Genomic DNA, 55,611 nt, shown 5'->3' with positions numbered 1-55,611 from the left:
CGTGGTCCTGGGCCGCTGCATGACCGTGCTGGCCCACAACGCCCTGGGCCGGGCCCTGTTCGCCGGACACGCCCACAGCGGCGATCTCGTACGGCTGGTGTTCCTGGACCCGGACGCGCGGGTGTTCTATCCCGACTGGGAGAAGGTGGCGCTCAACACCGTGGGTGCCCTCCGCTCGGCGGCGGGCACCGACCACCACGACGACCCGCAACTGATCCGCACGGTGGGTGAACTGTCCCTGAAGAGCCCGGAGTTCCGCCGGCTGTGGGCCCGCCACGACATCCGGCAGAAGACCCACGAGACCAAACGCTTCCGGCACCCCCTGGTGGGCGAACTCAGCCTGGACTACGAGTCGTTGACCGTCAACAGCGCCCCCGGACAGCAACTGGTCGTCTACCAGGCCGCCCCCGACAGCGCCTCGGAACAGACGCTCGCCCTGCTGGGAAGCCTGACCGCCGAGCAGCCCGCCCAGGACCTCGAAGTGTGACGGTGCCCGGGCCGGTCGCTACCCCTTGCGGCGCAGGGCCGCCGACAGGTGATGCTGCAACGGCTGCCCGACCGCCGCGAGTTCGTGCACGAACATGAGGGTGTCGTCGCCGGTCAGGGTGTAGTGGCGGCGGGTGGCGGTGACTTCCTTGGCGGTGGGGGTGAGGGCCACTTCGTGGGTGGCGAGCTCGACCGTGTCCGCGGCGGCCTGTCCGACCGCGATCTCCGCGATGCCGGTGGGCTGGGTGATCAGTGCTTCCACCCGGCCTTCGGGTTGCAGCCGCCACCAGCCGCTCTCCCGGGCCGCCGGACGCAGCGGCGCCCCGTCGGCATCGAGCAGCCAGGCCCGGGCCTCGTAGCGGAGGAAGGGCCGGCCGTCGTGGCTGAAGGTGACCTCCTGCGCATATGCGAAGTCCCCGTCCAGCGTCGGATACCCGCCCTGCCCCCGACCGCGCCAGGCGCCCAGGAGACCGAGCACGGGCGCCAGCTGCGGGTGCGGCGCGGGCGCACCGTCCGGTCTGTGGGATTCGGGGTACGGGTACTCCGGCGCGGGGTCGAACACGGTGACGCTCCTCGGGTTGTGCTGGTGACGGTCGAGAGCCTAAGCGTGCCGTCCGCCGGACAGCGGCCGGCGCGACTCGGACTCAGTTCCCCCAGACGAAGACCTCGGTGCTCGGCTGACGCTCGGAGAACAGACCCGACGGGGACGCCTCGTGCAGCAGCCGACGCAGATCCGCCTCGAATTCGTCGAGACGCGTGCCGAACAGGTGAGGCGCCGAGTACGACATCGAGAACTGGCCCGCGACCACGTCGTCGACCGTGCGTACCAGCGGCTGTCCGCCGGCAACGACATGACGCTGCGGACCGGAGAACCCCGCCCGGGCGTACACCTCGGCCTCACCACCGGGCGTGCCCTGCGCCAACACGCCCCGACCGGCTCGCCGGACCGGCCCGAGGCAGCCCCGCACCAGATCCTGCATCGCCTCGTACGGCGCCGCCGGATACGGCAGACCTTCGGCGCTGCGGACCTCCGTCGGCAAGTCGGAGATGTGCACCAGCGCCCCGCCGGGCCGGAGCATGTCCCTGACGGTCGCCGCCACCAGATCGCGATCCATCCAGTGGAAGGACTGACCGAAGGTCGCGACGGTGAACGTCCCGAGCCCCGCGGGCAGTTCCTCGGCCCGGGCCTGAACCCACCGCACCTTCCCGCCCACTCCGCGCGAGGCGGCCTCGCGGGCGGCTTCGGCGAGCATCTCCTTGTCGGGGTCCACGCCGACGATCTCGCCGAACAGATGCGAGAAGCTCAGCGCGAGTGTCCCGGGCCCGCACCCCACGTCGACGAGGCGCCCACCCCCATCGAGCTGCAGGATCTCGGCGAGCAGTTCCGCCAGCCCAGGGGCGTAGGGAAGCCGCCCACGCCGGTAGTAGGCGGCTGCACCCGCAAACAGCGTTTCGTCCCACTCCCAGCCGGCCACCATGCCCCGCCACCACCCTCACACAGATCCGCACCAGTTCAGCCGCCGATGATTCCACGCACCAATCGGCCGGAGGCCCGCCCGCCCCAGCGCGTCAAAGATGCGAGGCGATCCCGAAGGCGGCGTTCGCCTCGAAGCCGCAACCGCAGGGGAGTTTGGAACGCTTTGTGGATGTCGGCTCGTCGTTCCCACCGGATCCGCAGGCGTCGCAGGCCGTGCAGCCACGCAAGCTCCTTTCCATGAACGCTCTCCCCTGATGTGTGGGGAGAGGCTTGTGTTCGTACGGGGATGTGGTCGCTGTCAGTCGGCCACCGAGGCTCCGAATTGGGCCCCGGTCGCGGGCAGGCCCATGGTGGACGGGCCGAACGAGAAGGAGCCGTTCGCGGTGATGCCGCTGGAGGTGGCCGAGAAGACCCACGCGGCACCGTTGTTCGCGTTCTCCGCCCAGTCGCCGACGACCAGGCCGTCCTTCTTGTCGCCGTTGGCGTCGACGAGGGCGCTCTCGCTGCCGAAACGGTCCAGCTTCTCGGCGGTGCCGGGTACCCCGGCGGTGTTCTGGCTGAACGACTTGATGCCGGTGGTGGTCAGACCGTTCGCGCTGCCGCGCAGCAAGAGCACGGTGCCGGCGTCGGTGAGGCCGTCGAAGTCCTCGCCGGGCAGGCCGGTCACCACGTCGGGGTAGCCGTCGCCGTTGGTGTCGCCGATCGACAGGCCCGAGCCCATGCCGTCATGCCACTCCCCGACGCCCGGTACGCCCGCGGTGTCCTGGTTGATCCACATCGGCTTGCGGGTGGTGGACACGCCGTTCGGGCCGCCGTGGACGACGGCGATCGCACCGCCCTTGACCGGGAGGCCGACGTCGTAGTCGGTGCCGTCGACGGAGTGGCCGACGACGATCTCGGCGTGAGCGTCCTTGTCGAGGTCGCCGATCTCGACGTCGTCGCCGCGGACGAGTCGGCCCTGGGCGTCCTTGAGGAGGCCCTTGTAGGTGAACCCGGAAGGACCGCCCAGCAGCAGGGCGACCCCACCCGTGCCGACCTCGCCGTCCTGTTGCCTGGCGCTGACGGCCAGATCGGCAGTGCCGTCGCCGTTCACGTCACCGGCGGCCATCGCGAGGGCGTACCACTCCTCGCCGGGGAAGAGCGTGAAACGGGTCGTCCTCGCGCTGCCGCCGTCCCGCTGGAACGGGCCGTGCAGCACCGAGCCGTCGCCCGGTGTGTTCTCGTCGCCGTAGTCGTCGCCCCACGCCGCCACGTCCGGGTTCTTGTCCCCGTCGACGTCGGCGACCACGAAGGTGCCGCGGGAGTTCGCCGGCACGTTCCTCAGCAGGGTCGGCGTGGCCGACAGCCCCTTGGGGCCACCCCAGTTGACGGCCAGGAAACGTCCGTCGTAGCCGCTGATCGGCGACATGTCCACGAGCGACAGCAGATCGGCGTAGCCGTCCCTGTCGAGGTCGCCGCTCTGCAGGTCGCTGCCGTAGCGCGTCTGTGGCTGCGTCGTCGACCGGCTCGACCAGGTCAGCACCTGCTTGCGCGAGGTCGACAGCCCACTGGGCGAGCCGTACAGCACGCTGACGGCCCCCGCCTTCGCCTGCCCGTTCAACGTGGTGCCCGGCGCACCGATCGCCAGGTCGGGGTAGCCGTCGCCGTTGAAGTCGTCGTGCAGGCGCTTGGTGCTGGGCGTCGCGGTGGTCGTCGCGGCCGGGGTGGCGGCGTCGACGACGGGAACCAGCACGGCACCGCCGACCAGGGCGATACCGGTAGCGAGGCCGAGCTGTCTGCGGCGCCGGGGAAGGGAACGGGAAGCCATGGTTGTCCTGACGTAGGCGGAGAAGAGGGCGCGGGGTCAGCGCGGGATCGCGTCGCCGAGCCAAGCCCGGCTCGCGACCGTGCCGAGAATACGGGCGCCGCAGGAGAGGGGCCCTTGGCCCTCACGCCGCCCAGTACGACCCACCAGAGAGACGGTTGGTTGTGCTGGGGTACGTCGCGACTTTCCTTGCCGTTAACCGCGAACCCCGCCCCAAGAGTCCCGCGGCGCCCTGGAACGGCTCGAAGTCGTCGAACTCCCGCATCGCCTCACCCGCTCGGCCTGACGGCCACGCCGCCACTGCGCAGCCGGCCGCGGCGCCTCGAACCGGTGGTCCTCGCCCCGCCCGCCCAACATCCCCGCACCGGCCGTCATCGACAGCGCCCAGTCGAAGACGACGGCGTTCTCCTCGGGCCCGATGGCGACACCGTCACCGGACCGGGCACCCACTTCATCAACTCCTCTTCCACACCAAGGCGGTTGAGTCGGCCCGTGATGGCGTGCGCGTCTTGTCCGAGGCCGGCAGCTACTACGTACGTGAGAACCCGCACCTCCCGAAAGCCCTCCGGGTCCAGGGCGTGCAGCGGAAGTACGCGGGCACGCCCACGGTCTGCGTGCTGGTGGCATCCTTGGTCGGTGTTGTCATCCGATCATGTGGGCGCTGTGTTCTTGGACGTCGACGGAACGCTGGTCCCAGGTACGAGTTCGTCGGTCTTCCTGGCCGGCTTCCTTGGCCATCGGGACGAGTTGGCCAAGGCCGAGGACGCCTATGCCTGCGGCGCCCTGGACAATCGACAAGTTTCCGAGCTTGATGCCGCAGGCTGGGCGGGCATGTCCGAGGAACAAATCTCTGACTGGCTCGACGGACTTCCCTTGGTCTCGGGCATCACGGAGACCGTAGTCTGGTGCCGGCAGAACGGATTGGTGCCCGTGCTGGCAACCCTGGCCTGGTCGCCGGTCGGCAGCTATCTGACTGACCGTTTCGGCTTCCACGCGTTCTGCGGGCCTCGGCTGGAGAGCATCGACGGCCGGTTCACGGGCCGGGTCGCTCGTCACTTCGACGAGTACGACAAACGAGACTTCGCCCTTGCGCAGGCGCGGGAGCTGGGGCTGGCCCCTCACGCATGCGCAGCTGTCGGAGACAGCCGGTCCGACCTGCCGCTGTTTGCGGCTGTCGAGTTGAGCGTGGCGTTCAATGCCTCGGCGGGTGCGCGGGCAGTAGCGACAGCCACGGTGGACGACGACGACCTGCGAAGCGTGCTTCCCGCCTTGAGTTGCCTGGTCACAGCCACTCGCTGAGAGCGGCGACGAGGACGGTCGCCTCGTGGCGGATCGCGCGCTGGTCGTACCGCGTCGCCACCGCAGATTCCGCGCCCGCTCGTTGACGTCCGGGGCGCAACGTGCCGTGGCCCGCCGGGAGACGGCGGGCCACGGGGTGAGTGTGCGGGTCGGTCGTGCGGGTTTGCGGACGGGTCAGGAATCCAGGAAGTGGCCGTTGCACGAGGCTTCCGTCACCCAGCGGTGGGAGCTGATCGCGTTGTCCACGTCGTAGCCGCTGCTGAAGGAGAACCCGTTGAGGCTGCTCATGTAGTACTCGGACTTCTTGATGCAGGTGTAGCCGCCGCCCCAGTCCGTCCCCGTCCCGTTGAAGACCTGGACGGCCAGGCCGGACGTCCCCTTGTGCAGGATGGACTCGGCGTTGTTGGTGGCGCTGCCCTGGAACCCGCCCTGGTCATTTCCCCAGTTCGAGTCCTCGCCGTCGGCCCTGCCGAGGTAGCCCGTGCAGTTGTCGGAGGCGTAGGCGTAGAAGTAGCCGGACGACGCACTGTTCCACGCGTTGTCGCAGGGTGTGGCGGCTTGAGCGCCGCCCGCAGGGACGAGCGCTCCGAGGCCCGCCAGGCCGATGGTGGCGGCTGTGGCCAGGATCTTACGCATGGTCGTTTCTCCTTGTTCGTTCTGCTGGTTGCCGTCTTCGGCTTTCCGCAGCCGTGGTGCTGCGGAGGTGTGGGGAGTCCCGGAGCCGCGGACCGATGGGTCTGCGATCCCGGACTGAAGGCGCGCGGCGTCGGGGCTGAAGGCGCGCGGTCGCGCGGGACTCAGGCCGTTGAGCCGGTGATGTCCTTGGCCCGCTGGAGGGCGAGCAGGCTCATGCGCTGATAGGTGGTGATGGCCTTGGCGTACCGACGGAGCTTCCGGTCGCGGTACTCGGTCTCCAGCGCGTGTGCCGTGTCGGACAGCGGGGTTCGCGTTGCACAAGTGGCCTCGGAGACCGCCAGTTCAACCTCGACGGCATTCGCCTTCTTCGCGCTCAACCCCTGGGTGAGCCGCGGCAGTTGTCGTCTGACGGCGGGCGGGTCGGCGAAGTTGTGGCCCGCCTTGCGCATACATGCCGACCACTCTTCGACCGCGTGCACGAAGCGCTTGTCCTTGACGAGGTCCGGCACGTACAGGGAGGACAGGTTCGTTGCGGTCTTCTCGACGCGGAACCAGGTTGCGAAGTCGCCGTAGAGCCGGTTCTTGGCGTCGGCCTGGCAACTGTCGCGCGGGGTCTGGACCGTGCCGCCGGTGGGCAGTTCGGCGGTCAGCATGCCGCTGGAGGGGCCGCCCTCAAGTGCCTTGCTGTAGCGGACGCGCTCGTTCTGCGGGAGTGCGTTGGCGTACGCGTTGTTCGGATCGTCGCGTTGGACGTTCTGGAGCTTGCTCTTGAGCCGGCTGCCGTAGCCGTGTTTCCTCGCCCAGTCGACGTCGGTGAGCACATATCCGTCGCCTTTGAGGTCGTCGACGGTCGGCAGCCAACCCACCCAGTACTTGAAGCCCTTGTTCTCCATGCACTTCTTCACGAGCAGCGCCTCGGCCCGCTGGAGGAGAATCTGTTCGGCGTCGGTCAGCTCCCGGCCCTGGGTCCTGGAGTTCTGGGCCGCGATGCCCTTCGGCGCGTGAGTGGCGGAGTCGGGCTGGTGGTTGGCGGTGCAGCCGGCTGCGGTGACGGCGACGATGACCGCGCCGACGCAGGCGGCAACGGGTGCTCGCTTCATGCTGGTGTCCCCCTGACTGCGGCGCCCCGGGGGCGCATGCCTCGTAACCGGTAGCTCTCCGCCTCTGCACCGGACGCGTGTGGATGCGTGTGTCCGATTCGGGCGGAGCGGTCGTGCTACCGACACTGCCGAGCGACCTCGCCCCCCGTCGCCGACCCCCTGGCCTCCTTCTGTGCCCGTGGGGCCGGCCTGCTCGGCCGCTCGGCGGTGTGTGCGTTGACTGTGGCGCCTCGACCTGGTGGAGATCTTGTCGAAACCTTGTCGACCTCGCGTGTTCCTGATGTGATGGATATGCGCTCAAGGTGATGGCGTGGATCGATCAGACGGGTTGGCGTGACGGATTTTCGACTGCTGGGCCCGTTGGAGCTGCGCGTGGCCGGCCGGACCGTGGAGCCGGGCCCGCCGCAGCGGCGAGTGGTGCTTGCCTCCCTGCTGGCGGAGGCCGGCCGGCCGGTCCCGGTCGACACGCTGATCGACCGGCTGTGGGGTGAGCATCCGCCCGCCGAGGCCCGGGCCTCGCTCTATTCGCACATCGCCCGGATCCGTCGGCTCCTGGAAGCAGAGCCGGGCGCCCCGGTACCTGACGAGGGCGGCGACCTCACGGCGCCACCCAGTGTCCTGCGCCGCGCCGACGGATACCTGCTCAACGCAGCCCCGGGGCAAGTGGACCTGCACCGCTTCCGGCAGCTGGTCGAGCAGGCGCGCCGGGCTGAACGCACATCCGCCGAACGCGCACTGACGCTGCGTCAAGCATGCGCGCTGTGGCGGGGAGATCCCATGGGCGGGCTACCGGGGCCCTGGGTGGCCCGCACCCGCGAGAGCTGGAAGCAGGAGTACATCGCCGCGCTGGTCGCCTGGGCCGACTGCGAGCTGGAAGCGGGCAACCATGCGGCGGTGGTCGGTCGGCTGCCTGATCTGGTCGCCGAGCACCCGCTGGTCGAGCCGCTCGCGGCAGCCTTGATGAGGGCGCTGCACATAGGTGGACGCGCTCCGGAAGCCCTCACCTGTTTCGCCGCGCTACGCCAGCGGCTGGCCGAGGAACTCGGCACCGACCCGGGGCCCGAGGTACGGCGACTGCACCAGGCGATCCTCCGCGGCGAGGACACCGCACCCGGCCGGGCCGACGGGAATGCCGCCCGCGGCCGCCGAGGCGAGGGCCTGGCAGGCACGCGCCACACAGCGGCGTCAACCACCGCCGGAACGCGTCCCCAAGCGCGTGGCCCTCGCGGCGACCGGCTCGTGGGACGTGCCCGAGAGGTGGCGATGTTCGAGCGACTTCTCGCGGATCTGACCGCCGGTGAGTCCGGCGCCCGGGCACACGTGGTGGAGCTCGCCGGCGAACCCGGTATCGGCAAGACACGCCTGCTCGCCGAGCTGGGCGAGCAGGCGAACAAGCGCGGGATGCTTGTGCTGGCCGGGCGCAGCATGCAGTTCGACCAGGCTCCCTACGGTGCCTTCGTGGACGCGCTGGACGACCACCTCGCATCCGCGGCCAAGGGCGGCAACCCCCTGGACGCACTGCCGGCGGCGGCGGTGCGACAACTCGGCGCCGTCTTCCCCGCACTGTGGAACGAGAGCCCGGCGGCGCAGCCGGTGCAAGCCGAGCGGTACTGGCTCCACCGGGCAGTGCGGTCACTGCTGGAAGCCCTGGGCGGTGGCGGCCGGGGACTGGTGCTCAGTCTGGACGACCTGCACTGGACGGACGACGCGACCGCCGAGTTGATCGAGCATCTGATACGGCATCCGCCGAACACGCCGGTGCTGCTGGCGCTTGCCCACCGTCCGCGGCAGATCCCGTCCCGTCTGTCCGCGGCGCTGGCCCGGGCCGCGGCGGACGGCCGGATATCTCAGGTGGACCTGGGACCCCTGTCGTCCACGGACGCGGCCGGACTGTTCGCCGGCGACATGGGGCCGGGGCGCTGGCGTCAGCTGTACGAGGTCAGCGGCGGGAATCCGCTCTATCTGGAGGCGCTGACCCGGATGCCCTCCGAGCGACTCGCCGCGGCCGCCCCCATGGACCCGACCGCATCCGTGAGAGACGTGCCACGACCAGTGCGGGACTCGCTCCTGGCGGAGTTACAGGGCCTGTCTGATGCGGCGCGGCTCTGCGCACGTACGGCCGCCGTCCTCGGCGACGCCTTCGCGGTCACCATGGTCGCGGCCGTCGCCGAATCCGATCAGGTGCGCACCCTCGCGGCCCTCGACGAACTCACCGCACACGACGTGGTGCGGCCGGTGGGGGCCCCGGGCCAGTTCAGGTTCCGTCATCCGCTCGTGCGGGCCGCCGTGTACGAGGGCGCGGGCGCCGGCTGGCTGATCAGCGCACATGCCCGCGCCGCCGAATACCTTGCGTCGCACGGCGCCCCGTTGGCCACGCAGGCCTCGCACGTACAGCGATCAGCACATCCGGGCGACGAGAAGGCCGCGGAACTGCTGGCGCAGGCCGCCCGCGACCTGCTGACCATCGCCCCGTCCACCGCCGCGCACTGGACGGGGGAGGCCCTACGGCTGCTGGGTGACGAGGGCCGCCTCAGGCCCGAACTGTGGCTGCAGAGGGCCAGTGCGCTCGGCGCGGCCGGACGACTGCGGGAGAGCCGTGACCTGTTGCGTACCACGGCTTCGCTGTTGCCTTCCCAGGCCGGGGACATCCGGGTGCGCGTCGTCGTCGCCCAAGCCACCATGGAGTGGATGCTCGGCGACTGCGAGCAGGCAATGCGCTTGTTGCTCCGGGAGTTGGAGGACGGGGACGGCCGGTCGGCGCACGACACCGCGGAGTTGGAGATGGCCCTGGCCGCCATCGCACAGCGCACGGACGAGTTCTCCACGGCTGTCCGCTGGAGCGAACGGGCGCTTGCTTCAGCGGAGAAGGCGGGTGATCCTCCCCGGCTCGCACTGGCTCGAGGGCTGCTGGCGCTCGCGTGCGCTTCGAACGGCGACCACGCCCGCTCCCGCGGCCACCTCACTCAACTGCTCGAGACGATCGGCGCAGCGCAGAGCGAGCGACCGGAGTACATCGACGCCCTGTCCGTGATCGGCTGGACGGAACTGCTGCTGGGCGACTACGACTCGGCCCTGCACCATCTCGACCAGGCACTCGAGTTGTCCCGCCGTACCGGCAACAGCCTGTTGCTCAGCGACCTGTTCGCCGCATCCGCACATGTCCACCTGCTCCTCGGGAACTTGGACGACGCCTCAAGGTGCGCCGAGGAGGCGCTGGAAGCCGCCTCGTTCGTCGGCAGCGAGGAGGCGTCCTCGTTCGCCTCCGCGGTGCTCGCCGCCACCCGCATGTGGCGGGGGGACAACGCCACCGACAATTCCGTCCTCGAGAAGCTGGTCGTCTCCCTGCGCGCGGTGGACGATTCCGAGCCGACACCCGTCAGGTCGGTTGCGCTCGGCATTCTCGGCCAGGCCATGCTCATCGATGGTGACCCGGACGGGTGCATCCGCACGGTCACCCGCGCAGGCGGCGGTCCTGACCTGCCCAGGTTCGAGGCCCCGACGCGCACTTTGTGGTTCATGCTGCTGTCCGGTGCGGAGCTGGCCAGGGGGGACCACGCCGCCGCCGGCTCCTGGGCGGACCGGGCTGCGGCCGCGGTGAGTCCTGAAGGACCACAGAACCAGCAGGCCTTCGTCGCGCTCTCCCGCGCTGAGATCCATCTCAGCCTGCAGGACACGGCGGTTGCAGCGCGGTTCGCACTGGATGCCGCCGAGGGGTTCAGTGCCTGTCGTATGCCCCTCTACGAAGCAGCTGCGCGAGTGAAGGCGGGTATCGCGCTGGCCGCGACGCCCGAGCGCAGGATCGAGGCCCTGGCTCAGCTCGAACAGGCGCGGTCACTGTCCGGGACGCGTGGCGCCCATGCTCTGTCAGCAGTGGCCGAGGCGGAGTACCGCCGCGTCGTCGAGTCGCCCGCATCCTGACCGGCGGAATCGCCTGCACCCGCTCAGGCCGCCCGGCCCGCCTTGAGCGCAGCCACGGTCTCGACCACGCGACGCCCCTGGTGCCACGGTGGCCCGGCGGCCGCAAAAGCGTCCCGGCAGGACTGCGCCTGACAGACCATCAGCCAACGGCACTCCGAGCCGCGCCTTCTGACCCGGCCGGAGAGCGCAACGTTGCTGGAGTACCAAAACGCCTTTCGCGTCAGCCCGGCCGGAGACTACGGTTCCCGCACCGAATGAACGTAGGAGGAGCCGAGACATGGTCGGTCGTCCGAGCGCGCGTTGACGCAGTTGGCCGTGAGCGGCCTGTCATCGCGTGCTGCCTTCGATCTTGCGGCACAGCGAGCCTTTGTTTCCCCTGCCTGCCCCCGCGGTGCATCCGCCCGCGGCAGTTGGCAGGTCTCGTCTTCGGTCATCCGAGGGGTTGTTGTGCCATCCGCGCGTTCTGTTGTTCCTGTACTTCCGAGTCTGTGGCGGGATGACGACTTCCGCAGGCTCTGGGCAGGCCAGACGGCCTCCCAACTCGGCGAGCAGACGGGCCTGGTGGTTCTGCCGCTGATCGCCGTCGTGACGCTCCACGCAGACGCAGGCCAGTTGGGTGTCCTGCGTGCGGTGGGGCAGGCGCCGATCCTGTTGCTCTCGCTCTTCGTCGGCGCATGGGTGGACAGATGGCGGGCCCGCACGGTGATGGTGCTGACGGACGCCGGTCGCGCCCTGGCGCTGGGCGCCGCCGCAATCGCCGGTCTCCTCGGCGGTCTCGGCCTGTCGGGGTTGCTCGTCGTCGCCTGCGTTGTCGGTGCCCTGTCCGTGTTCTTCGACGTGGCGTACCAGACGTCTCTCGTGCGGTTGGTCAACCGTGAGCAGTTGGTGCGGGGCAACAGCGCGCTCGAAGGGAGCCGTTCCTCGGCCCAGATCGGCGGCCCCGCTCTCGGCGGGGCACTGGTGTCCCTGCTGTCGGCGCCGATCGCTGCCGCATCCTGCGCGGCCTGCTTCGCGGTGTCGTTCCTGTCGATCCGGCGGATCCACCGCCCCGAGTCGATCCCCGACGACCCGCAACGGCCCTCGCGGGTCTGGCGGCGGATCCATGACGGACTGCGCTTCGTCGTCCATGAGCCCTCGCTGCGGGCGGTGGGGCTCGCCTCGGCCGCCTTCCAGTTCTCGTTCGCGGCGACGATGACCGTCTATCTGGTCTTCCTGCCGCGGGAACTCCACCTGTCGGGCACGGCCGTCGGGCTTGCACTCGCAGCGACGGGACCGGGCGCGCTGGTCGGCTCGCTGCCGGCCGCCCGGCTTCCGCAGCGCTTCGGCTACGGCCCGGTGCTCGTCGGCGCGGCGGCACTCGGCGACGGGGCGATGCTGTGGGTGCCCGCGCTCCATGGTCCCCACGCGGTGACGATCGCCGTACTTCTGGCGGTCAACTTCGTGTTCGGTGTCTTCGGCCAGCTGGTGAACGTCACGGTCATGGCCGTGCGGCAGGCCGTGACTCCGAACGGGATGCAGGGCCGTACAGCCGCGACGATCACGTTCGCCGGCATGGGGCTGACCCCGCTCGGCTCTCTGCTCGGCGGCCGGCTGGCGCAAGGGTGGGGTCTGCGCACCAGCCTCCTGATGACGGCGGCCGGCATGATGCTGTCGCCCGTGTTGATGGCCTTGTCCCCGCTCGCGCGCCTGGGCCGTGAGCTCCCCGCGCCGCGGGAGACTCCGGCCTCCTCCGCGTGACGGCACCCGAACCACGATCGAGTTCTGGCTGAGGTCGACGCGGGTGCTGATGACGGTGTGACCGGGCAGGTTCGTCAAAGCCCTGAATTCGAACGCACGTTTCAGTCTGATGTCCGGTGGAACCATCCCTCCGTGGCGACCCCCTCCTTCCCTCAACAACTCATCCGCACCCACCGCTTCACCCGGGGCACCCCCACCCACCTCTCTGTCTCGCCCGACGGCGCAACCGTCCTGTTCCTGCGCACCCGCTCTGCCGACGACCCGGTCGCCTGCCTCTGGTCGCTGGATCTGGACTCGGGGACGGAACACTTGGCGGCCGACCCGGCGCAGCTGCTCCCGCATCCACAGGACGGGGAGGGTATCGAGGCATACGCCACCGACCGAGCCGCCGACCTCATCGCCTTCGCCCTGGCCGGGGAACTGTGGGCGCTGAAGCGCGGCGGCCGCGGTCGGCCGCACCGCCTGCCCGCCCGCGGCCCGGTGTCCGATCCGCGTCCCGATCCCACCGGCCGCCGTATCGCCTACGTCTCCTCCGGCGCCCTGCGCGTGATCGACGCGGACGGCGCAGGGGACCGAGCTCTCGCCGAACTGGACGGCCCCGACGTCGAGTTCGGAACCGCCAGTCATACGGCCATCACCTCGCTCGACGGCCCCCGCGGCCACTGGTGGTCCCCGGACGGCGCCCGACTGCTGGTCGCCCGCACGGACTCCACGGCCGTTCACCCCTGGCCGGCGGTCGGCGCGGAGGACTCCGGTCGGCGTCTCGCGGCAGTCGGTACCCCCAATCCAGACGTCACCCTCTGGCTCATCGCACTCAACGGCCGGACCACGCAGGCGAGTTGGGACCAAGATGCCTTCGAGTACGTCGTGGGCGCAGGCTGGGACCCGCACGGCCCCTACGCCCTCGTGCAGTCCCGCGACCAGTGCACCGTCCGCTTCCTCGCGATCGACCCCACCGACGGTCGCACCACCGTCCTCCACGAGCACAAGGACGACCGCTGGGTACACCTCGTCCCCGGCCTTCCCGCGCGCACCGCCTCCGGCGCCCTCCTCGCCCACACCGATCTGCACGGCACCCGACACTTCACCGTGGACGGTGCCCCCGTCACCCCACCAGGGCTCAACCTCCGTACTGTGCTCGGCATCGACGGCGACGACGTCCTGTTCACCGCGTCCGACGCCGACGAGCCCACCGAGACGCATCTGTGGAGCTTCCGCCCGGCAGAGGGGCTACGGCGGCTCGGCGCCGAGGCGGCCGTGCATTCCGGCGTACGCAGGGGCGGGACCCTCGTCCGGGTCACCCATGGCGCGGACCGGCCGGGCGCTCGGGCCGATGTGCTGCGGGAGGGGAAGCCGTCCGTGACCCTCGCCTCGTACGTCGAGCGGCCGGTGCTCGAGCTGCACATGACCCGGCTCGTCCTCGGGCCGCTCGAACTGCGTGCCCGGCTGCACCTTCCGTCCTGGTATCGGCCGGGCAGCGGCCCCCTTCCCGTCCTCGTCGACCCGTACGGCGGCCCCGGCGGCCAGCGGGTCACCGCGGAGGTGGACTGGAAGGTGCTGGTGTCGCAGTGGTTCGCCGAGCAGGGATTCGCGGTGCTGGCCGCCGACGGGCGCGGCACGCCGGGGCGCGGCCCGGACTGGGAACGCGAGGTGTACGGCGACCTGTTCGGGCTCGCCCTCGACGACCAGGTGACCGCACTGCACGAGACGGCCCGCCGCCACCCCGACCTCGACCTCCGGCGCGTCGGCATCCGTGGCTGGTCCTTCGGCGGCTCCCTCGCGACCGCGGCCGTACTGCGCCGCCCGGACGTCTTCCACGCCGCGGTGGCCGGGGCCTGCGTCACCGATCAGCGGCTGTACAACGCCCACTGGCGCGAACGGTTCCTCGGCCGTCCGGACCGGTATCCGGAGCGGTACGACGCCAACTCCCTGGTCCTGGAGGCGCCGAAGCTGTCCCGGCCCCTCCTGCTGATGCACGGCCTCGCCGACGCCAACGTCCCGCCCGCCAACACCGTGCGCCTGTCGGACGCCCTGCGCGCCGCCGGGCGCCCGCACGAGGTGGTGCTCCTGCCGGGCGTCGGCCACCAACCGGTGGGCAGCGCGACCACGGGCGAACTGCTGGGTCGTCAGATCGGTTTCCTGCAGCGCCACTTGGGCGCGCGCCCCGCCGACAGCACGTCGGCGGCACGTCTCACGGGTCGGTAGACGGCACCGGCTGCGGTACCGACCCGGACCACCTCAAGATCCCCCCGTCCTCTCCGTCATCACCGCACCCACCGAGGCCGAGGCCCGCGAGAAACACGCCCGCCTCACCGAACTCGCGCTCCCGCAGATCGCGTTGGCGGACCTGGCGTACTGGCTCGGCGGCGTCGACCTCGGCCCGTACCCCCTCGGCCCGCCGCGACAACCTCACCATCCGCGACCTCGTGCGCCGCTTCGCCGCCGACGAGCGCAGCGTCGTCGGCACGCCCGCGCAGATCGCCGACCGCATCGAGGAGTGGCTCCGCGGCGGCGGGCACAGTAAAGGAACAGGTGAGACACAGATTTGCCGGGTGCGGTGGTCGCGGTCACCCCCTGCACCGAGGGATAACCCTAGATGCCTGACCGAATGGCTGACATGTCACTGACAAGCCTGCCATTCTCCCTCCCAACTACCCCACGGTAGCGGCACGTTGTCCTCACACGTGTCCGGACCCGCACAGCTCGGCTCGTCCCGGACAGCAGACCCGGCTGCCCGGTCTCTCACCGGCCGCCCCACGCGGCCAACGCAGTAGGAGAACGAGTGAGACGCATCCCCCGCAAGCGGACCGCGGTAGGAGCCCTGGTCTCCACCGCGGCCTTCCTCGCCGTCGGCATCCAGTCGGTCCCGGCGAACGCGAAGCCCGCGGCCCCCCATCCCAGCCCCGTGCGCACCGGTGGGCTGGAGGCCAAGCTGACCCCGGCGCAGCACACGGCGCTCGTCAAGAGCGCTGAGAAGAAGACCGCCGCGACCGCCCGCACGATCGGCCTCGGCGCCAAGGAGAAACTGGTCGTCAAGGACGTCGTCAAGGACAACGACGGCACCCTGCACACCCGTTACGAGCGCACCTACGCGGGCCTCCCGGTCCTCGGCGGCGACCTCGTCGTGCACACCCCGCCCGCCTCACTCGCCTCCGGCACGGTGAGCGCGACCTTCAACAACAAGCACACCGTCAAGGTCGCCTCCACGACGGCCACCTACGCCAAGTCGGCCGCCGAGACCAAGGCGCTGAAGGCCGCGACGGCCCTCGACGCGAAGCAGCCCAGCACCGACAGCGCCCGCAAGGTCATCTGGGCCGGCAGCGGCACCCCCAGGCTCGCCTGGGAGACGGTGGTCGGCGGCCTGCAGGACGACGGCACGCCCAGCCAGCTGCACGTCGTCACCGACGCCACCACCGGCAAGGAGCTCTACCGCTACCAGGGCATCAAGACCGGCACCGGCAACACCCAGTACAGCGGCACCGTCTCGCTCAGCACCACGCTGTCCGGTTCGACGTACCAGCTGTACGACACCACCCGCGGCGGCCACAAGACGTACAACCTCAACAACGCCACCTCGGGCACCGGCACCCTGATGACCGACTCCGACGACGTCTGGGGCACCGGATCCGGCTCCAACACCCAGACGGCCGGCGCGGATGCCGCCTACGGCGCCCAGGAGACCTGGGACTTCTACAAGAACACCTTCGGCCGCAGCGGCATCAAGAACGACGGCGTCGCGGCCTACTCCCGCGTCCACTACAGCTCGGCGTACGTCAACGCCTTCTGGGACGACGACTGCTTCTGCATGACCTACGGCGACGGCTCCGGCGGCACCCACGCGCTGACCTCGCTCGACGTGGCCGGCCACGAGATGAGCCACGGCGTCACCTCCAACACCGCTGGCCTGGACTACAGCGGTGAGTCCGGCGGCCTCAACGAGGCGACCTCGGACATCTTCGGCACCGGCGTGGAGTTCTACGCCAACAACAGCAGCGACGTCGGCGACTACCTCATCGGCGAGAAGATCGACATCAACGGCGACGGCACGCCGCTGCGCTACATGGACAAGCCGAGCAAGGACGGCGGCTCCGCCGACAGTTGGTACTCCGGCGTCGGCAACCTCGACGTCCACTACTCCTCGGGCCCGGCGAACCACATGTTCTACCTGCTCTCCGAGGGCAGCGGCACCAAGACCATCAACGGCGTCACCTACAACAGCCCGACCTCCGACGGCGTCGCCGTCGCCGGCATCGGCCGGGCCGCGGCCCTGCAGATCTGGTACAAGGCGCTGACGACGTACATGACGTCCAGCACCAACTACGCCGGAGCCCGCACCGCCGCCCTGAACGCCGCCGCCGCGCTGTACGGCACCAGCTCCACCCAGTACGCCGGGGTCGGCAACGCCTTCGCCGGCATCAACGTCGGCAGCCACATCACCGTGCCGACCACCGGCGTCACGGTCACCAACCCGGGCAGCCAGTCCTCCACCGTCGGCACCGCGGTGAGCCTGCAGATCTCCGCGAGTTCCACCAACAGCGGCTCGCTGACGTACGCCGCGACCGGACTGCCCACCGGCCTGTCGATCAACAGCTCCACGGGCGTCATCTCCGGCACCCCGACGACGGCCGGCACCTACAGCACGACGGTCACGGTCACCGACTCGACCGGCGCCACCGGCACCGCGTCCTTCACCTGGACGGTCAGCTCCAGCGGAGGCGGCGGCAGCTGCACCTCGGCCCAACTCCTGGGCAACCAGGGCTTCGAGTCGGGCAACACCACCTGGACCGCGTCCAGCGGAGTCATCACCAACTCCACCAGTGAGAGCGCCCACGGCGGCTCGTACTACGCCTGGCTGGACGGCTACGGCTCCACCCACACCGACACGCTGTCCCAGTCGGTGACCATCCCGAGCGGCTGCAAGGCGACGCTCACCTTCTATCTGCACATCGACACGTCGGAGACCACCAGCAGCACCGCGTACGACAAGCTCACGGTCACCGCCGGATCCACCACCCTGGCGACGTACTCGAACCTCAACGCCGCCTCCGGCTACACCCAGAAGTCCTTCGACCTGTCCTCCCTGGCAGGCTCCACCGTCACCCTGAAGTTCAGCGGTGTCGAGGACTCCTCCCTGCAGACCAGCTTCGTCGTCGACGACACCGCCCTGACGACCAGCTGATCACCCGCACGAAGAGGGCCTCACCCCGAGCGGGGTGAGGCCCTTCGGCGTCAGTCGATCCGGTCGCGGTCAGTTGAAGGGGTCGAGCGTCAGGTACGCCTGCTGCGGACTGCCGTCGTGGACCAGTGACTCCTGGTTGCCGACGTCGTCGAAGGCGAACGCGTAGGCCTTGCCGTCGGCCATCTGCGCATGGACGTTGCGCGCGTACTGGTTGGTCACGGCGTCCTGGTAGAAACTCGCCGTGCTCGTGTCCGGCTGGTTGGGGTTGACCAGCAGCGTGGAGCGGTTGAAGCCCGCGCACAGGGTGCGCGAAATCGGGCCGCGCACCTGGTCGTTGGGCGCGTCGAGCAGCTTGTGGCAGCCGAAGATGCTGTCCGCGTCGGGCTTCTGGAAGCTGGTGACCACCGCACCGGAGGAGTTGGTGAAGTTCATGACGTTGCCCGAGACCCGGCCGAAGTACTTGGTGTTGGGCTGGTCGGCGAACGGCGTGACGGTCAGCGTCGTCGACGCGTACTTCTGCCAGACGCGGTTGACGTAGTCGTCCATCACGGACGCCGGCAGGGCGCCGGTCTCCAGGCCGTACCCGGGCGCGAGGGCCCGCAGTGCGGTGCCGTCGGACCGGGTCTGGATCAGGTTCTTCCAGCTGCCCGACTGTCCGCGCAGGGCGTTGAAGAACCCGTTGTAGCCGCCCGACTTGAGATGTCCGGTGCTGACCGTGCTGCCGTCCGAGCGCTGCACCCCGACCGCGTACGGCGCCGAGAACATGTCCACCTGCGTGCTGTTGAGCCACAGACCGGAGTCATTGAGCGTGTACTCGGACCAGTTGAACAGGATGTCGCGGTTCGGGTCGCTCGGGTTCTGCACGGCCGGCTGCACCAGCCCGCCCGTGGTCAGCTTGAACACCAGCTTCTGCCCGTAGGAGAAGTAGATCCGGCCGGAGAACTTGGGAATCCGGATCGTCTTCGACTGGCCGCTCGCCGGCCCGGCGATGGACGCATCGGGCGCGGGAGTCGGCGGATTGCCGCCCGCGGGCCAGGCGTGGAACGCGCCGTTCGCGTCCGCCCAGCCCTGCTGTCCCGTCGAGAGCAGCGTGCCGAGGGTGTAGACGTAAACCGGCTCGCCGCGGCCGGAGTTGTTGGTCAGCTTCAGCGGGATGGTGTCGGGCACCGCCGCGTCCGCGGACGAGGGCGAGTGGATCGCGAGGACCGCGGCGAGCAGCGCCGCCGCCGCTGCCGGGGCCAGCAGCCGGCGCGTGAGTTTGCGGTGAGTGAGCTTTCTGCGCACGCTCCACCTCCGTGGGGGGTTCACTTGTTGTGGGGGGATCACCTGAGGGGAATTGGTCCGGACCGCATTGAGAGCGCTCTCAAACTGGCACCGGGCCGCGTGCATGTCAATAAGTTGAACAGTGGGCAACGCACGGTGCCCGCGGAGCGAACTCCGCGGGCACCGTGGACGATTGAGGAAGCCCGCCTCCGAAGCCGGACCTCAGAAGGTGCGCGCGAGGAGGTCGAGCAGCGCCGCCCAGTGCCGCTCGTCACCCTCCTTGCTGTAGGCGGCGGTGTCCGCCTGCGTGTACCCGTGGTGCGCACCCGGGTAGACCTCGCAGCGGTGCCGTACACCGGCCGCGGTCAGGGTCTCCTCCAGGAGCTGCTGCTGCTCGGGCGGCATGGAGCCGTCCTCGTCGGCGTGGCCGAAGTACAGCTCGGCGGTGACGTGTTCGGCCACCAGATGCGGGCTGTCCGGCGCGTCCGTCGCCAGCCGCCCGCCGTGGAAACCGGCCGCCGCCGCCACCCGGTCCGGAAAGGTGCCGGCGGTGAACAGCGCGAGACGGGCGCCCATGCAGTAGCCGGTCAGCGCGACGGGACCGTCGGCGACCAGCGGCGAATCCGCCAGCCACCGCAAGTACGCGTCCGCATCCCGCATGGCGAGCTCGGGCGTGAGAGACTGCATCACCGGGCCGATCTGCCCCCAGATCTCCGGCCGGGCCGACGGGTCGATGAACTCGGGCAGATCGAAGACCGGCGTACGGCCGTGCCGGTAGAAGACGTTCGGCACCAGGACCGCGTAGCCGGCCCCGGCCAGCCGGTCGGCCATCGACTCAAGATGCGGACGCAGCCCGAAGGCGTCCATGTAGAGCAGAACACCGGGATGCGGGAGGCCGTCACCGGGATGCGCCAGGTAGGCGTCGGCGACACCGTCCCCGGTGGTGATGTCAACGGCTGTTCCCTGTACGGAGGTCATGGGGGACTACCTCTCTGCGCACTCGCGGCGAAGCAACTGTGCGGCCCGACGGGCCGGTCACGATCATCGTTGCACGTACCATCCACCCGGCTTCCTGCGGGTACGGCTTCACTCGAAGCGTGACGTGTCCCCGGCGCCCCGCCGTACGATCTCGGCCTCGCCGTCCGAGAAGTCGATGACCGTCGTCGGCTCGGTGCCGCAGTCCCCGGAGTCGACCACCGCGTCCAGCACATGGTCGAGACGGTCCTTGATCTCCCAGCCCTGGGTCATCGGCTCGTCCTCGTCGGGCAGCAGCAGCGTGCTGGACAGCAGCGGCTCGCCGAGCTCGGCCAGCAGGGCCTGGGTGACGACGTGGTCGGGGATGCGCACACCGACCGTCTTCTTCTTGGGGTGCAGCAGCATGCGCGGCACCTCCCTCGTCGCCGGCAGGATGAAGGTGTAACTGCCGGGCGTCGACGCCTTGATCGCGCGGAACACGTCGTTGTCGACGTGCACGAACTGGCCGAGCTGCGCGAAGTTCTCGCACACCAGGGTGAAGTGGTGCCGGTCGTTGAGCTTGCGGATGGTCCGGATCCGGTCGATGCCGTCACGGCTGCCAAGCCGGCAGCCCAGGGCGTAGCAGGAGTCGGTCGGATATGCGATGAGGGCGTCCGAGCGGATGCTGTCCGCGATCTGGGAGATGGTGCGCGGCTGGGGGTTGTCGGGGTGCACGTCGAAGTACTTCGCCATTGGCAGAGCTTATGCCGTGGTCACCCTGGCGACGAACGCGGCGAGGTTCGTGACGGTCCGCTCGATCTTCTCCTCGAGCGTGATGGTCTCGTGCAGCCGCGCGCCGATGCCCGCGTCCCGCTTGCCCCGTACGTACAGCGAGCAGGCGAGGTCGCTGCACATGTAGGCGCCCACCGAGTTGCCCTGCTGCCCGGCCTTTCCCGCCCGGGGCGCGACCAGCAGCGAGACGCCGCCGGAGTGGGTGGTCAGGCACAGCGAGCACATGCTGCGCCGGGTCTGCCAGGAACCGGCGCCGGAGGAGCGCAGGGCGACGGCCTTTGGGTACCCGCCCAGCTCGGCCACCAGATAGGCGCGGTCGGGAGCCTGGGGGTCGCGCCAGCCGAGGAAGTCCAGGTCGTCCCACGGGCGGTCGGCCAGGTCACGCGGGACGGACAGACGCTTCGCCTCGCCCTTGGTGCAGTTGACGAACGCGGCGCGGATCTCTTGTTCGGTCAGCGGTTTCATAAGGGTGAGGCTAATTTGCCTAAAGGTATTAGGCAAATGCATAATCGTTTCAGGGAGACCTTCAGGGAGCCCTCGGGAAGACGAAAGGACGTGCATGGGACGCGTAGGACTGACCACGGAGCGCCTGGTCCTCGCGGGCGCGGAGCTCGCCGACGAGGTCGGCTTCGAGCAGGTGACCGTGTCCGAGCTGGCCAGACGGTTCGACGTGAAGGTCGCGAGCCTGTACTCGCACGTGAAGAACTCCCAGGACCTCAAGACCCGTATCGCCCTGTTCGCCCTGGAGGAGCTCGCCGACCGGGCCGCCGACGCCGTGGCCGGACGGGCCGGCAAGGACGCCCTGACCGCCTTCGCCAACTCCTACCGCGACTACGCCCGCGAACACCCCGGCCGCTCCACCGCGGCCCGGCTCAGACTCGACCCCGAGACGGCGGCGGCGAGCGCGGGCGTCCGGCACGCCCAGATGACGCGGGCGATCCTGCGCGGCTACGACCTGGCGGAGCCGGACCAGACGCACGCGGTCCGGCTGCTGGGCAGCTTCTTCCACGGCTACTCCAGCCTCGAGCTCGCCGGAGGCTTCGACCACAGCCTCCCCGACTCGCAGGAGACCTGGTCCCGGTCGCTGGACGCCCTCGACGCGCTGCTGCGGAACTGGCCCGAGAAGACACCCACGGAAGCCTGAGGCGATGACCACCGACACCCACTGGACCACCACTCCCGTCACCGCGGACCTGTTGCGCGGCGCCATAGAGGTCGAGCGCACCGAGGACGGCGTCCTCCCGCACCGGCTGCCCGCCTGGGCCCGCGCCCAGTGCACCGACGGACAGCTCCTCATGGCCGAGTCCCAGCCCTCCGGCGTACGACTGGTCTTCCGCACCCGCGCCACCGTCCTCGAACTGGACACACGGCCCACCAAGCGCGTCTACGCGGGCGTGTCCTTCCGCCCGGCCGACGGTGTGTACGACCTGCTCGTCGACGGCCGCCCGGCCGGCCACGGCAGCGTCCAGGGCGGCAACACCCTGAGCATCGACATGGCCGCCGGCACCGCCGAGCACCGCCGGGGCCCGGCCGGCACCCTCCGCTTCGACGAACTGCCGGACACCGTCAAGGACATCGAGATCTGGCTGCCGCACAACGAGACCACCGAACTGCTCGCCCTGCGCACCGACGCCCCCGTCGAGCCCGCCCCGGACAGCGGCCGCAAGGTGTGGCTGCACCACGGCAGTTCGATCAGCCACGGCTCCGACGCCGCGGGCCCCACCGCCACCTGGCCGGCGCTCGCCGCGTCCCTGGCCGGCGTGGATCTGATCAACCTGGGTCTGGGCGGCAGCGCCCTGCTCGACCCGTTCACCGCGCGCACCCTGCGCGACACCGCCGCCGACATGATCAGCGTCAAGATCGGCATCAACCTGGTCAACACCGACCTGATGCGCCTGCGCGCCTTCACCTCCGCCGTGCACGGCTTGCTCGACACCATCCGCGAAGGCCACCCCGACACCCCGCTGCTGGTCGTCTCACCCGTCCTGTGCCCCATGCACGAGGACACGCCCGGCCCCACCGCCATGGACGTCTCCTCCCTCGGCACCGGCCAGGTCCGCTTCCAGGCCATGGGCGACCCGGCCGAGGTCGGAGGCGGCAAACTGACCCTGCGCGTCATCCGCGACGAACTGGCCCGCATCGTCACGCAGCGCTCGCCCGACGACCCGAACCTGCACCACCTCGACGGCCGTCAGCTCTACGGCGAGGACGACGCCGCCGAACTCCCGCTCCCGGACGACCTCCACCCGGACGCCACCACCCACCGCCGCATGGGCGAACGCTTCGCCAAGCTGGCCTTCACCGCGGGCGGTGCCTTCCAGGAGCACAGCGCCTGAGCTCGCGAAGTTCTCAACCACCGGCCCGGGGCCGCTCTTTGAGCGTCTCGGGCCGTTTCACGTTTCCGCCTGCGCGGAGGCCTGCGGCACATTGTCGCTCCGCGCCCAGGGCAAGCATTTCGATGCTCCTCGAAAAGGTGGATCGTGCGCTTGATCGCCTGGAGAGTGGTGCTCGCCCCAGACGCGGCGGTGATCGCGCCGGCCTCCCGTGAAATTCCCGCTCATCCCCCTCAGGGCCGAAGGTTTCGGCCCGCGTGTGATGGGTGGTCAGTCGCCGGTATCGCAGGGGACGGCACGCTTGGAGAACGGACAGGTGAGTGGAGAGCATCTTCTCGGGTGAAGGGCGTTCCATCGGCGGGTTCCTTCGCGAACGCTGGATAGAAATGTGCGACGGGCTCGGCCTGCCGCAGTCCATGAGCGAGCCTGTGGCGGACCAGGTCCGGGGCCTTCTGCGGCCATGGGCCGACATGCCCGTCGGGCAGGCGTGCCCGTTCCCCTCGTACGTCGCCGACGACGGCTTCCCCGCCGAAATGTCGGTGAAGTGGTCCCGGGGGAGACCGGAACTGCGCATCCTGTTCGAGGCGCTGGGCGCCGCCAGGCCCATCACCGCGGCTTCCAACCGGACCGCCGCGGCGGCCGTGACGGACCGGTTGGCCGGGGAGCCACTGGTCGGCCTGGACCGCTACGGGAAGGTGGCCGATGTCTTTGCGCCGGACGCCGGCCAGGACACAGAGCCCGTACCCGTGTGGCACTCCCTGGCCTGGCGGCCGGGGCACCCTCCGGCCTTCAAGATCTATTTCGGGCTGTACGCCGTGGCCCCGCAGGACCGTTACGCCCTGGTGAGCGAGGCGATGGAACGCCTCGCGATGGGCACCGCCTGGGCCGACACTGCCGCACGGGTGGCCCGAGGGACACAGGCGGACGGAGCCGAGCGCGAACTGGAGTTCTTCGCCCTTGACCTGGACACCGGCGCGCGGGCCCGGGCCAAGGTCTACTACCGCAACCACACCAGCAGCGTCGCGGTCCTGGAACAGATGGCCTCGCTCGCCCGGGCCCATGAGCCGGACCGGGCCCGCTCGGCTTTCCGGACTCTGCTCGGCACGGCCCCCGAAGCCGCCGGAAAGGCCCCGCTGACCTGCTTGGCCTTCCGGCCGGACGCCACCTGCGCCGACGAGTCGACCACCTACTTCCGGGTGTCGAGTTTCACCGCGTCCGACGAGGAAGCCGCGGCCAGGATCGGTGCACTGATGGCGCACGAGGGACTTGACCCACAACGCCACCACGCCCTCCTCCGCGCCGTGGCGCCACGGCCCCTGAACCAGAGCCGGGGCCTTCAGGAGCTGGTCAGCTACCGCTCGCTCGGCCTCGAGGGCGACGTGTCCGTCTACTTCAGGTTTCCGCTCTACCCGTCGCAGAGCGCCCAGCCCAGCCCGCCGCCACAGCCATCCCGAAGCACCCTCCAGGAGGACGGATCCCGATGACCACCATGCCCGCGCCCCTCCGGGAAGTCGCCGACAAGAACGAACAGCACGTCCGCGACTACCGCGCCAGCGGCCTGATCGTCCTGCTGGAGGACCCCACGACACCGGCAGCCACGAAGGACGCCGTACTGGCACACCTGGCACCGTGGTCGGACGCGTTCCAACGGATGATCAGTGTCCGGGCCGCGTTCGAGACCGACCCCCAGCTCAAGGAACTCGCTCTCCAGCACCAGCAGGAGGAGATCGGCCACAACGAGATCCTGGCGGACAGCCACCGCACCGGCCGGAGCGCCGATTGGGACCCCGTCGTCGAAGCCGGAGCCGCCTGGTTCGTCGACCAGTTCCGCACCCTGCCCGGACTGCACCGTGTTGTCCTGGCCCACCTGGTGCTGGAGGCCGGCAGCCTCACCTTCAGCAACGCCGGCTCCGTGGCGTTCCCCGGCAACGCCTACTTCGCCCTGCACGACGAAGCGGACGAGGAACACATCGAGATGGGCTACCGCCTGCTCGCCGAGCGGCAGGAGTGGCGGCTCGGCGATGTCACCGAACTCCTCGACCGCGCCTGGCAGATCATCACCATGGACTCCGACCGGATCGCCGAGCTGGCGTGCCGCGACACCGCCGCCCCAGCATGAGCACGCTCCCCCGGGAGACCCTCGATGCCGGCTCCGCCACCAGGGTCGCCGAGCGCTGTGCGAGGGTGTTCCAGCAGACCCTCGCCGACCGCCTCGTCGCGGGCTACGCCCTGGGAAGCCTCGCGCACGGAGGATTCGCACCCGCCGTCAGCGACATCGATCTCGGACTGGTCCTCACGGACCGCCGTCACGATGACGACCGGACCATCCACCGTGTAACCCGCGCCCTCCAGGAGAAGGACGGTGCCCACCAACGCCTGTCGGTGTTCTGGAGCTCCTTGCCGGCCCTGCGCACGGACCGCGGCGACGGCAGATTCCCAGCCGTCGACCGGCTCGACCTCAAGAACAGCGGCACACTGCTCCTGGGCGAGGACGTCCGTCAGGACGTGGCACAACCGGACGCCGACACGCTGTTGACCGAGAGCGTCCGCTTCGCGCTGGAGATACTCGCGACGGGCCCGGTCCTGGCCGAGTTCCACAACCCCGCACGCCTGGCGAACGACACCAGACGGTTCACCAAGGCGGTCCTGCTCCCCCTCAGGTTCCTCTACACCGCCACCCACGCGGATCCCGGATCCACCGACGACGCCATCCGCCACCACCTCGCACAGCCCTCACCGGTCGCCGCGGAACTCGTCCGCGCCGCGACGCGCGCACGCCACGGACAGCCGGCCTCGGCAGAGCACCTCACCGAACTCCTGCACGTCGAGCTCGTTCCGCTCTACCTCCACTACATCGACAGCTGCCTCCCCAGACTGACTCCCGCAGACAGCGACCTGTCACAAGGCCTCACCCACTGGCGGACACGCCTCCTGGACCGGCCCAACCCACACCCCGCACACCAGCCTCCACGGGCCGACCTGCCGGATCAGGGCCTTGGGCACACAGCAGGCACCGGACCAGCTCCACCGTGATCCCGCTCTCCCGTGACGGGACTGGTGAGCCGGCCCCCGCACACGATCCGAGCCACGGGCACCGGGTTCGGACACAGGCACTGAATTCCGGCGCAGCCGTGCGGCAGTGGTACGACATCGGGCACCCGTGAGGTAACGTCCCCGCGTTGTGCCGAGGTCGAAGCGATGCACGAGGAGAAGGCCGAGATGGCTGGCCGAAAGGACGGCGACCGTCCCACGCAGGTGACGGGCGCCGACAGCTCTGCGTGGGCGCAGGAACTGCTCGAGCACCTGCGGCCCAGCGGGCGCGACGTCCGCCGGGTCGTCGCCTGGCTCGCGGACGCCGTGCAGGGCACGGCCTGTCTGCAGGACCACACCGGCCACCTCCTCGCCGGCACCACGACACCACTGCAGGAGAACCTCGTCGCGGACCTCGTCAACGGCCGGCTCGCCTCCGCCGCCTGGGACGACACCGGACGCCATCTGCGCCTGGTCAGGGTGGCGCAGCCGCAGTCCGCCGCGGCCGGTGTGCTGGCCGTCTCCCGCGCCGCCCCCTTCGACCGGCGCACCGCCGACATCGTGACCCACACCGCCCAGGTGGTCGAACTCCTGCTCAGGGCACGTGAGTCGACCGCCGCCGGACGCCGCCTGGAACGCGCGACGTCCGATCTGCGTCTGGCCATCCTGCAACTGCTGATGGTCGAGGACACCGTCTCCGCCCGCCGGGTCGCCGCGGGCCTGTGGCCCGGCCTCCTCGACACCGACTCCGCGTGCGTCTACGTCATCGAGGGCTGTGCCGAGGAACGCGACCGCATCGCCGAGGACTGCCTGGACGCCACCGAGGAGCAGGCCCTCGTCGTACGCTGCCCCGCCGTCGACGCGCACGTCATCGTCGTCACGCCTCGCGACGCGGCCGCCGACCAACTGCGCTCCCTGGTGGTACGGCGCCCGGGCACCATCCTCGGCGGCAGCGCCCCGAACACCCTCGCCCGCACCGCCACCGCCTACGGACAGGCCGTCAGCGCCCTTGCCGTCGCCCGCTTCCGCCCCGACAAGCAGGCCGTCTATGCCGAGCGCACCCACCCCGAACGTCTGATGGACCCCGCCGTGCTGCACCGCTGGACCGCCGATGTTCTGCGCCCGCTCGACACCCTGGCCCATCACACCCGCGCCGAACTGCTGGCCACCACCCGGCTCGGCCTGGAGTTCACCGCCGTCAACGCCGCCAAGGTCCTCGGTGTCAGCCGTAACACCGTCCGCGCCCGCATGGAGCGCGTGGAGACCCTGCTGCGCGCGGACTTCTCCGACCTCACCGCCCGTGCTGTCGTCCACCTGGTCCTCAACGCCCAGATCGGCCTGGCCGAACAAGCGCACCCGGCCGTCGCGAACGACACGGCCCAGCCCCGTCTCGCCGACCTGCTGGCCGGCCCCGCCCTGCACACCTGGGCAGGCGACCTGCTCGCCCGCCTCGACGCGGACGCCCGCGACCTGCGCCGCACCCTGCGCACCTGGATCGCCGCCGGAGGCAACGCCGAACGCACCGCACAGACCCTGGGTGTACACGCCCAGACCGTGCGCGAGCATGTCCGCAGCGCGGAACCCGTCCTCGAACGCCAGCTGCTGGCCGCCGGCAGCGATCTCTACGAGGTCGTCCTCGCCCACCTGGCCCTGGGCGACCTGGACCAGCCCGCCCTGTGCCGGGCGAACCGGGACCATCCGGACCGACCTGTGCACGGGTGAGTCCCGCGGCCACCGCAGCGGGCACCGACGCGATTCACAACGCATCCGCCCGGGACGTAAGTTCGACGGGCCGCGGGGGCGCGACCGGAGCGGGGGACCGGTCGGGCCCCCCGTGCGGTTACCCCTGGAGGCGTACCGGCACCTCCTGCCACCCGAAGGCGATGAACGACGGCACCTGCCGCAACTCGTCCTCCGGGAGGGCCAGTTGCAGCTCGGGGAAGCGCTCGAAGAGGGCGGGCAGTGCGGTCAGCGCCTCCACCCGGGCGAGCGGAGCACCGATGCAGCGGTGCACGCCGATGCCGAACGCCAGATGGTCGTCGGCCCCGCGCGCCGCGTCGAAGACGTCCGCGTCCGGCCCGTAGTGGGCGGGATCCAGCCCGGATGCCGCATACGTCGTGATGATCGCGTCGCCCGCCGGAATCGTGACGTCACCGACCTTGAGATCGCAGACGGCGAAGCGCAGCGGCAGTGAGGCGATCGACGGCTGCACCCGCAGCGTCTCGTCCACGACCGCGTCCCAGCCGATCTCCCCGGCCCGCACGGCCGCCAGCTGCTTGGGATGCCGGAGCAGGGCCACGACCGCGTTGCCGATGAGGTTGACCGTCGTCTCGAACCCGGCGCCGATCACCAGCAACAGCGTGTACAGCAGCTCCTCGTCGCTGAGCCGGTCGCCGTCCGCGTCCCGCACCCGGATCAGCTCGGTCGTCAGATCGTCCCCGGGATGCACGCTGCGATGGGCGATGAGCGCCGGCAGCACCGTGCCGATCTGCTGCTGCACGGACGCGGCATGCTCCGGGCTCGGGTCCGAGGTGTCCATGATGGCGGCGACCATCCGCCCGGTGTCCTCCCGCAACTCCTCGGGAACACCGAACAGTTCGCAGATGACCTGCATCGGCAGCGGATGCGCGAGCCCCGCCCTGACATCCACCACCTGCCCGCCGGCACCGGCCGCCTCCAGCGCGTCCAGCAGCTCCGCGGTGATCGCCTCCACCCGCGCCCGCATCGACTCGGTGCGCCGATGCGTGAAGCTCGGCGCCACCAGCTTGCGCAGCCGTGCATGGTCACCGCCGTAGGTGGAGAGCATGTTGACCACGCCCACCCAGCCCAAGATCCAGCCCCAGGAGGGGTGTTCACCGATCTCGGGCCACAACTTCCAGTGCAGCCGCGGGTCCTTGCTCACCTGCGGATCGAGGATCAGCTCCTTGAGGGTGTCGTAACGGGTGGGCGCCCAGGCGGGGATGCCGCCGGGCAACTCCACGGGCACGAGCGGGCCCTGGGCGCGCAGGCGGGCACTCTCGGCGGTGATGTCGGCGCCGAACGGGTCGAGGGCGATGCGGTCGGTCATGGTCACCAGTACACACTGTCGTCGCCGTCAACTCGCCTTCCTTCCTTGCCAATTCGTACGCTCTTCTCGGCATCCTGCTTGTCGGATCAACGGCGACAGCGAGCGGGCGGTGCGCTCACTCGACCCGGTGACCTCCCGCCCGGATCCGTACCGCGGGCGCCGTCGCCGCGTTGCCCCGGCATGAACCGAACCGCCCTGGTGTCGCGCCGCCCTCTCGCCGACGAATCCGTTTCCGCCCCGTACGCCGAACTGACCCACGGGCCCGAGGCGTGTCCGCCGATCTACGCCCAGCTCGTCGCCGAGTGGCGCGCCGAGGACCGGGCGGTACCGGGGCACCCGGATGTGCAGTGGGCCTCCTTCGCCGGACGCCCGGGCGCGTGATTCGATCGTGAAGGCGGCGGATTCTGCTGCCATGGTCTGGCATCTCAACGTTTTGCGCCGTACTCTCCGATTGTTCTGTCGTGCCCAGAGGTCGGGGATTCCATGGATCGCACTCGTCTGCAGTACCTGCTGGCCCGGGAGAAGGAGCAGGCCGAGCGCCGCTGCGAGCGTTCGAAGGACGCCTACGCGCGCGCCGACCATCTCTTCGGTCGGGTGCCGATGACGTGGATGAACAAGACGGCCGGCGCGTTTCCCCGCTATCTGGCCACCGCCCGCGGCGCGCGCGTCACCGACATCGACGGGCAGGAGTACATCGACTTCTGCCTCGGTGACACGGGCGCGATGGCCGGTCACTCCCCGGCGGCCGTCGCCGAGGCGGTCCAGCGGCGCTTCGCCGATCTGGGCGGTGCCACCGCGATGCTGCCGACCGAGGACGCCGAATGGGTCGGCGCCGAGCTGACCCGCCGCTTCGGCCTGGCCCGCTGGAGCTTTTCGCTGACGGCGACCGACGCCAACCGGTGGGCGATCAGGCTCGCCCGGGCCGTCACCGGCCGGACCAAGATCCTGGTGAACAGCTACAGCTACCACGGCAGCGTCGACGAGTCCCTCATCGTCGTCGGACCGGACGGCAGGGGAGTGGCCCGCCCCGGAAACGTCGGAGCCCCCTGCGACGTCACCCTGACCAGCCGCGTCGCGGAGTTCAACGATCTGGAGCAGCTGGAGCGCGAACTCGCCCACGGCGACGTGGCCGCCGTCCTCATGGAACCCGCGCTCACCAACATCGGCATCGTGCTGCCCGAACCCGGATACCTCGAAGGCGTAAGGGAGTTGACCCGCCGCCACGGCACCCTGCTCATCAACGACGAGACCCACACCTTTTCCGCCGGACCGGGCGGCTGCACCGCCGCCTGGGGCCTGGAGCCCGACCTCCTGACCATCGGCAAGGCGATCGGCGGCGGCATCCCGGCCGGCGCCTACGGCCTGTCCGCCGAGCTCGCCGACCGTCTCCTCGCCCGCGCCGACCTCGACCTGATCGACATGGGAGGCGTCGGCGGCACCCTGGCCGGCAACGCCCTGTCCGTCGCCGCCACCCGCGCCACCCTCGAACACGTCCTGACCGACGAGGCGTTCGCCCGGATGACCAAGCTGTCCGAGCGTTTCGAGGCAGGGGTACGAGCGGGCATCGAAGCCCACGCACTGCCCTGGTCGGTGAGCCGGCTCGGCGCCCGCACCGAATACCGCTTCGCCTCCCCGGCACCCCGCACCGGCACCGAGTCCGCGGCGGCCGCCGACCCCGAGCTCGAGGACTTCCTCCACCTCTACCTGGCCAACCGGGGCATCCTGCTGACCCCGTTCCACAACATGGCCCTGATGTGCCCCGACACCACCGACCAGGACGTCGACACCCACACCGGGGTCTTCGCCGAAGCCCTGGCCGAACTGGGCGGCTGAGCAGGCCCGTTAGGCTCGACGCAGCCGGTGGGAGAAGGAGAACCAGGACCGTGGACGAGATCGACCGGGCCATCCTGCGTGAACTGCAGACCGACGGGCGCATCGCCTACGCCGACCTCGGCCCCAAGGTCGGCCTGTCGGCGTCCGCCGCCCGCCAGCGCCTGCAGCGGCTGCTGGACTCCAAGGCCGTACAGGTCGTCGGGGTCACCGACCCGATGGCCATGGGCGGACAGGCCATGGCCCTGCTCGGCATCGGCGTGGACGGCGACCCGCGCGCGGTCGCCGACGAACTGGCCCGCCGCTCCGAGGTCGTCTACTCGGTGCTCACCTCCGGCGGCTTCGACCTGTTCGCCGAGGTCGTCGCCGCGGGCCCGCGCGAGCTGCTGGACTTCGTCAACGACGTCGTACGGCCCATCGACGGCATCCGGGACATCCGCTCGTTCCCGTACTTCGGCATCCACACCCACCGCTTCCTGTGGGACGTCGGCTGATTGCACAGCGTGGGACGGGTACTCGGACTGCTCCGGAACGACAACCGCTGGAGGAGGGTCCAGATGACCAGCAGCACGGAGACCGGCGGCGTGACGGGTACGCCGGACAAGGACTACAACCTCATCTGGTATGTGGAGGCGTGCCTGAGCAACGCCCTGCGCCTGGAGAACTACATCCAGGACGCGGACCGCGAGAAGGACACCGAGGTCGCCGACCTGTTCCGCAAGGCCCAGGCGGACAGCCGCAAGGGCGCGGAACTCGGCAAGGGACTCCTGCGCGCACGCCTCGACGGAGGCTGAGGCCCGCTCGCGCCGAGGGCCTGGGCACCGTGATCACACGGTGCCCAGGCCCTCTCGTGTCTTCGACGATGACGGCGGCCTCGCGGCCGATTAGCCTACTGGTCGGTAACGGACCGGACCCTGGAGGCAGAACATGGCGCAACTCGAAGTCGAGGGCGCGGTGTTGGCGTACGACGACGAAGGCCCCCGCGACGGCCGGGGCACACCCCTGGTGTTCGTCCACGGGTGGACGGCCAACCGCCACCGCTGGGACCACCAGACCGCGCACTTCTCGGCCGAGCGCCGGGTGATACGGCTGGACCTGCGCGGCCACGGCGACAGCACCGGAGCGGGCGTGGGGGCCGTCGACGACCTCGCCCAGGACGTCCTCGCCCTCCTCGACCACCTGAAGGTCGACCGCTGCGTCCTCGTCGGCCACTCCATGGGCGGCATGATCGCCCAAACGATCGCTCTGGCCCGGCCCGACCTCGTCGAACGCCTGGTCCTCGTGGACTCCATCAGCCGTATGACCTACAGCCGCGGCCGGGGCCTGCTGATGGCGGCCTCCACCCTCGTGCCCTTCAAGCTGTTCGTCGCCGCCAACATCCAGCGCGCCTTCGCACCCGGCCACCCACGCGAGGAGATCCGCAAGTACATCGAGGCCTCCGCCGCCACGCCGAAGGAAGTGGTCATGACCGACTACGGCGCCATGCGGGCCTTCGACATCCTCGACCGCGTCGGGGAGATCGAGGCACCCACCCTCATCGTCCACGGCTACCACGACATCCAGCTCCCGCTGAAGCAGATGCTGCGCATGGCGAAGGCGTACCCGAACGCGGTCGTCCGCATCATCGACGCCGGGCACGAACTGCCGGTGGAGAAGCCGGCCGAACTGACCGAGGCCCTCGACCGGTTCCTGGTGCCTGCGCGCGGGTGAGGTGATCAGTGCGCCAGCTTGGCCCGGGCGCCGCCGACCGCCGCGGCCGGCCGCGCCGTGGCGCGCACGGACCGGCTGACCAGATGTGCATCCCGCCGCAGGTCATGGGCGGCATGGCGGCCGCGCCAGGCCAGCGAGGGGGCGCCCGCCGTGTCGTCGGCCGCGATCAGCAGACCGCCGAGCATCGACAGGTTCTTGAAGAAGTGGATGCGCTGCTGGGCCCGCTCCTCGGGGTCCTCGGCCTCCCAGAAACGGTGACCGGCGAGGGTGGTCGGCACCAGGGTGCCCGCGATGGCCAGCGCGGCCAGCCGCGGCAGCCGCCCGCTGCCCAGCAGCAGACCGGCCACCACCTGTACGGCCCCATTGAGCCGTACGACCTGTTCGGTGCGGTCGGGCAGGGCGTCGACCCGCTCGGTGACCGGTTCGACGACGGGCTCGGCCACCGGCGCGACCTCCTCGGGAGCGCGCAGTGTGTTCAGGCCGCCGCTGATGAACATGGAGGCGAGCATGGGGCGGCCGACCGTACGCAGGAGACTCATGACCCTCTCCAAGAGGTGTGGGTAGGTGCAGAGAACCACCGGGTTCCCCGGGCCGGTGTGGTCGATGCCACGTCATCGGGTGAGGTGAGGGCGTGTCGCCGCTCGCAGCCGCGGGCTACCGTTTTTCGCCTGTCTCCTGTCCCCACCACGCAGTACGGACGGCCCCGCAGTGCTCGCAGACCTCTCCCCGATCATCGCCGCGACCGCCCAGTGGCTGATGCGCGCCTACCCCTCGGGCGGCGGCGCGCTGGCCTCGGCCCTGTGCGAGGTGCAGGCCCGCCAGGCCGTGACCGTCGCGGCCTGGCTGCGCTACCCGACGCCGACGGACGCCGCCCTCGTCGGGATGGCGGGCCCCGGAGGAGCCGCCCGGCTCGACTGGATCGCCGGCGCGGACGCCGCTGCCGAGCAGGACGCCGACGACCGTGCCTGGCGCACCTGGGTCGACGAGGTCGTGGCGAGCTGGGCGGCCAGTCTGCTGACCGACCCGGAACTGGCCGGCCTCGCGGTGGCCGCGATCGCCGAGGGCGGCCACCTGGCCGGTACGCCCGCCGAGTTCCGGCGCCTGCTCGCCCCGGACGACAGCGACCGGCGTGCGGCGGCGCTGCTGCGCCACCCCGATCTGCTGGCCCCCGTGAGCGCCCTGCACCAGGAGCAGCTGTTGCAGCTCCTCAAACCGGGTCAGGCGCTCATCGCCTGAGAGCCAGGGGCACGCCGCAGGGGCCGTATCCCCTCAGTCGAGCTTGCCGCGGCCGCTGAGTGCGTCGCGCAGCCGGTCGACCAGACCGGCCCCCGGTGCCAGCAGCTTGTTGGCCGGAGGCGTGTCCGGGGCGGAGGGGTGCGGCCGGGTGGGAGCCATCTTCTTGGCCATGCGGACCTTCTCGCCCAGCGAGTCGAGCGTCTCCGCCGTGCACGCCACACGCAGTTGGGGGAAGAGGTTCTGCTCCTCGTCGGCCAGGTGCGCACGGATCTCGCTCATCAGCATCCCGATGAGCCGGTCGAACTCCGGATCGTCCGCCGCGCAGCTCTCCAGATCCTTCATGATCCGCTCGGCCCTGGAGTGGTCCTCGATCTCCCGGTCCGCCATGGCGTTCCCGTTGACCAGATGTTCGCGCACCGCCGGGTAGAGATACTCCTCCTCGGCCACCGAGTGCCGTACCAGCTCCATCGTGGCCTGGTCGGCGTACACCTTGCGGTCCTTGTCACCGGACGGCAGCGCGTCGATCCTGCCGAAGATCTCCTCGACCTCCCGGTGGTCGGTCGTCAGCTCGTCGATGACGTTTCCGCCGTGTCCCATGCCCCTCACCTCCAGCCAGGAAGCGGCGGCTCCCGGTCCGGATCCGCCACGGGCCACCGAGTGCCCCGGCCCCCGGGGCACTAACACCCCGCTGCAGCGGGGCCCTCACCGGCCGTCCGACCGTGGTGTGGAAGGCGTTTTTGTTGGAACTCGCACGATCGACGACACAACACAACCGACGACACATCCGGAGATGGCCGTCCTCGGGAGGCCGGTGTGGCAGACGTGGCAGACACGGTGGACAACGTGCTCGGACAGGTGCTCGGGGAAGTGGCTGCCCGGGCGGAACGGCTGTGGGAGATTGCCCGAACCCTGCACGCCGATCCGGAGTACGCCTTCGAGGAACACCGGGCGGCCCGGCTGCTGAGCGGCGAACTCGAACGCGCGGGCTTCACCGTCGAGCGGGAGCTCGCCGGACTGCCCACCGCATTCGCCGCGCGCGCCGGAACCGTCCCCAGGCCTGCGGTGGCCCTCCTGCTGGAGTACGACGCCGTGCCCGGACTCGGGCACGCCTGCGGCCACAACCTGATCGCCGCCGCGGGCCTCGGAGCCGCGCTCGCGGCACGGGCCGTGCTGGACAAGGACGAGGGAACAGTGTGCGTGGTGGGGACGCCCGCGGAGGAGGGCGGTGGCGGCAAGGTCACCGAGACCGAGGCCGGCGTGTTCGACGACGTCGACGCCGCCCTGATGTTCCACCCGGGCGTCCACAACTGGCAGTGGGCGCCGCTGACCGCCCAGACCCAGTACCGCATCGGCTTCCACGGCCGCGCCGCGCACCCCACCGGCAACCCCACCGAGGGCATCGACGCCCTCGCGGCCCTGATCCAGCTGTTCAACACCCTCGCCGTCGTCGGCCGACGGCTCCCACAGGGGGCGCACGTCCAGGGCATCGTCACCGACGGCGGCCTCGCCACGAACATCGTCCCCGAGTACGCGGAGGGCCTGTTCGGCCTGCGCGCGGCGACGACCGACGCCCTGGAGGACCTGGCGGGGGAGCTGCTGACCTGCGCACACGGCGTGGCACGGGCGACGGGCACGACCGTCACGTTCGGGCGCGCCACCCCGCGCTACGAGCACTTCCGCGACAGTACGGTGCTGTCCGCACGCTTCGCCGAACACCTGGCCCGCACGGGCACCGAGGTCACGCCTCCCGAACCCGGCGTGTATCTGGGCTCCTCCGACATCGGCAACGTCAGCGGACGGCTGCCCGCGATCCACCCCTTCGTCGCGATCATGGACGAGGACGGCTCCGACCACACCCCCGAGTTCGCCACCGCGGCGGCCTCCGACCGGGCCCGCCGGGTGATGCTGGCGGCGGCCGAGGCACTGGCCTGCACGGCGGTGGAGCTGCTGCTCTCCACGGAACTGCGCGAGCAGGCCTGGCGCGAGCACGAGAGCCGTGCAGCCGTCACGGTGAAGTGATGCCGCACCGTGCGCAGCGCGTCAGCCGGGCACCTCGCCGGTGGTGTGCAGGTCGTACACGTTGAACGCCCGGCGGATGACCGGCTGGGCCACATTGCGCACCCGGACGCCACCGGCCGTCATACCGTGCTCGGTGCCCATGTGGGCGTGGCCGTGCAGGGCGAGATCGGCGCCCGCCGTGTCGATCGCCTCGGCCAGCAGATAACTGCCGAGGAACGGATAGATCTCCAGCGGCTCACCGGCGAGGGTGTCGGCCACGGGGGAGAAGTGCGTGAGCGCGATCCGCACCTCGCACTCCCGTCGCCGTAGCTCCTCGAGCGCGCCGCGCAGACCGTCGGCACAGCGCCGGCTGTAGCGCACGAACTCCTTCATCAGCGGCTCGCCGAACTCCCCGGCACTGCGCCCCACGAACCCGCCGCCGAACCCCTTGGTCCCCGCGATGCCCACGCGCACGCCGCCGCACTCCACGACCGTCGCCCGGCCCTCGAGCACGGTCACCTCCGCGTCCTGAAGTATGCCGGCGACCTTCTCGGGCTGCTCGTCGTGGTGGTCGTGATTGCCCAGGACCGCCACGACCGGCACCGGCAGTCCCCGCACCTCCTGAGCCACCACACGGGCCTCGTCGGGCGTGCCGTGGCGGGTCAGGTCACCGGCGAGCAGCAGCAGGTCGGCGCAGTCGGGCAGGGTGTCGAAGGCGGGCCGCAGCAGCCCCTGGCTGTCGGCCCCCATATGGATGTCCCCGACGGCGGCGACGCGGATCACGACAACTCCTCCGCGTGGTCCGGTGAGGCGTTCTCGGCCACGACGACATCACTGCGCACGGCGAGTGGGGCCAGCTCCTCGCGGGCGGTCCGCAGCAGGACGTCGCGGCACCGGGCCGAGGGCACCGTGCCGGCGATCACGACCGCCTGGCCCCGCACATCCACATGCACGCCGAGTTCGCCGAGCTCTTCCGCCGCAAGCCGCTCGCGCAGGTGGGCGACGCGGTACTCGATGTTCTCCGCGGCCGGGTGTTGCAGGTCCGGGACGGGATCGTTCATCGCTGCTCCTCCTCCTTGGGCGGGATGACCTCCAGCCGTTCCAGGAAGTAGAAGAAGGCGTCCGGCATCGGGGCGTCTCCGCAGGCGCGGCGCACCTCGTCCCAGTCGATCTTCTCCCGCAGGGCACGGGCGATCGGCAGCACCGCACCGAAGTCGCAGTGGTGCTCGGAGAAGGAGGCCAGCAGGCTGCGCATCAGGTCGGTCGCCGACAGCACGGGCATGTGCACCGAGTCGACCGACAGCTCCTGGGCCCGCGCCAGCAGCTCCGCCGTGACCGGCTGGTGCGCCAGCTCGAAGATGAGATCGACCTGCTGCCCGCCGCACTCGGCCTTCAGCAACCAGTCCTCGGGCGGTGCGTCGACCACGAGACCGGCTTCGCGCAGCGCCTCGGCCACCGCTGCGGCATCCTCGGGCCTGATGGCGAAGTCGACATCGTGCTGGAGGTTCTGGGCGCCGCCATGGGCGTACACGGCGACACTGCCCGCGAGCGCGAACGGATGTCCCGTCCGCTTCAGCAGCGCGCCGACCTGCTTCGCGGCCTGCAGGATCGCCTGGTTGCGATCCAGCGGGAGATCCTCGGCGAGCGCGTCGTTCTGGGGGACGAGCGCCGGGTCCCCGGCGGCCAGGCGCAGCTCGGCGACACCCGCACGCTGTCCCGCCCCGTCGTCGGCGTGCCGTGCCATCGCAGCCCCCTTTCTTCCGGGCCGGGACGCCACGACCCGACTGCCGACGGGCCGCGGCATCCCGCGAAGACCATGAAAGGCGAGCCCCGGGTACCCGCCGTCGGCCACTGCGACACGGGCGGCGGGTGCGCTGTCCGGCGTGCGCTAGGAGCGGGGCCGTTCGAAGGTGAGGAGCAGGCCCTCGACCGCTCCCGGGCCTATGCGGCCCTTGACGTCGGCGGACGTGATCGCCTTGAGCGCCCAGCCGTCCCCGGCGTGCTTGTTGAGGACCTTCTCCAGCTTGTCGCTGTCCAGCGCGTCACCGATCAGCGACTCCCTGAAGGAGACGACCTTGTACTCGAAGTTGTAGCTCATGGCTGCGGCTTTCTCCTGGGCGTGGGCTGCGATGGCGGAGCCAGCCAATCACGCGCCGAGGCCGCCCGCACCGGCAGGGCAGGAGTTCCTGGCTGCCGCGCCGACTGCTCCTGCGTTCAGGCCTGTTGGGCGGCGTCCGGCGGGCAGCGGACGTAGCGTGGGCGGCGCAGGCGTACGAGGACGAATCTCATGGTGGAGTGATGTGCTGGAGCGCGAAGGCCGATCTGGTGGCGGGTGCGTCCGTCGCCGCCGTCGGGGTGGCCTGTGTGGCCCGGACCAAGCGGCGGGGTGAGGTGCTGCTGGCTGCGCTGCCGTTGCTGCTGGGGGCCCATCAGATCGTCGAGTCGGCGGTGTGGGCCGCCGGCGGAGGCTCGGGGCCCGCCACGCTGGCATGGGCCGTCATCGCCTTGCCGCTGCTGGCGCTGTGGGTGCCGGTCGGCGTGCTGTGCGCCGCGCCACCACGGGCGCGCCCGCGGCTGGCGGTGCCGCTGGCGGTCGGAGCGGTGATCGCCGCGGTGCTCGCGCACGCATTGGCGGTACGGCCGGTGACCGCCGAGATCCGCGGCCACACCGTCGGCTACGGAATCGGCCTCTCCCACGGACGGCTGCTCATCGCCGGCTACCTCGTGGCCACGGTCGGCTCGCTGCTCCTGTCCGGCGATCGCGGGCTGCTCGCGCTGGGAGTCCTGGTCGGCGCCGGGGCGGTCGTCTGCTGGGCGCTGTGGCGCTGGGAGTTCATCTCGACGTGGTGCGCGGTCGCGGCGGTGTGCTCGGTGGTGGTGTTCGCCTGGGTGAGCGGGCGGCGGCGCGAGCGGCCGCGGACTCCGGAATCTCCCACGTTGGTTTGAAGCATGTCCTGCGCAACGGGCCCTGCTGCCAAGGGCGTTGCGGATGCGGACGTCAACGGCGTGACAGCGGTCGGGGCGGACGGTTTCCGGTCCGGCCCGACCGCTGCCGCCTCGAAGCGGTAGCGGGCAGGAACTGCCGCCGGTTTTCCGTCAGTTGCAGAGCAGGACGATCAGGCCGTCGCAGTCGCCGCCGCCGAAATGGCCGCCGATGCCGTGGAAGTCGCCGTCGTGCCCGCCGCCGTGGCCGTGGACTGCCCTGGCCGCGGTGAGGCTCGAGGCGGGCGTCGCGGCCACGGCGGTGGCTGCGGTTGCCATCCCGGCCGCACAGGCAATGCCCAGTGCGGCGCCGACCGTGACTATTCGCGGAAGGCGGACCGAGGACTTCTTGGAGTGACGGGGGGCGTTTGCGGGGTTCAGCTGTGCTGTGTTCATGCGATCACCCTGCATGGCGGTGCGGCCAATTTCGCCTCGAGCGCAGCCGATTGGGTGAGCCCCGGGTGCGGGAGGTGCGCCCGGGGTGAGCATGCCCTCGTGTGTGATCCGGTGAGCGAGGGTCAACTCTCCCCGGGCGGCGCACAGTTGGTGTCGTATGAGCCGGGGTCAGGCCGCCCGGGTTCGGGAGCGGAGCATCCGGCTGACCGCGTCCGAGCGTTCCAGGAGGGTGTTGCGGACCACCGGGGCCGCCTCCTGGGAGGCATGTTGGGCCTTTGCGACGTAGGCGGCGTCGATGGCGTGCGGTGGGAAGAGGTGGCTGGTGAAGGTCATCGCCGGGATCATCCCGCCGTGGTGCAGATGGGGGATCGAGTCCAGGTAGCGCTCGGCGTACGGGGCCAGCAGTTCGTCCTGGCCGGGGCGCCAGAAGGCCGCCGCCACCTGACGGACCGCCTGCACGGGGACCGTGCGGTCGACGGCCAGCTTCTGCCACACCTCCGCCTTGACGGCAGGGTCGGGCAGTGCGGCCCGTACGGTGAGGGCGCGGACCCAGGCGTCGGGATCCGGATCGCGTTCCAGCAGGGCGGCGGTCTCGGACGAGACATCGTCGCCCAGTTCCGCCTCACGGACCAGCGCGCGCCAGTGCAGGTCGACGTCGTCGCCCGCCTGCTCGCGCAGCCACGCCAGATCGTCAGGGCCCGTCGCGGTGCGGGCCAGGCCGCGCAGGGCGACCTGACGGCGGCCGGGGTCCGCGGCGAGCCGGCGACAGACCGCCGCCACCGCGGCCGTCAGACCGGCACGTTCGCCGGGCGGCGCCCACAGCTCGGCGATGTTCGCGGCCATGGTCAGATACGGCTCGATCACTGCGTCGGACGTCTCGGCCGCCAGGACCTCGGTGACGCACCGCCCGGCTTCCGCCGCCGTGGCCTCGCCGGTCGTCAGCATGTCCCACACGGTGGCCACGGCCACGCCCCGGGAGATGGCCGTGGGCAACTGCGCCGCCGTACGGAAAAGGGTGTCCCTGGACGCGGCATCCGGGCGGGTGGTGGCGAAGGTCAGGTCGTCGTCGTTGATCAGCAGGACGTCCGCCGAGGATGGCAGCCCGGTGACCGCGGTGCGGGCCTGTGTCACCTCGACGCGCGCCAGCGCCGTGCGCTTGAGGGCCGCGCCGTCCCTGCCGTACGCGCCCACCGCCAGCACCTGCGGGCGCGGGGTGTCCGCGGCCACCAGGGTGACACTCTCGCCGTCGCGCTCCAGGGAGAAGCGGTCGGTGCCCGCTGTCGCGAGCCACGCCGTACGCCAGGCGTCGAGATCACGGCCGCCCGCCTCGGACAGGGCGTCGATCAGGTCCTGGAGCGTGGTGTTGCCCCAGGCGTGGCGGGCGAAGTAGGCGGTCATGCCGGCCCTGAAGCGCTCCTCGCCGACGTACGTCATGAGCTGCTGCAGGACCGAGGCGCCCTTGGGATAGGTGATGTTGTCGAAGATCGACGCGGCCTGGGCGACGTCGTGGATGGGCTGGTGGATCGGGTGGGAGACGGGGCCCTGGTCGGAGAGGTACGCCCTGAGCTTCTCGTCCGCCAGGTGGCTCGCCCATGCGTCGGTGTAGCGGGTGGCGCGCTCGGCGGCCCAGTGGCAGGCGAACTCCGCGAACGCCTCGTTCAGCCAGAGGTCGTCCCACCAGCGCATGGTCACGATGTTGCCGAACCACATGTGCGCCATCTCGTGCAGCAGCACCTTGGCGAGCAGCTCGCTCTCGGCGGGCGTCGGAGTGGCCCGCCGCAGGAAGACGTCCGACCAGGTCACACAGCCGTAGTTCTCCATCGCCCCGCCGAACTCCGGCACGAACACCTGGTCGTACCTGCGCTGCGGGAACGGCATCGCGAAGACCTCGCCGTAGAAGGCGAGGCCCTGGCGGGTGAGCGTGAAGATCTCGTCGGCGTCGCGCTCGAGGATCTCGGCGAGGGAGCGGCGGGCGTACAGGCCGAGGTCGTGGCCGTCGGCCTCGCGGCGGATCTCGTGGAAGGGGCCCGCGTTGACGACGGTGTTGTACACGGACAGGGGCGGGGTGTCCGGGAAGACCCAGCGACGGGTCGCCCCCAGATCCTCGACACGCGCCTCGCCGGAGTTGCTGGTCACGGTCCACGCCGACGGCGCCGTGACGGTGAACGCGTGCGGGGCCTTGAGATCGGGCTGGTCGAAGCAGGCCCAGACGAAGCGGGCCTCGTCCGGCTCGAAGCTCATCCACACGTAGACCTCGCCGTCGGCGGGGTCGACCGCCTTGTGCACGCCCTCGCCCGTGGCGGTGTCCGCCTGGACGCTCTCGACACGCAGCACGTTGTGCCCGGCCAGACCGGGCAGGGGGATACGGCCGTCACCGGTGGGGGTCAGAGCCACACCGTTGAGCGTGGCGGCGAGCACCTCTGCCGCGCAGTCCACGAAGGTCTCCGCGCCCGGCTCGTGACAGGTGAAGGCCACGGTGGAGACGCACCGGACCTCCGGCCCGTCGGGCAGACCGGTGAGGTCGATGTCCACGTCGTACCGCTCGACCGTCAACAGCGCGCCCCGGCGCTCGGCTTCGGTGCGGGTCAGGCTTCGAATCCCCATGGCGTCCTCCCTCGGCAGACAGCGGACGTCAGGGTATGACGGAGGGCGGTGATCGGCGCAGGGGTTTTTCCGCGCGTCGAACGGCCGTGTGGCGCCGCGTAGTTGCCGCCCCGCGCCGCAGAGCAGCCACCACCCATCTGCAACCAATGGTTGCGCATTGGTAGCCACCGTCGTACGCTGTTACGCAACCAAAGGTTGCGAAAGGATCCGGCATGGAGCACGGCAGCATCGAGCGCGACATCCACGTCGACGCGTCGCCGGAAGTGGTCTTCGAGGTCATCAGCAGACCGGAGCACATGCGGGAGTGGTGGCCGGACGACGCCCGCTTCGAGCCCGTCGAGGGGGCGCCGGGTGAGCTCTTCTGGCGCGATGCCGTCACCGGCGAGACCATGACCGTCGCGCTGACCGTCGTCGAGGTCGACCCGCCGTCGCGGTTCTCGTTCAGGTGGTGCTACGTCGACGGCGCACGCGGCGGTGACTCGCTGCTCGTCACCTTCGACCTGGAGCCGACGCAGCAGGGGACCCGGGTGCGGATGACCGAGACCGGGTTCCGTGAGATGGGCTGGGAGGTCGCCGTCCTCGAGGAGCAGTACCGCGAGCACGCGACCGCCTGGGACCACTACATCCCCCGGCTCGGCGCGTACGTCGAACGGCTGGTGTCGGCCCCATGAGCACGCCGGTCGACGACGAGCTCTGGTCGGCGATAGGCGACCCGACCCGGCGCACCCTGATCGACCTGCTCCTGGCGTCCGGACCCGGTACGGCCACCTCGCTCAGCGCGGACCTGCCCCTGACCCGGCAGGCCGTGTCGAAGCACCTCGCCGTACTCGACCGGGTCGGACTGGTCCGCGCCGAACCGGCCGGCCGGGAGCGGCGCTACCAGGTCGACGAGGCCCAACTCGCCCGCGCGGCAGCGCAACTGGCCGCGGTCGGCACGGCCTGGGACGCCCGACTCCGCCGTATCAAACGCATCGCGGAAGCGATCGAACGAACCCGCAACAGCAAGAGCGAACACAGCAGGACCGCACATGAAGGCAGCACACACAACCACGAACAAGACGAGGGAGCATGAAGATGGTCGACATCCTGCACCGCATCGGCGTCGTCGCGCCGCTGGACGACGTCTACCGGGCGATCGCAACACCCGAGGGCGCCGCCGGCTGGTGGACGACCGACACCTCCGGCAAGAGCGAGGTCGGCGGTGAGCTGGCCTTCCGGTTCGGCGACGTCGGCGGCTTCGACATGGAGATCCTGGAGCTCGACCCGGCAGGCCGGGTGCGGTGGCGCGTCACGGACGGCCCCGCGGAGTGGATCGGAACCGAGATCGACTGGAACCTCAGCCGGCACGACGACTACACGATCGTCCTCTTCAAGCACGAGGGCTGGCGCGAGCCGGTCGAGTTCATGCACCACTGCAGCACGAAGTGGGCGACCTTCCTGATGAGCCTGAAGGAGTTCGTGGAGACCGGACACGGCAGGCCCGCACCCGACGACGTACGGATCAGCGACTGGCACTAGACCTGTCCGCTCTTCGTCGATTCGTACACTGACCGCAGGTCCTGGCAGAGGAGGCGCTGGTGGTTGGAGTCGGCGACAGGGGACGCCCCACAGGCCTGTTCGTCGGCCTGTGCACCCTGGACGTCATCCAGCTCGTGGACCACGCCCCGCGCTCCAACGAGAAACTGACGGCTCGTGAGCAGGTCGTCGCCGCGGGCGGTCCGGCGGCGAACGCGGCCGTGGCCTTCAGCCACTTGGGCGGCGCAGCCAGGCTGCTCACCGCAATCGGCAAGCATCCGTTGGGAGTTGCGGCCACGGCGGACCTGAACCGGCTCGGCGTGACCGTGTCGGACCTGGCAGCCGACTCGGCCGAGCCGCCCGCCGTGTCGTCCATCGCGGTCACCGCGTCCACCGGGGAACGTGCCGTCGCCTCGACCAACGCGACGGCCTACCGGCTCACCCCGCCCGGCGATCTGGAGAAACTGGTGGCCGAGTGCGACATCGTCGAGTTGGACGGCCACCACATGGAACTGGCCCTGGCCGCCGCCGAGTTGGCCCACGTCGCCGGCCGTCCGACCCTCTTCGACGCGGGCAGCTGGAAGGACGGCACGCGCAGCCTGCTGCCCTTCATCGACGTGGCCGTCTGCTCGGCCGACTTCCGTCCGCCCGGCACGAACACGCCGACGGAGACGCTGCGGTTCCTGCGGGAGCACGGGGTGGAATGGCGGGCGGTCAGCCGAGGAGGGGAGCCCATCGTGTGGGCGGGCCCCGACGGCGGCGGCACGGTGGAGGTGCCGCCGGTCCGTGTGGCGGACACGCTGGGCGCGGGCGACGTCCTGCACGGAGCCCTCGCCCACCAACTCGCGGTGACGCGCAGCCTGACACCGGAGACCTTCGCCGAGGCGCTGAGCGCCGCGGCCGCGGTGGCGTCGCGGGCGTGCGGGTCGTTCGGGACGCGGGCGTGGATGCACGGGACGTGACGCCGCGCGGTGCGCAGGCTCATGCTTGTCTCTTGCGGCGAAGGGGGCGCCGCCTCCAACGCACAAGGCCGGGGGAGAGGGAGGTGCCACAGGCCGAGCGGGACTGCGACCGTCGCAATGGCTCGACGGTCGGCTACGACCTCCGTGCTCGCCCGGACGAACGCGGTGACCGTCGGCGACGTTGTCCGCTCGGGCCAGGCCGGCAGGATCGAGTGGCGCGGCGAGCACGGGATTTCCGCGCTTGACCACGGCTTCGATGCCTCCATGCTCACCGTGCGGGTGATCGCACCAAGGGCAGCGGCTGACGCCCGGGGATGCGTCGGAGATGGCGCTCATGTCTGAGTCTGCGTTGGCGTGCTCGGCCTGCGCCTGTGCCGTGTCACCGGCTCAACTCTCACACGCTCCGCGAGGTCGCACCGCTGGCCGGCAGCCCGCGGTATCAACGGCGCGCGTAACTCCCACCCCTCGTCAGTGAGTTCTGAAGCAAATGGCTGACCCTGCTCTACCCGCCGGCTGCGGCGGCTCTCGCCGAGCGGGACAGGGATGCGAGCACCTTACGGACCGACCTCCCGCTCGCCGTCGACCCGCAGTCCCAGGTGGCCGAACTCCTCGCCGACCTGCTGTCGTGTGCGCCCGGCGTCCCCGGCGCCCAGGCAGCCGAACGCACACTGCGCCGCTACCCGTTCAGCGCGGGCACCGCCGCGGCGCTGGCCGCCGCTCTCGTGGTCCTCGTCCTGTGCGGCCGGTTGAGCACCGCCGCCCACTGGGCCGAGGGGTTAGCCGTCGCAGCCGAGGAGCGGGACCTGACGGTGTGGCACGCGGTCTTCACCTCGCTGGCAGCCGAAATCGCGCTGCGGCGGGGCGCGTTGGAGCAGGCCGAGAGGTTCGGCCGCAGCGCGCTCGGCATCCTCCCCGCCGAGGGCTGGGGCGTACTGATCGGCCTGCCGATCGCGACCCTGCTCCAGGCACGCACCGAGCTCGGCCGGCTCAACCAGGCCCAGGAGCTGCTGAACCTGCCGGTACCGACGTCATGTCGCACACCACCGCCGGACTGCCCTACCTCAGAGCCCGTGGCCGTTACCACCTGGCCTGTGGCCAGCCGGAGCCCGCCCTGGCCGACTTCCTCACCGTCGGCAACCAGCTGAAGGAGTGGCGCCTCGACCTCCCCGCCTTCCTGCCCTGGCGCACGGACGCGGCCGAGGCGCTACTGCGGCTGGGTCGGGTGCACGATGCCGCCGAACTGGCCGAGGAGCAAAGGGAGTTGAGCGACCGTCGGCAGCCATACGTGCACGCCCTGTCGCTGCGGGTACTGGCCGCCTGCCGCCCGCTCGACCGGCGCACGGAGCTGCTGAGGGAGGCCCTAAAGACGCTGCAGCAGGTCGAGGCGCCGCTGGAACTTGCCCAGGCGAAGGCCGATCTGGCGGCCGCACTGCATGAACTGGGCCGGCACGACGAGGGCCGGCTGCTGCTGTACCAGTCGCGTTATCTCGCCGAGGAGGCCGGCGTCCAGGCGCCGGGCCGTACCGTGTCCCTCGAGCCCGCCCGGGCGAGTGCCGTCCCGACCGGGCCCGGGCCGGGCGGTATCACCGCGGTCAAGGAGCTGAGCGACGCCGAGCGGCGGGTGGCCCGGCTCGCGGCGCGGGGGCTGAGCAACCGCCAGATCGCGGGCGAGCTGTTCCTGACCGTCAGCACGGTCGAGCAGCATCTGACCCGGGTGTACCGCAAACTCAAGGTACGCGGCCGCAGCGAATTGTCCCAGGCGGTGCCTGCGGACCCGCCGAGGAAGACGGCCGCGCGGGGCCAGCAACCTTCACCAGGACGCCCCGACTCGTCATGCGCCGCAGCGGGCGGACGCCGAGCGCGCTGAGCCCTCCGGTGGGAGCGGGCTCCGGCATGTGCCCGCTCCCATGACTACCCGGCTCCGTCGACACCGTCCTCGGCGGCGGGGTTGGCCCAAGCCACCGGTCCCTCGGCGTCCTGACCATCTACACCTCGATTTGCGAGCCCATGATGACCGTGCGGTCGCGGGGCAGGCCGAAGTACTCGGCGGCGTCGGCCGTGATGTAGGAGGTGGCGATGAACAGCCGCTTGCGCCAGGGGGCCATCGTCGGTGCCTTCCCGCGCCGGAGCTCGATCTTCGACAGGAAGTAGGACGCCTCGTCGAGTTGCAGCGGCCCTTCGGTTTCGGAGGGGTCGAGCATGGCCAGGGTGCCGGGCACGTCCGGTGTCTCCATGTAGCCGAACCGGGCGGTGACGTGGATGATCCCGTCGTCGGCGTACCCGAGGTCGTCGACGACGATCCGCTGCTCGGCGGGGACACGGGGCACGGGCTCGGTCGCGATGGACAGGATCACGACCTGCTCGTGCCGCACATGGTTGTGCTCGACGTTGGCCCGCATGGCCAAGGGTGCAGTCTCCTTGTCCCGGTTGAGGAAGACGGCTGTGCCGGGGATGGTGAGCGTCGGCATCTCTCCCGTGCGGAGGTGGTCGATGAACTCGGGCAGCGGGCCCTCCTCACGTGCTCGCTCCGCGGTGACGACCTCGCGGCCGCGCTGCCAGGTCGTCATGACGGTGAACACGGTGAGGCCGATCAGCAGCGGCAGCCATGCGCCGTGGACGAGCTTGGTCAGGTTGGCCGCCACGAACAGCAGGTCCACGAAGAGCAATACGGTCGCGCCGATGGCGATGAGCCACCTGGGCGTGCCCCACTTCGCGCGGGCGACGTAGAAGAACAGCAGGGTGGTGATGGTGATGGTGCCGGTGACCGCCATACCGAACGCGAAGGCCAGCGCCGCGGAGGAGCGGAAGGCGAAGACCAGGGTCAGGACCGAGACCATCAACAGCCAGTTGATCCACGGGACGTAGATCTGGCCGATGGTGGATTCGGAGGTGTGCGCGATCCGCAGCCTCGGCAGGTAGCCGAGCTGGGCGGCCTGGGAGGTGACCGAATACGCACCGGTGATCACCGCCTGGGAGGCGATCACGGTGGCCGCCGTGGCCAGCAGGATCATCGGCCAGCGTCCCCAGTCGGGTACGAGCAGGAAGAACGGGCTGCTGATGTTGTCCCGATCGTCGAGGATCAGCGCGCCCTGGCCGAAGTAGCTCAGCACGCACGCGGGAAGGACGAGGAACAGCCAGGCGCGGGTGATCGCCCGGCGGCCGAAGTGCCCCATGTCGGCGTAGAGCGCCTCGGCGCCGGTGACCGCGAGCACGATCGCGGCCAGGGCGAAGAAGGCGGTGCCCCAATGGCCGAACAGGAAGCCCAGCGCATACGTCGGTGACAGCGCCTTGAGGATGGCCGGGTGGTCGGTGATGCCGGCGACGCCGCACGTGCCGATGGCCACGAACCAGGCGATCATGACCGGACCGAACACCCGGCCCACGGCTGCGGTCCCCCTGCGTTGCACCAGGAACAGCAGCACGATGATCACCGCGGTGATGGGCACGACCGCTTCTTCCAGTGACGGCTCGACGACCTTGAGCCCTTCGACCGCGGACAGCACCGAGATCGCCGGGGTGATCATGCTGTCACCGAAGAACAGCGACGCACCGAAGATGCCGAGCGCGGCCAGTACGGCGGCGGCCCGTCGCCCACGCTGTGAACTCCAGCGTCGCAACAGGGTGATCAGCGCCATGATGCCGCCCTCACCGTCGTTGTCCGCGCGCATCGCCAGCAGTACGTAGGTGACCGTCACGATGATCATCACCGACCAGAACACCAGCGACACCACCCCGTACACGTTGTCGGTGGTGACCGGCACCGGGTGAGGGTCGCTCGGGTTGAACACCGTCTGGAGGGTGTAGATCGGGCTGGTCCCGATATCACCGAAGACCACACCGAGAGCACCGATGACCACCGCGAGGCGCACCGAGTCGTGCGCGGCTGCCCGAGGGGCCTCCGGTGCCCCCGATGCGGATCCGTCGTCCGTCGCTGATCCCTGTCGGCGATCGGCCATGGTGATCCTCCTCCGTATGGGCCGCTGAACTGCAGAGCTGGGGCGGACGATACCGATCGCATAGTGCGACGGCCGCCGGGTCGCCACCGCGCCGTCCACGGCGAGTCCGCCTCCCGCCATAGCATTCACCCTCAAACCATTGCAACGCAACGAATGGCTGTTGTTGCATTAGATCTCAACCATTGCAACGATTCCTTAGGCGTGGCCTGCAGCGACAGCGATTTTCCGCAACGAATGTGTTGCCGAATCTATGAACGCAACGTAGCTTTTCCTTCATCGGAAACAGTGAGTCCAAGGAGAGCACGATGCAGAAGTTCGACACCCCCGCCCCCGTCCTGGCCGTCCTGGACATCCCCGCGGGCCGCATCCGGTTCATCGCCGCCGACCGCGCCGACACCGTCGTCGAGGTCCTGCCCGCCAACGCCGCCAAGAGCCGCGACGTGAAGGCGGCGGAGCAGATCGAGATCGGCTACCGCGACGGCGTCCTGCACATCGCCGCCCCCGCCGCGCACAACCGCCTCCTCGGCACCTCCGGATCCGTCGAGGTGACCGTCCAACTGCCCGCCGACTCCCGCATCGACGCCAAGGCGGCCGCCGCCGAACTACGCGGCGTCGGACGCCTCGGCGAGATCACCTTCGACGGCGCCCACCGCCACATCAAGATCGACGAGGCGGCGAGCATCCGCCTCACCGCGACCGACGGCGACATCGAGATCGGCCGCCTCAACGGCCCCGCACAGATCAGCACCGCACGCGGCGACATCCGCATCGCCGAGGCCGTACAAGGCACCGTCGTGCTGCGCACCCAGGACGGCGACATCTCGGTCAGCGCCGCCGTCGGCGTCTCGGCCGCCCTGGACGCCGGCACCGACCACGGCCGCACCAGCAACGCCCTCAAGAACGACGGCACCACCGCACTCGACATCCGCGCCACCACCTCCCGCGGCGACATCACCGCCCGCAGCCTCTGAATCCGAAGGAGTCGAACCATGAAGAACAGCACCTCCCCGGCCGCCTCCTCGACCGGATCGCAGTGGACCGGCATGGTGCCGGTCGACGACACCGCGCTGGCCGTCACCGACTCCGGCGGCCCCGGCGTCCCCGTGGTCTACCTCAACGGCCAGTTCGCCACCCAGGGTTACTGGAGGCGGGTCCTGGCCGAACTGGGCCCGCAGTGGCGGCACATCACCTACGACGAGCGGGCCCGCGGCAAGAAGTCCAAGCGCTCGGCGGACTACTCCTTCGAGGCGGCCGTACGGGACGTCGACGCCGTTCTCGCCGCCCGGGGTGTTCAGCGGGCGCTGGTGGTGGGCTGGTCCTACGGGGCGTTCGTAGCGGCGCACTGGGCGAGCCGGAATCCGGAGCGCGCCCTGGGCGCGGTCCTGGTCGACGGCGCGCAGCCGTACGACTGGCTGGACGAGGCCATGGAGCAGCGGATCCGCAAGCTGTTTCGGCGGGTGGGCTGGTTCGCGCCGCTGGTGCGTCCGACCGGCCTGATCCCGCGGATGACCGTCGACGAGATGGCGGAGTGCAACATCGAACTCGGCAGGATCTCCCGCGAAAGCGAGCTGGCCCCCGTGCTGGACGACATCACCGTCCCGGTGCGGTACGTGCTTGCTTCAGGGACGTCCCTCGGCAGCAAGGGGGACGAGCAGGAACGCATCCGCGCAAGCCTCGACGAGGTCTTCGAGCGCAATGCGAACCTCCGGCTCAGTGCGAAGGTCGCCAGCAACCACGACGCCATCCTGAAGAAGGACTTCCGAGCCGTCGCCGAGGCCGCACGCGAGATCGCCGCCCTCGACCGAAGGGCAGGGAAGCCCCGACCGGCACACTGACGACACTTACAAGTTCTCACCTTCTGGTCCTCACCAACGGCGGCTCTGTCCTGGCTCGGGTCATTCGTCGACGAGCTCGTCGAGACCCTCGGCGACGGTCCTGTTGCCCTGGTCTGCCGGACGGCGTAGTGCGGCGACGTCGCCGTGTTCCGCGGCCGGTTCGATCTCTTCGTAAGGCCAGAGCAGAGGGGTGTGGCGGACTTACCTGCGAGGTAATCGACCACGTCGCGCCCCGGTGCCACGATCGTCCACGTACAGAGCCCGCCCCGAAGGACCCGACAAGGGGATGCCATGTCCGCATACGCGATAGCCCACCTGCAAGAGGCCGCTCCACACCCGGAGATCGCCGACTACATCGAGCGCATCACCGCGACCTTCACCCCCTACGGCGGCCGCTTCCTCGTGCACGGCGCGCAACACAAGGTGAAGGAGGGCAGTTGGCCCGGTCATGTCGTCGTGATCGACTTCCCCTCGCTCACCGAGGCGCACGCGTGGTGGGACTCGGCCGCCTACCAGGAGATCGCACCTCTGCGCGCACGGCACATCAAGGGCGACATCATCCTGGTCCCGGGCGTGCCGGAGGACTACGACCCGACCACCACGGCACGGGCACTGCGGGAGGCGCTGCCCGCCGAGTAGCCGCCGGCGTTGTGCAGCCCGCAGCAGCCATCAAGCCCTGTCGACGCCGACGGGCCAACTCGCCCGGATTTCATGCCCCTTGACTCCCGCGGCCACCGGTGGATGTAGTGGATCATTCCTCGGGCGATGGGGGCAAGGTGCTTCAACGGCGGCAACTGCGACGGGCCTGGGCCATCACGATGTCCTTGACGGCCTTGTGGGCGGCGGCAGGGTGTTCATCCGCGACGCCTGCCGCCAGTACCCGGGCGGTCATCGACGTGGACGCGCGCCGCATCCACGTTGCGGAGCCATGAAGAAGGTAACGAGGGGGCTGGACCGTGGCGTGCGAGAGTGGTGATCGGCGGTGGCGATACCGTGCTGGTCATGCAGGCACCCGTCCCCGGTCCGCCCCCGCCCACCGCTCGCCCGCAGAGCCCGCGAACTCGGCCTCGCCGTCGGTGACTTGCCCACGGGGCCGCACGATGCCCTTACGGACGTGCCCGGCATCCGGGTCGGGCACACCACACTGATCCGCCCGCCGCGCGTGCACAGCGGGGTCACCGCGATCGTGCCGGACGGTGTGGGTCCGGCGAGCCCACTGCCCGCCGGGGTGTTCGCGGGCAACGGCTACGGCAAGCTGGTGGGCTTCACGCAGATCGCGGAACTCGGTGCGATCGAGACCCCGATCCTGCTGACTTCGACCCTGTCCGCGTTCCGGGTCGCGGATGCGCTGGTCGGCTGGGTGCTGGAGCGGCCGGAGGGGGCGGACGCGCGGAGTCTGAACCCGGTGGTGGGGGAGTGCAACGACGGGCTGTTGTCCGACATCCGGTCGCGTCCGGTAGGTGAGGAGCACGTGCGTGCCGCGCTGGAGTCCGCGTCCGACGGCCCGGTGGCCGAGGGTTCGGTCGGCGCGGGCACCGGGACGACCGCGCTCGGCTTCAAGGCCGGCATCGGCACCTCGTCGCGGCGGCTGCCGCTCGCGGGCCAGGAGGTCACCGTCGGGGTTCTCGTGCAGGCCAACTTCGACGGCACGCTGCGGGTGCGGGGCCGCACCGTTACCCCCGCCGACGTCGGACTTCCCACCCCTGACTCGGGCCCGGAGGCCGGTTCCTGCATGGTCGTGGTCGCCACCGACGCACCCCTGGACGCGCGGCAGTTGACCCGTCTCGCCCGGCGCGCGGTCTACGCGCTGGCCAGGGTCGGCGCGGCGTATGGTCACGGCAGCGGTGACTACGGCCTCGCCTTCGGTACCCGCCCCCTGGGCGCGCCCGCCGGACCCGCTGGGCTGCCGGACGCCGAGCTCGACTCCCTCTTCATCGCTGTGCTGGACGCCGTGGAGGAGGCAGTTCTGAACTCACTGCTGATGTCCACCGCGACCACGGGCCCGGGCGGGGACACGCGGCACCCGCTGCCCGCGGCACCGCTGCTTGCCCTGGTGGGGTGATCGGTTGCTCGGGGTCACTGCGTGCCGAGTCCGTTGAGGAAGGTGTCGACGACCATGTCGGCGGCCTGAGCGGGACTGAGGTGGGGCATCTGCTGCGAAGCCAGATGCATGAGCTGCGGCAGCAGTGAACTCGCCCATGCGACGGGGATGTCGGCCCTGAGGAAGCCCTCGGCGACGGCGCGCTCGAGGAAGGTGTCGACTTCGCCGATCAGGGCGTCACGCCGGTCGCGGATGTCGTCGTCCGCGCGGAGCCGGGTGAGTTCCACGGGCCACTTGCGATTGACGGCGATGATCTCTTCGACGTACCGGTGCAGGGCCACGGGCACAGGGGCCTCGCGCAGCCTGGAGCCCTCGACGGCCCGCTCGACTGCCTCGTAACGCGCCTCGTAGATGGCCGCGAGCAGTTCCTCGCGGGAGGCGAACCGCCGATAGACGGTGCGTCGGTCGACGCCGGCCTCGGCGGCGATGGCGGCGATGCTCGCCCCCGGGTCGGCGGCGAGCATGCGCGCCCCGGTCGTCAGGACGGCTTCCAGGTTGCGCGCTGCGTCTGCTCTCACGCGGCGATCATAGCTCGCTGTGTGGAACCTAACCCATTTACTGCCTCATGGATGAGTGGATGGTGCACTCAAGTGCTACATTGATGTGACAGATAAAAGCGAAGGGCCTGGCCCCTCAGACTCTTGGGAGAGAGCAAATGATCACCTACGACCGGCTCTTCATCGCGGGTTCCTGGACCGCGCCGAGCAGCCCGGACCTGCTCGACCTCCACTCGCCGCACGACCAGTCGGTCATCGGCCGTGCCGCGCAGGCCCAGCCCGCCGACGTGGACCGCGCCGTGGCCGCCGTCCGCGCCGCCTTCGACGAGGGCCCCTGGCCCCGTACGGCGCCGGCGGAGCGCATCGCCGTCATCCGGCGGCTCAACGCCCTGCGCGAGGCGGACGCCGAGAAGATCGCCGCCCTCATCTCCGCCGAGAACGGCTCGGCGAAGTGGTTCACGCTGGCCGGACAGCCGGGGCTCACCCGTCAGGCCACCGCCTATCTCACGGCGGCCGAGGAGTTCGGCTGGGAGGAGACGCTGACGTCCTCCGACCCTGCCGCCTCCAGCCGGAGCGTGGTGCGCCGGGAGCCTGTCGGTGTCGTGGCCGCCGTAATCCCGTGGAACTCCCCGTTCTCCGCAGCCATGGCCAAGATCATCCCCGCGCTGCTGGCCGGCAACACGGTCGTGCTCAAGGTGTCCCCCGAGAACTCGCTGAGCATGGGCTTCCTCGCCGAGCTGCTGGCGCGGTGCGGTCTGCCGGAGGGAGTGATCAGCGTCCTTCCCGCCGACCGGGAGACCAGCGAGTACCTCGTGTCGCACCCCGGCGTGGACAAGATCTCTTTCACCGGCTCGACCCGGGCCGGCCGCAGGATCGCCTCCATCGCGGGCGGGCAGCTCAAGCGGGTCAGCCTTGAACTGGGCGGCAAGTCGGCGGCCCTCATCCTGCCCGACGCCGATCTCCAACAGGCGGTGCAGGGACTGAAGTTCGCGTCCCTGCTCAACAACGGCGAGTCGTGCATCGCGCAGACACGCGTCCTCGCGCCGCGCAGCCGGTACGAAGAGGTCGTCGCCGCCCTCAAGGACCTCGTGGAGTCGCTGAAGACCGGTGACCCGAACGACCCCGACACCTTCATCGGCCCCATGGTCCGCAAAGACCAACAGCAGCGCGTACGGGACTACATCGAACTCGGCATCAAGGAAGGCGCCCGGCTCGTCACCGGCGGACCCCAGATCCCGCCGGGACTCGAGCAGGGCAACTACGTCACCCCGACCGTGTTCGCCGACGTCGACAACTCCATGCGGATCGCGCAGGAGGAGATCTTCGGCCCGGTCCTCGTCGTCATCGCCTACGACGACGAGGACGACGCCGTAAGGATCGCCAACGACTCCGAATACGGCCTCTCCGGCGGCGTATGGTCCGCAAACCCCGACCGCGCACTCGACGTCGCCCGTCGCATGCGCACCGGCACGGTCACCGTCAACGGGGCGTCCATCGCCTTCGACGGCCCGTTCGGTGGCTTCAAGGCGAGCGGAATCGGCCGTGAGTACGGCGCGGTCGGGCTCACGCAGTACGTCGAGTACAAAACCGTCACTCTGTGATCGGTGCTTCGGCGGGCAGAGAGCCCATCACCTGCACTGATCCGGTCTGCTGCCCTCGGCACTGAAGGGTCCGGGGCCATGATGATGCCGAGTCGGGGCAGGCGTAGCTGCGTGAAGGCGACGCCGACAAGCCGAGTGAGGGCGTTGACCGTTGTGCTGACCGTCCTCGCCGTCGGCACGGCGTGCAGTGACCACGGACGCGCCGAGTCCCAGCTCCCGGCCGCGGCCGGTACCCCGGCAACTGGCGCACCTGGAAGCCGGCTTGTCATCACGACCGACACCGGGCTGCGGCTGCGCCCAACTGACCGGCATCGAGTCACCGTCGACGACCGCGTCGAGGCCGCCTGGTCCCACAAGGGCCGGACATGGACGCTCGACCTCTCCTGTCGCGACCAGGCCCGGCCCGACGCCACCTGCCCCCGCATGCCCTACGTGAAGGTTCCGGACGGTGTGAGTGTCACGGTCAGCGCCCGCAACGCGGGCGTCGATGCGGCGGGCATCGATGCCGCGCTGGATCTGACGACCGTCAACGGCGACGTGACGGTGACCCGTTCCGGACGCGGCGACGCCGCCGTCCGGCTGTCCACCCGCAACGGCTCGGTGCGCGCGACAGCCCTCGATGCGGACCTGCTGCACGCGGCGACGACCAACGGAGACGTGGTCCTCGCCTGCGCCACCGCCCCGTCGACCGTCACCGCCACCACCGCCAATGGCTCGGTCGACGTCACCATCCCACACGGCACCCCCGCGTATCGCGTCACCGCAGACACCGACAACGGCCGCGCCACGACGGCCGTCCCCACGCGCGACGACAGCCAGGGCCGTGACATGACGCTGATCACCGTCAACGGCGACATCCACGCACACGTGGAGTGACCAGCGGCCGCCTCCCGGCAGCGATGGCGGCGAACCCCGAGGAACGCCGTTCAGGCCTGGGGCAGCCCCCACCGGGGCGCTTCCCCGTTCGGGCGTACGGGTGCGACGGTCAGGTCGGGCCGGTCGCCCTTGGCAGTGATCAGCGCCGACTCGCCCTTGCGCAGGGCGACTTGGATTGCGCCGCGGCCCGCGTCGGCGTATCGCACAGGTCGGCCCCGTCCGTCCCGTACGTCGACCGGTCCCGCGATTCCGTGCTGTGCGACGCAGGGCGCGCCCGCCTCGCTGACCAGCCGCACCCAGCGGGTGGTGCCGGCCTGGCGGTGTGCGCTGAGCAGGAAGGCGCCCTGTGTACGGAAGTTGTGCAGGGCCAGGTCCGGCCAGGCGGCGGGGAGCGCGGGGAACACCCGGATGATCCCGCCCCAGGACTGGCAGATCAT

General features: G+C 70.5%; 54 protein-coding genes and 1 pseudogene (2 of these 55 running past the window's edge). 32 read left to right on the top strand and 23 right to left on the bottom strand.

Going from position 1 to position 55,611, the window contains the following annotated elements; genetic code table 11:
- Positions 1-487, top strand: the 3' portion of a protein-coding gene (locus ABZ880_RS31020; protein WP_361269363.1) for a helix-turn-helix transcriptional regulator. 368 nt of this gene lie to the left of the window's left edge; 487 of the gene's 855 nt are visible here — the last part of the coding sequence; the start codon falls outside the window, past its left edge; it ends in the stop codon at positions 485-487.
- An 18-nt stretch (positions 488-505) separates the two neighbouring features.
- Here the strand turns inward: ABZ880_RS31020 and ABZ880_RS31015 are convergent, their stop codons facing one another.
- The 4 genes and pseudogenes from ABZ880_RS31015 to ABZ880_RS31000 form a co-directional block, all read right to left on the bottom strand.
- Entirely contained in the window at positions 506-1,048 is a 543-nt protein-coding gene (locus ABZ880_RS31015) for an FABP family protein (protein WP_361269360.1), read from the bottom strand.
- A gap of 82 nt (positions 1,049-1,130) precedes the next feature.
- Complete coding sequence (locus ABZ880_RS31010; protein WP_361269357.1) at positions 1,131-1,964, bottom strand: class I SAM-dependent methyltransferase; 834 nt, start codon at positions 1,962-1,964, stop codon at positions 1,131-1,133.
- A gap of 297 nt (positions 1,965-2,261) precedes the next feature.
- Positions 2,262-3,770, bottom strand: coding sequence for an FG-GAP-like repeat-containing protein (locus tag ABZ880_RS31005; protein WP_361269354.1), 1,509 nt, complete (start codon positions 3,768-3,770; stop codon positions 2,262-2,264).
- 121 nt (positions 3,771-3,891) lie between these two features.
- Positions 3,892-4,255, bottom strand: a pseudogene (locus ABZ880_RS31000) (hypothetical protein); the annotation flags it as partial.
- 148 nt (positions 4,256-4,403) lie between these two features.
- On the opposite strand from ABZ880_RS31000, the gene ABZ880_RS30995 reads away from it, so the two are divergent.
- Positions 4,404-5,066, top strand: coding sequence for a haloacid dehalogenase-like hydrolase (locus tag ABZ880_RS30995; RefSeq protein ID WP_361269351.1), 663 nt, complete (start codon positions 4,404-4,406; stop codon positions 5,064-5,066).
- On the opposite strand, the gene ABZ880_RS30990 is transcribed toward ABZ880_RS30995, so the two are convergent.
- From ABZ880_RS30990 to ABZ880_RS30980, 3 genes are all read right to left on the bottom strand, one after another.
- Positions 5,050-5,199: a hypothetical protein gene (locus ABZ880_RS30990; RefSeq protein ID WP_361269349.1), complete on the bottom strand. Its 150-nt coding sequence runs from the start codon at positions 5,197-5,199 to the stop codon at positions 5,050-5,052. The genes ABZ880_RS30995 and ABZ880_RS30990 overlap by 17 nt on opposite strands.
- A 41-nt stretch (positions 5,200-5,240) precedes the next feature.
- On the bottom strand, positions 5,241-5,702 hold the full coding sequence (locus ABZ880_RS30985; RefSeq protein ID WP_361269346.1) for a hypothetical protein: 462 nt from the start codon (positions 5,700-5,702) through the stop codon (positions 5,241-5,243).
- Positions 5,703-5,863: 161 nt separating this feature from the next.
- Positions 5,864-6,802, bottom strand: coding sequence for a hypothetical protein (locus tag ABZ880_RS30980; protein ID WP_361269344.1), 939 nt, complete (start codon positions 6,800-6,802; stop codon positions 5,864-5,866).
- Between the two features lie 333 nt (positions 6,803-7,135).
- Between ABZ880_RS30980 and ABZ880_RS30975 the strand changes: the two genes are divergently transcribed.
- The 4 genes from ABZ880_RS30975 to ABZ880_RS30960 all read left to right on the top strand — a co-directional run bounded on the left by ABZ880_RS30975 (position 7,136) and on the right by ABZ880_RS30960 (position 17,636).
- The gene (locus tag ABZ880_RS30975) at positions 7,136-10,720 is read left to right on the top strand and encodes a BTAD domain-containing putative transcriptional regulator (protein ID WP_361269341.1); all 3,585 of its coding nucleotides are present in this window, start codon (positions 7,136-7,138) and stop codon (positions 10,718-10,720) included.
- A 486-nt stretch (positions 10,721-11,206) separates the two neighbouring features.
- Positions 11,207-12,457, top strand: coding sequence for an MFS transporter (locus ABZ880_RS30970; protein WP_361269500.1), 1,251 nt, complete (start codon positions 11,207-11,209; stop codon positions 12,455-12,457).
- 132 nt (positions 12,458-12,589) lie between these two features.
- A complete protein-coding gene (locus ABZ880_RS30965; protein WP_361269338.1) occupies positions 12,590-14,662 on the top strand; it encodes a prolyl oligopeptidase family serine peptidase in 2,073 nt (690 codons plus the stop codon).
- Between the two features lie 577 nt (positions 14,663-15,239).
- On the top strand, positions 15,240-17,636 hold the full coding sequence (locus tag ABZ880_RS30960) for a M4 family metallopeptidase (RefSeq protein WP_361269336.1): 2,397 nt from the start codon (positions 15,240-15,242) through the stop codon (positions 17,634-17,636).
- A gap of 69 nt (positions 17,637-17,705) precedes the next feature.
- Here ABZ880_RS30960 and ABZ880_RS30955 read toward each other — a convergent pair whose 3' ends face one another.
- The 4 genes from ABZ880_RS30955 to ABZ880_RS30940 form a co-directional block, all read right to left on the bottom strand.
- Complete coding sequence (locus tag ABZ880_RS30955; RefSeq protein WP_361269333.1) at positions 17,706-18,920, bottom strand: glycoside hydrolase family 64 protein; 1,215 nt, start codon at positions 18,918-18,920, stop codon at positions 17,706-17,708.
- A 201-nt stretch (positions 18,921-19,121) separates the two neighbouring features.
- Positions 19,122-19,877: a dienelactone hydrolase family protein gene (locus tag ABZ880_RS30950; protein WP_361269331.1), complete on the bottom strand. Its 756-nt coding sequence runs from the start codon at positions 19,875-19,877 to the stop codon at positions 19,122-19,124.
- Positions 19,878-19,985: 108 nt separating this feature from the next.
- Positions 19,986-20,606, bottom strand: coding sequence for an L-threonylcarbamoyladenylate synthase (locus tag ABZ880_RS30945; protein ID WP_361269328.1), 621 nt, complete (start codon positions 20,604-20,606; stop codon positions 19,986-19,988).
- A gap of 9 nt (positions 20,607-20,615) precedes the next feature.
- Complete coding sequence (locus tag ABZ880_RS30940) at positions 20,616-21,110, bottom strand: FBP domain-containing protein (RefSeq protein ID WP_361269326.1); 495 nt, start codon at positions 21,108-21,110, stop codon at positions 20,616-20,618.
- A gap of 94 nt (positions 21,111-21,204) precedes the next feature.
- Between ABZ880_RS30940 and ABZ880_RS30935 the strand changes: the two genes are divergently transcribed.
- From ABZ880_RS30935 to ABZ880_RS30910, 6 genes are all read left to right on the top strand, one after another.
- Positions 21,205-21,789, top strand: coding sequence for a WHG domain-containing protein (locus tag ABZ880_RS30935; protein ID WP_361269323.1), 585 nt, complete (start codon positions 21,205-21,207; stop codon positions 21,787-21,789).
- A 4-nt stretch (positions 21,790-21,793) separates the two neighbouring features.
- Complete coding sequence (locus ABZ880_RS30930; RefSeq protein ID WP_361269320.1) at positions 21,794-22,981, top strand: SGNH/GDSL hydrolase family protein; 1,188 nt, start codon at positions 21,794-21,796, stop codon at positions 22,979-22,981.
- Between the two features lie 413 nt (positions 22,982-23,394).
- Positions 23,395-24,462, top strand: a complete 1,068-nt coding sequence (locus ABZ880_RS30925) for a tryptophan dimethylallyltransferase family protein (protein WP_361269317.1) — start codon at positions 23,395-23,397, stop codon at positions 24,460-24,462.
- Complete coding sequence (locus tag ABZ880_RS30920; RefSeq protein WP_361269314.1) at positions 24,459-25,097, top strand: hypothetical protein; 639 nt, start codon at positions 24,459-24,461, stop codon at positions 25,095-25,097. The genes ABZ880_RS30925 and ABZ880_RS30920 overlap by 4 nt, the downstream gene beginning before the upstream one ends.
- The gene (locus ABZ880_RS30915) at positions 25,094-26,011 is read left to right on the top strand and encodes a hypothetical protein (protein ID WP_361269311.1); all 918 of its coding nucleotides are present in this window, start codon (positions 25,094-25,096) and stop codon (positions 26,009-26,011) included. Before ABZ880_RS30920 ends, ABZ880_RS30915 begins: the two co-directional genes overlap by 4 nt.
- 186 nt (positions 26,012-26,197) lie before the next feature.
- Complete coding sequence (locus ABZ880_RS30910) at positions 26,198-27,730, top strand: helix-turn-helix domain-containing protein (protein ID WP_361269308.1); 1,533 nt, start codon at positions 26,198-26,200, stop codon at positions 27,728-27,730.
- A gap of 118 nt (positions 27,731-27,848) precedes the next feature.
- Here ABZ880_RS30910 and ABZ880_RS30905 read toward each other — a convergent pair whose 3' ends face one another.
- Complete coding sequence (locus ABZ880_RS30905) at positions 27,849-29,081, bottom strand: cytochrome P450 (protein ID WP_361269305.1); 1,233 nt, start codon at positions 29,079-29,081, stop codon at positions 27,849-27,851.
- Between the two features lie 174 nt (positions 29,082-29,255).
- Here ABZ880_RS30905 and ABZ880_RS30900 point away from each other — a divergent pair, with 174 nt between their 5' ends.
- The 5 genes from ABZ880_RS30900 (at position 29,256) to ABZ880_RS30880 (ending at position 32,615) form a co-directional block, all read left to right on the top strand.
- Positions 29,256-29,456, top strand: coding sequence for a hypothetical protein (locus ABZ880_RS30900; RefSeq protein WP_361269302.1), 201 nt, complete (start codon positions 29,256-29,258; stop codon positions 29,454-29,456).
- A gap of 102 nt (positions 29,457-29,558) precedes the next feature.
- Positions 29,559-30,908 carry a transaminase gene (locus ABZ880_RS30895; RefSeq protein WP_361269299.1) on the top strand — a complete coding sequence of 450 codons (1,350 nt, stop codon included), beginning with the start codon at positions 29,559-29,561 and terminating at the stop codon, positions 30,906-30,908.
- Between the two features lie 50 nt (positions 30,909-30,958).
- Positions 30,959-31,399 (top strand): Lrp/AsnC family transcriptional regulator, encoded by a 441-nt coding sequence (locus ABZ880_RS30890; protein ID WP_361269296.1) that lies wholly within the window; start codon positions 30,959-30,961, stop codon positions 31,397-31,399.
- 63 nt (positions 31,400-31,462) lie between these two features.
- Positions 31,463-31,699, top strand: coding sequence for a hypothetical protein (locus ABZ880_RS30885; protein ID WP_361269293.1), 237 nt, complete (start codon positions 31,463-31,465; stop codon positions 31,697-31,699).
- A 133-nt stretch (positions 31,700-31,832) separates the two neighbouring features.
- Positions 31,833-32,615 carry an alpha/beta fold hydrolase gene (locus tag ABZ880_RS30880; protein WP_361269290.1) on the top strand — a complete coding sequence of 261 codons (783 nt, stop codon included), beginning with the start codon at positions 31,833-31,835 and terminating at the stop codon, positions 32,613-32,615.
- A 5-nt stretch (positions 32,616-32,620) separates the two neighbouring features.
- Here ABZ880_RS30880 and ABZ880_RS30875 read toward each other — a convergent pair whose 3' ends face one another.
- Positions 32,621-33,154 (bottom strand): DoxX family protein, encoded by a 534-nt coding sequence (locus ABZ880_RS30875; RefSeq protein ID WP_361269287.1) that lies wholly within the window; start codon positions 33,152-33,154, stop codon positions 32,621-32,623.
- Between the two features lie 169 nt (positions 33,155-33,323).
- Between ABZ880_RS30875 and ABZ880_RS30870 the strand changes: the two genes are divergently transcribed.
- Entirely contained in the window at positions 33,324-33,851 is a 528-nt protein-coding gene (locus ABZ880_RS30870) for a hypothetical protein (protein ID WP_361269284.1), read from the top strand.
- 33 nt (positions 33,852-33,884) lie between these two features.
- Here the strand turns inward: ABZ880_RS30870 and ABZ880_RS30865 are convergent, their stop codons facing one another.
- Positions 33,885-34,448, bottom strand: coding sequence for a hemerythrin domain-containing protein (locus tag ABZ880_RS30865; RefSeq protein ID WP_361269282.1), 564 nt, complete (start codon positions 34,446-34,448; stop codon positions 33,885-33,887).
- Between the two features lie 225 nt (positions 34,449-34,673).
- Between ABZ880_RS30865 and ABZ880_RS30860 the strand changes: the two genes are divergently transcribed.
- The gene (locus tag ABZ880_RS30860; RefSeq protein WP_361269497.1) at positions 34,674-35,870 is read left to right on the top strand and encodes an amidohydrolase; all 1,197 of its coding nucleotides are present in this window, start codon (positions 34,674-34,676) and stop codon (positions 35,868-35,870) included.
- A 21-nt stretch (positions 35,871-35,891) separates the two neighbouring features.
- Here ABZ880_RS30860 and ABZ880_RS30855 read toward each other — a convergent pair whose 3' ends face one another.
- The 4 genes from ABZ880_RS30855 to ABZ880_RS30840 form a co-directional block, all read right to left on the bottom strand.
- Positions 35,892-36,632 (bottom strand): metallophosphoesterase, encoded by a 741-nt coding sequence (locus ABZ880_RS30855; RefSeq protein WP_361269279.1) that lies wholly within the window; start codon positions 36,630-36,632, stop codon positions 35,892-35,894.
- The gene (locus ABZ880_RS30850) at positions 36,629-36,910 is read right to left on the bottom strand and encodes a hypothetical protein (RefSeq protein ID WP_361269276.1); all 282 of its coding nucleotides are present in this window, start codon (positions 36,908-36,910) and stop codon (positions 36,629-36,631) included. Before ABZ880_RS30850 ends, ABZ880_RS30855 begins: the two co-directional genes overlap by 4 nt.
- Positions 36,907-37,593: a nucleotidyltransferase family protein gene (locus ABZ880_RS30845; RefSeq protein WP_361269273.1), complete on the bottom strand. Its 687-nt coding sequence runs from the start codon at positions 37,591-37,593 to the stop codon at positions 36,907-36,909. The genes ABZ880_RS30850 and ABZ880_RS30845 overlap by 4 nt, the downstream gene beginning before the upstream one ends.
- A 144-nt stretch (positions 37,594-37,737) precedes the next feature.
- Complete coding sequence (locus tag ABZ880_RS30840) at positions 37,738-37,947, bottom strand: DUF4177 domain-containing protein (RefSeq protein ID WP_361269270.1); 210 nt, start codon at positions 37,945-37,947, stop codon at positions 37,738-37,740.
- A 200-nt stretch (positions 37,948-38,147) separates the two neighbouring features.
- Here ABZ880_RS30840 and ABZ880_RS30835 point away from each other — a divergent pair, with 200 nt between their 5' ends.
- Positions 38,148-38,795: a DUF6629 family protein gene (locus tag ABZ880_RS30835; RefSeq protein WP_361269268.1), complete on the top strand. Its 648-nt coding sequence runs from the start codon at positions 38,148-38,150 to the stop codon at positions 38,793-38,795.
- Positions 38,796-38,945: 150 nt separating this feature from the next.
- On the opposite strand, the gene ABZ880_RS30830 is transcribed toward ABZ880_RS30835, so the two are convergent.
- Both ABZ880_RS30830 and pepN read right to left on the bottom strand, forming a co-directional pair.
- Positions 38,946-39,227 (bottom strand): hypothetical protein, encoded by a 282-nt coding sequence (locus ABZ880_RS30830; RefSeq protein ID WP_361269265.1) that lies wholly within the window; start codon positions 39,225-39,227, stop codon positions 38,946-38,948.
- 168 nt (positions 39,228-39,395) lie between these two features.
- Entirely contained in the window at positions 39,396-41,831 is a 2,436-nt protein-coding gene (pepN, locus tag ABZ880_RS30825; RefSeq protein WP_361269262.1) for an aminopeptidase N, read from the bottom strand.
- Between the two features lie 212 nt (positions 41,832-42,043).
- Between pepN and ABZ880_RS30820 the strand changes: the two genes are divergently transcribed.
- The 6 genes from ABZ880_RS30820 to ABZ880_RS30795 all read left to right on the top strand — a co-directional run bounded on the left by ABZ880_RS30820 (position 42,044) and on the right by ABZ880_RS30795 (position 46,175).
- Positions 42,044-42,502, top strand: coding sequence for an SRPBCC domain-containing protein (locus ABZ880_RS30820; protein WP_361269259.1), 459 nt, complete (start codon positions 42,044-42,046; stop codon positions 42,500-42,502).
- Positions 42,499-42,903, top strand: coding sequence for a metalloregulator ArsR/SmtB family transcription factor (locus ABZ880_RS30815; protein WP_361269256.1), 405 nt, complete (start codon positions 42,499-42,501; stop codon positions 42,901-42,903). Before ABZ880_RS30820 ends, ABZ880_RS30815 begins: the two co-directional genes overlap by 4 nt.
- The gene (locus ABZ880_RS30810) at positions 42,900-43,349 is read left to right on the top strand and encodes an SRPBCC domain-containing protein (RefSeq protein WP_361269254.1); all 450 of its coding nucleotides are present in this window, start codon (positions 42,900-42,902) and stop codon (positions 43,347-43,349) included. The genes ABZ880_RS30815 and ABZ880_RS30810 overlap by 4 nt, the downstream gene beginning before the upstream one ends.
- A gap of 59 nt (positions 43,350-43,408) precedes the next feature.
- Positions 43,409-44,308 (top strand): PfkB family carbohydrate kinase, encoded by a 900-nt coding sequence (locus ABZ880_RS30805; RefSeq protein ID WP_361269252.1) that lies wholly within the window; start codon positions 43,409-43,411, stop codon positions 44,306-44,308.
- A gap of 596 nt (positions 44,309-44,904) precedes the next feature.
- On the top strand, positions 44,905-45,453 hold the full coding sequence (locus ABZ880_RS30800) for a hypothetical protein (protein WP_361269249.1): 549 nt from the start codon (positions 44,905-44,907) through the stop codon (positions 45,451-45,453).
- Positions 45,339-46,175, top strand: a complete 837-nt coding sequence (locus ABZ880_RS30795) for a helix-turn-helix transcriptional regulator (protein WP_361269247.1) — start codon at positions 45,339-45,341, stop codon at positions 46,173-46,175. Before ABZ880_RS30800 ends, ABZ880_RS30795 begins: the two co-directional genes overlap by 115 nt.
- 118 nt (positions 46,176-46,293) lie before the next feature.
- On the opposite strand, the gene ABZ880_RS30790 is transcribed toward ABZ880_RS30795, so the two are convergent.
- Positions 46,294-48,264 carry a potassium transporter Kup gene (locus tag ABZ880_RS30790; RefSeq protein WP_361269244.1) on the bottom strand — a complete coding sequence of 657 codons (1,971 nt, stop codon included), beginning with the start codon at positions 48,262-48,264 and terminating at the stop codon, positions 46,294-46,296.
- A 305-nt stretch (positions 48,265-48,569) separates the two neighbouring features.
- On the opposite strand from ABZ880_RS30790, the gene ABZ880_RS30785 reads away from it, so the two are divergent.
- The 4 genes from ABZ880_RS30785 (at position 48,570) to ABZ880_RS30770 (ending at position 52,161) form a co-directional block, all read left to right on the top strand.
- Positions 48,570-49,235 (top strand): DUF4097 family beta strand repeat-containing protein, encoded by a 666-nt coding sequence (locus ABZ880_RS30785; RefSeq protein ID WP_361269241.1) that lies wholly within the window; start codon positions 48,570-48,572, stop codon positions 49,233-49,235.
- Between the two features lie 18 nt (positions 49,236-49,253).
- Positions 49,254-50,099 carry an alpha/beta hydrolase gene (locus ABZ880_RS30780; RefSeq protein WP_361269238.1) on the top strand — a complete coding sequence of 282 codons (846 nt, stop codon included), beginning with the start codon at positions 49,254-49,256 and terminating at the stop codon, positions 50,097-50,099.
- 291 nt (positions 50,100-50,390) lie between these two features.
- Positions 50,391-50,738, top strand: coding sequence for a DUF1330 domain-containing protein (locus tag ABZ880_RS30775; RefSeq protein ID WP_361269235.1), 348 nt, complete (start codon positions 50,391-50,393; stop codon positions 50,736-50,738).
- 349 nt (positions 50,739-51,087) lie between these two features.
- On the top strand, positions 51,088-52,161 hold the full coding sequence (locus ABZ880_RS30770) for a P1 family peptidase (protein ID WP_361269495.1): 1,074 nt from the start codon (positions 51,088-51,090) through the stop codon (positions 52,159-52,161).
- A 14-nt stretch (positions 52,162-52,175) separates the two neighbouring features.
- On the opposite strand, the gene ABZ880_RS30765 is transcribed toward ABZ880_RS30770, so the two are convergent.
- The gene (locus tag ABZ880_RS30765; protein ID WP_361269493.1) at positions 52,176-52,664 is read right to left on the bottom strand and encodes a TetR/AcrR family transcriptional regulator; all 489 of its coding nucleotides are present in this window, start codon (positions 52,662-52,664) and stop codon (positions 52,176-52,178) included.
- A gap of 191 nt (positions 52,665-52,855) precedes the next feature.
- Between ABZ880_RS30765 and ABZ880_RS30760 the strand changes: the two genes are divergently transcribed.
- Positions 52,856-54,298 (top strand): aldehyde dehydrogenase, encoded by a 1,443-nt coding sequence (locus ABZ880_RS30760; RefSeq protein ID WP_361269232.1) that lies wholly within the window; start codon positions 52,856-52,858, stop codon positions 54,296-54,298.
- 135 nt (positions 54,299-54,433) lie between these two features.
- Entirely contained in the window at positions 54,434-55,174 is a 741-nt protein-coding gene (locus tag ABZ880_RS30755; protein WP_361269229.1) for a DUF4097 family beta strand repeat-containing protein, read from the top strand.
- A 50-nt stretch (positions 55,175-55,224) separates the two neighbouring features.
- Here the strand turns inward: ABZ880_RS30755 and ABZ880_RS30750 are convergent, their stop codons facing one another.
- A protein-coding gene (locus ABZ880_RS30750; RefSeq protein ID WP_361269226.1) for a Tat pathway signal sequence domain protein crosses the window boundary here: on the bottom strand, positions 55,225-55,611 show its end. It continues 1,947 nt past the right edge of the window; the window shows 387 of its 2,334 coding nt (coding positions 1,948-2,334); its start codon lies off the right edge, out of view; its stop codon occupies positions 55,225-55,227.

Origin of the sequence: Streptomyces sp. NPDC047043, from assembly GCF_040644055.1 — a bacterium.
Lineage (GTDB): Bacteria > Actinomycetota > Actinomycetes > Streptomycetales > Streptomycetaceae > Streptomyces.
This window is presented reverse-complemented; position numbering and strand designations above follow the sequence as displayed.

Coding starts and splice junctions, on each gene's coding strand:
- ABZ880_RS30810 (WP_361269254.1), top strand. CDS start 42,900: ATGAAGATGGTCGACATCCTGCACCGCATCGGCGTCGTCGCGCCGCTG.
- ABZ880_RS30895 (WP_361269299.1), top strand. CDS start 29,559: ATGGATCGCACTCGTCTGCAGTACCTGCTGGCCCGGGAGAAGGAGCAG.
- ABZ880_RS30930 (WP_361269320.1), top strand. CDS start 21,794: ATGACCACCGACACCCACTGGACCACCACTCCCGTCACCGCGGACCTG.
- ABZ880_RS30780 (WP_361269238.1), top strand. CDS start 49,254: ATGAAGAACAGCACCTCCCCGGCCGCCTCCTCGACCGGATCGCAGTGG.
- pepN (WP_361269262.1), bottom strand. CDS start 41,831: ATGGGGATTCGAAGCCTGACCCGCACCGAAGCCGAGCGCCGGGGCGCG.
- ABZ880_RS30935 (WP_361269323.1), top strand. CDS start 21,205: ATGGGACGCGTAGGACTGACCACGGAGCGCCTGGTCCTCGCGGGCGCG.
- ABZ880_RS30880 (WP_361269290.1), top strand. CDS start 31,833: ATGGCGCAACTCGAAGTCGAGGGCGCGGTGTTGGCGTACGACGACGAA.
- ABZ880_RS30765 (WP_361269493.1), bottom strand. CDS start 52,664: ATGCTCGCCGCCGACCCGGGGGCGAGCATCGCCGCCATCGCCGCCGAG.
- ABZ880_RS30760 (WP_361269232.1), top strand. CDS start 52,856: ATGATCACCTACGACCGGCTCTTCATCGCGGGTTCCTGGACCGCGCCG.
- ABZ880_RS30835 (WP_361269268.1), top strand. CDS start 38,148: ATGTGCTGGAGCGCGAAGGCCGATCTGGTGGCGGGTGCGTCCGTCGCC.
- ABZ880_RS31005 (WP_361269354.1), bottom strand. CDS start 3,770: ATGGCTTCCCGTTCCCTTCCCCGGCGCCGCAGACAGCTCGGCCTCGCT.
- ABZ880_RS30980 (WP_361269344.1), bottom strand. CDS start 6,802: ATGAAGCGAGCACCCGTTGCCGCCTGCGTCGGCGCGGTCATCGTCGCC.
- ABZ880_RS30865 (WP_361269282.1), bottom strand. CDS start 34,448: ATGGGACACGGCGGAAACGTCATCGACGAGCTGACGACCGACCACCGG.
- ABZ880_RS30875 (WP_361269287.1), bottom strand. CDS start 33,154: ATGAGTCTCCTGCGTACGGTCGGCCGCCCCATGCTCGCCTCCATGTTC.
- ABZ880_RS30915 (WP_361269311.1), top strand. CDS start 25,094: ATGAGCACGCTCCCCCGGGAGACCCTCGATGCCGGCTCCGCCACCAGG.
- ABZ880_RS30820 (WP_361269259.1), top strand. CDS start 42,044: ATGGAGCACGGCAGCATCGAGCGCGACATCCACGTCGACGCGTCGCCG.
- ABZ880_RS30925 (WP_361269317.1), top strand. CDS start 23,395: ATGAGCGAGCCTGTGGCGGACCAGGTCCGGGGCCTTCTGCGGCCATGG.
- ABZ880_RS30850 (WP_361269276.1), bottom strand. CDS start 36,910: ATGAACGATCCCGTCCCGGACCTGCAACACCCGGCCGCGGAGAACATC.
- ABZ880_RS30910 (WP_361269308.1), top strand. CDS start 26,198: ATGGCTGGCCGAAAGGACGGCGACCGTCCCACGCAGGTGACGGGCGCC.
- ABZ880_RS30795 (WP_361269247.1), top strand. CDS start 45,339: ATGTCGCACACCACCGCCGGACTGCCCTACCTCAGAGCCCGTGGCCGT.
- ABZ880_RS30815 (WP_361269256.1), top strand. CDS start 42,499: ATGAGCACGCCGGTCGACGACGAGCTCTGGTCGGCGATAGGCGACCCG.
- ABZ880_RS30775 (WP_361269235.1), top strand. CDS start 50,391: ATGTCCGCATACGCGATAGCCCACCTGCAAGAGGCCGCTCCACACCCG.
- ABZ880_RS30785 (WP_361269241.1), top strand. CDS start 48,570: ATGCAGAAGTTCGACACCCCCGCCCCCGTCCTGGCCGTCCTGGACATC.
- ABZ880_RS30790 (WP_361269244.1), bottom strand. CDS start 48,264: ATGGCCGATCGCCGACAGGGATCAGCGACGGACGACGGATCCGCATCG.
- ABZ880_RS30985 (WP_361269346.1), bottom strand. CDS start 5,702: ATGCGTAAGATCCTGGCCACAGCCGCCACCATCGGCCTGGCGGGCCTC.
- ABZ880_RS30840 (WP_361269270.1), bottom strand. CDS start 37,947: ATGAGCTACAACTTCGAGTACAAGGTCGTCTCCTTCAGGGAGTCGCTG.
- ABZ880_RS30900 (WP_361269302.1), top strand. CDS start 29,256: ATGAACCGAACCGCCCTGGTGTCGCGCCGCCCTCTCGCCGACGAATCC.
- ABZ880_RS30830 (WP_361269265.1), bottom strand. CDS start 39,227: ATGAACACAGCACAGCTGAACCCCGCAAACGCCCCCCGTCACTCCAAG.
- ABZ880_RS30920 (WP_361269314.1), top strand. CDS start 24,459: ATGACCACCATGCCCGCGCCCCTCCGGGAAGTCGCCGACAAGAACGAA.
- ABZ880_RS30945 (WP_361269328.1), bottom strand. CDS start 20,606: ATGGCGAAGTACTTCGACGTGCACCCCGACAACCCCCAGCCGCGCACC.
- ABZ880_RS30845 (WP_361269273.1), bottom strand. CDS start 37,593: ATGGCACGGCACGCCGACGACGGGGCGGGACAGCGTGCGGGTGTCGCC.
- ABZ880_RS31010 (WP_361269357.1), bottom strand. CDS start 1,964: ATGGTGGCCGGCTGGGAGTGGGACGAAACGCTGTTTGCGGGTGCAGCC.
- ABZ880_RS30950 (WP_361269331.1), bottom strand. CDS start 19,877: ATGACCTCCGTACAGGGAACAGCCGTTGACATCACCACCGGGGACGGT.
- ABZ880_RS30885 (WP_361269293.1), top strand. CDS start 31,463: ATGACCAGCAGCACGGAGACCGGCGGCGTGACGGGTACGCCGGACAAG.
- ABZ880_RS30940 (WP_361269326.1), bottom strand. CDS start 21,110: ATGAAACCGCTGACCGAACAAGAGATCCGCGCCGCGTTCGTCAACTGC.